Origin of the sequence: Paenibacillus sp. FSL H7-0323 (genome assembly GCF_038002725.1) — a bacterium.
Taxonomy (GTDB): domain Bacteria; phylum Bacillota; class Bacilli; order Paenibacillales; family Paenibacillaceae; genus Paenibacillus_AQ; species Paenibacillus_AQ odorifer.
Genome location: NZ_JBBODB010000001.1, coordinates 2,825,471 through 2,883,141 on the forward strand (window position 1 = coordinate 2,825,471; position 57,671 = coordinate 2,883,141).

Consider the following 57,671-nt stretch of genomic DNA (forward strand, 5'->3'; position numbering starts at 1 on the left):
GTAGAGCTGACGTTCTCGATATCATTGGTAAGACGGCTCATAATTTCCCCCTGCTGTCTCCGATTAAAAAAGGAAATAGGCAGACGGTGTAAATGGGAGAATAGCTCCGTACGCATCCGTAATACAGTTTCTTGAGCAATTTCGATCATCCATATGTTTTGCAGCCAAGAAGTCAGAGAATAAAAAATGTACACACAAGCAAGGCTTGTCAGAAAAACAACCCATGATCGCCCGCCGGTACCTTCCAGATAATTATCCACCGCTCTGCCAATCATGTATGGCCCCAGCAGCGCTAGCGCTGAGCTGAAGACAACCATGATCAGTACAAGAATAAGCTTGGCTTTACGCTCAGCTAGATAACTCCAGATCCGGATCAGCGTCCCTGACCAATCCTTCGCCTTTGCTTTGGGTTTGCCGCCAGATGCTGTCCCTAGACTTCGTCCCACGCCAAGTTCAAAATTCGGTTTAGGATGACGAAAAGGTTCAATTAATGCTTTGAACATGCTGCTTCGCCTCCTCTACCTGTGATTCATAAATCTTGCGGTACAGCTCGGAGCTTGCCATAAGCTCCTTATGCGAGCCTTTGCCAATTAATCGTCCCTCATCCAGCAACAGGATCAAATCAGCTGATGCCGTTGAACTGATTTTCTGAGTAATCAAAAAGGTTGTACAGGAGATATCCTTTAGCGCCTCCAGCAAAAGCCCTTCCGTAACCGCATCAAGGGCACTGGTGCTGTCATCAAGGATCAACATAGCCGGTTTTCTAACAAGTGCACGGGCAATCGTTAACCGCTGCTTTTGTCCGCCGGAGAGATTAACCCCTCGTTGACCAAGCATCGTGTCATAACCATCTGGCAACCCTTTTACCGTCTCGTGAATTTGTGCAGCTCCCGCTGCTTGTTGGATTTGTTCCAGTGTGGCGTGTTCATTGCCCCATGCAATATTATCGCGAATTGATCCGCTGAAAAGCTGCAATTCCTGAGGCACATAACCTATCGATTTCCGCAGTCTGGAAATATCGATATCGGCACTTTTTTCACCGTCAATCCAAATGGTGCCGTCTGTCTCTTCATACAAGCGCGGAATCAAACTCACGAATGAGGATTTTCCTGATCCGGTCGCCCCCATAATCGCTACTCGCTCACCAGCAGCTACTTCAAAATGAATGTCCTCCAGGACAGAGATATCACTATTAGGATACTTAAAGCAAACGCCTTCAAATTTAACGTGGCCCTGAATTGGCTCACCTTGCAAAGTCCCGCCTTCACGAACTCCAGCTCCCGCTTCCATAACTTCTGAAACACGTTGAGAGGAGGCACGAGCGCGGGAAAATGTTACAACAAGACCAGAGATAGCTGATAACGCCCCAATTGTTCGCAAGGAGTAATTAATAACAGCAACAGTCTGACCCAAAGTAGCCTCCCCATTGGAAATGGCTATCCGTCCAAACCATAAAATCGCCAAAATCGCCGCATTCACAATAAGCATAACAAAAGGCATCGTCGTCTCAGTCAAACGCAAGGCAGACACTGTTGATCTCATCAAATTCCCGCTAAATACCGTGAAACGTTCAATCTCATACCCCATACGCACAAATACGCGGATCAAGCGAATACCCGTAAGGTTCTCCTGAATCACGCCATTAACTCCGTCTAAACGCTGCTGGACCGTACGAAATAATAAGGAAGCTTTTTTCATAATCCAGTAGAGGAAAAAAATCAACAAAGGTAACGCCACCGTCAGCAGTAATCCCAGCTTCACATGAACAACTAACGCCATAATCACACTGCCTACCACAACAAGTGGCACCCGTGTCATAAAGCGCAAGCTCATAAAAATAGTATCCTGCAGCTGTGATACATCGCCAGTCAGACGGGTAATCAGTGACGAAGTAGCAAAACGATTAAATACTTCATACGTAAAAGACTGTACCTTTTCGTACAATTTGTCCCTAAGATCGAACGCAAAGCTCTGACTTGCATGGGCAGCAAAAAAAGAACTGAGTACCCCGGCTGTAAACGCAACTACCGCGCTGCCGATCAATACACTGCCCCACAGCCATACTACAGAGGTATCTTTTTCTCGGATCCCCAAGTCAATGATTCTGGAAATGATCAAAGGCTGTGATAATTCTACCGTCAATTCAATGAGCATCATTACAAGGGCAGCTATTGCAGCTACCTTATATTTTTTGAGAAAAGAGAAAATCAAAGCCATTCGCATACCCTCTTTTTCTATTCGTACAGTGCATCCCTTAACCGAGTTGACATCGTGGAAGCCTGTCCAGTTTTCAGTATTGCTCGACGCAGTGCTTTATTACTCCGATTCAATTCCACCAAATCCGCCATCATTTCTTCCAGCAAGCTTTCAGTGTCACTGGATAAATCTCCATTCTGCTGCAAAAGAGCTAACCGTTCCTTATATTCGTCTAATCTTTCAGTCACACTTATTACTTCCTTTCCCATCTCTTATTACCTCTTATCATACCACATCCAATCAATCGCAATGTTTTCACTGGATACATCCGATCCGAATATGATACTCTAATATGGTCGCATTTTTAAGATATAATCAATGTTTTTTACGAAAGGATAGATGGAAGTGGCACAATTGTTTTTCAAATACGGAGCAATGAACAGTGGTAAATCTATTGAGATACTCAAGGTTGCACATAATTATGAAGAGCAGGGGAAATCGGTGCTCATTTTCACTCCATCCATAGACGACCGGGACGAGGTTGGTTTTATTTCTTCTCGTATTGGGCTTCGGAAACAAGCAATCCCCATCGATGAGAACACAGATATTTATAATATCGTCAGCAGTAACCAACCTAAACCACACTGTGTACTTATTGATGAATGTCAATTTCTAAGCAAGGAATGTATTCTCCAGCTAGTGCGTATCGTTGATGAGCTGGGCATTCCGGTAATGGCCTTCGGACTTAAAAATGATTTTCAGAATCAGTTATTTGAAGGCAGCAAATATATGCTGATCTACGCTGATAAAATTGAGGAAATGAAGACGATCTGCTGGTTCTGCGAGCGCAAAGCTACTATGGCTCTACGAGTAGAAAACGGCAAGCCCGTATATAGCGGCAAGCAAATCCAGATTGGTGGCAATGAAGCTTACTATCCGGTATGCCGCAAATGTCACAAGAATCCACCGCTATAGCCGTGTATAAAAAGCATCCCAAAGCCATAAAGGCTATTGGAATGCTTTTTTGATTAAGAAGATATTACACTAAATATCTTTCTTTAAGAATATTCAAATGATGATGGTCATGTCCAATCATAATGCAGGCCTGAGCTCTCGCAGAAAGAGTAGCCTCGTTAACTATTCCCTTCCGGATCCATGCTTCCTCCGGCAGAGTTTCCATTAGGAGTAATGTCGATTCTCGAACAAGCTTGTAGTGGGCCAGCAATGCTTTTAAAGTGTGCGCTTCGAAATTGGCGGTAAGTACATAGTCTTTCTCTTCAAAACCCGGCAGTGGAGTCGTATCCCCTCTGGCGATGCACAATAAACGGTAGGACATGATTCTTCCGGTATCAGCCAGATGTCCGACCATTTCCTTGATACTCCATTTCTCCGGAGCGTAACGATAGTCCCCTTGTTCTTCCGTAAGTTTCGAAATAAAAGTGCAAATCTCATCCGTCTGCTCTCTAAAAATAGTAATGATGTCTCCTTCAGCTGGCACTAAATCGACATATTTTGATAATTCTTTGAGATACTCACTGCTTTCTGGACGTCGATCCATGTCTAAACCCCTCTCATTTTGAATTTTTTTGAAAAAATAGGAGGAAAATTATACTGTAGTTGTTGTATTTTAGCTCATTTTATACGATACTTGCAATAATAGGGTTAGTTAAACTAGAAGTCATCGGGAGTGTCGGCATGCTAGATTTTATTCTTTTTATGATATTTTCAATACTAGAGACTTATGCAATGTTTTTTCTGGCTTTCAAAATCTTCAAAATTGATTTATATCATAAAGAGATGGTGTTTGCTAGTTTTATTATGGGCTTTTCTTCTTATACAATTAGGATCAACTATGGGATGTTTCCATTAGATATTTTCTCACAATATGCACTAATGTTTTGTTTTATGTGGATGTTATTCCGGATTCATCCCTTCTACGCTTCTATATTAACCGGGATGACCTATCAAGCATACTTGGTGATTCAGACCAGTCTTATGTATCTATTAAACTCTGTAATCATCATGCCTCTAAATATCTTGAATCCGATTACCAAAAACATGATTACAATGCAGGTTTTATCAGCATTAACCGCGATTCTCATTGGTATGTATGTAGGTCATAAACGTATTGGATATGACTTTGTACCTGATAAACCCGATGTAAAAATTAAACCAACGACTAATGAAAAAATATTATTCGCTCTTAATCTTCCTACAATAATTGTCGTTACTTCACTCAACTACTTTTTTGAATCTCGTTTCTTTTTCATAATCCCATTTCTCTATGGAATACTATTATGGGGATATCTATATTTCTCATACAAAAAGGACAGAAATAATTATGAATCATTTATCTCTTAAAATTGTTGAGTTCATTAAGAAAAGTAATCCAGAGCAAACGCATTCTATTGAAATCATGCATTATGCCCTTAGCATTATTATGAATACTTTATTAATTATTATGACTTCGTTATGCATTGGCGGGCTCACTGGACAGCTTAAGGAAACATTCTTAGCCTTATTCAGCTTCATACTCCTAAGAATGTCATCTGGTGGTGTGCATTTAAAATCCGCAAGAGCCTGCAATATTGTATCTATCTTTATCTGTTCACTTATCCCTCATATTACCTATCTAATACATAACCATTTGATTTGGATTAATCTTTTTTCTTTACTTGTAATGATCTTATGTGCTCCGAATCCTGATGCTAATGCTCAAATCCCCAAAGAATGGTATTTGGGTTTAAAGATCATTTCCATAATTCTGGTTTCTTTGAATTTTTGGATCCATTCGTCTGTCATTGGATTGGCATTTTTAGTTCAATCCTTTACAGTTATAATCCCATTACAAAGGAGGTCAATCAGATGAAAAAAACCTTAGCTCGTTATGCTTCTAACCTACTGGGTACTTCTGCTCAAGTTTTTACAAAAATTCTAAAACCAGCAGCTTACAGCCCTGAAATTCCAAAAGAACTGCGCAAGTAATTAAACAAGGATGGGGAAAAGATGCGTGTCTTACAGAAAGACGGTTCCTCTAGTGATATTCTAGAGGAAGATATATTGTATTTCTCGAATTATAAGAATACAATATTCGTCCATACGAAAGAAGGCGAATTTATTCTCCCCACCACGCTTTCCGATCTTTCCGTAGCGTATGAGGGTAAGGGATTCGAACGCCTTGACCGCAGCAATGTCGTCAATATCAACAACATAGAAGGCTATGATCCCGGGCGGAAGATTGTATGCTTTAATCAAGGTACGCAGTTCACTACTGTTTCGGAATCCAATGAACCTCGCCTTAAGAAGTATCTTGCTTCACAAAAGAAAAAACCGTCAGAATAAAATTCAGTTTTTTAATAATCCCGGCATGTTCACGCATGCCGGGATTATTTTATTAAAAATTGAAACTTTTTAGCAATTTCCTCAAAATCGCACATTATGCCATAATAATCCTCAAATGTAAAGATAAATTCGTAGGATGAATGACAGGAGACGGATCCTATTCCAAATGATACCATATAGATAAACCTATAATAAAAAACAATTAATGATGGAGGATCATAATGAATTACTATTTTCATCCCTCTCCACGGCCCTCATCTCTGGAATCTATATCTGACGAGGATTTACTAAGAATCTATGAGCTAGCGATTGATGCCCATGCGTTACCGGATTTCATTGAAATTATTAAAGAGATCATGAGAAGTAGAAATCTCATAGATTCTGAAAATATATAACATCCCCTTCCCCATTAAATTCACACTGACGCATGGTAGACATTTTTCTTCAGCTTCAACCAACAATAAGCTCCTTAGGTCGCCTTAAGTCAACTACATTAACATAAAAAAGGTAGAGCCTCCGCGGCCCTACCTTTTTTATATGCACATATGATGGTTAATCTGAGATAAAAATAATGCTCTATTCTGTAATTTCTGTTTTGAAAACATTTTCCAATTTGCCGCCGAGTCTTTTCTTCAAGGGAACCTTAATATCTCTGCCCAATTCTTTAAAGAAAGTTTCAACATCACATTTCACATTTTTTGCAGTTGCGATTACCGCACCATCACCAACAATGTTTTGATTCGCTTCAAGAGGAACATCAACTTCGATGTCATACTTTTTGGATAATGTCTTGATGTAACGTGCGAAGATCTCCAGCAATTCCTCGTTATTAAAATTCTCTATAGCGACTTTGCCCTTGCTGGTAAACTTCATGTTAATTTTCATTATTAATATCCCCTTTTCTGTCAAACCATTTTTAGTTGTTAGTTTATGGATCAAGATGAATAGATGGCTGCAAGAAAGGGCAACATTCATTCATTTTTGAGATCATTAGCAAAAGGCATACATTATTTATAAGCACCCTTTATTTGTTGTACTTTAAACTGAGTAAATTCTTTAAGTGCTTGTATGACCTGATCCTGTTCCTCTTCCTTCAGTTCATAAACGCACTCCCGTAGCCACTCGCCAAATAGAAAGGCTTGACGCCCTTTACGGGGGCTCTTTCTTAAGGAGTCGAGGTTACCCTCAAACTTATCGTTCAGGACATCGGTCAGATTGTATTTCTCAATCTTCTCTATTACCATTCCTGCCCCATATTCCGTTTCGTAAACTATAACTTCATTCGAATCAAAGGAAACGTACGATGTTTCTTTCCCTTCCTTCGCTCTGAATTCCTTAAGCTTGTTAAAGGCTGTCTCGTAGATGTAATCTTGAGACTGTTTGAGCTGTGGCAGCTCATATCCTTGCTTCAAGGTCTTGATATATTCAATATCTGGCATATAATCTGCCAAATGGTACATCCGATTCTTCAGATCCGTTCCAAGCGCTTCAATGATCTTGTCCAGATTGTCTTTAAGCGGAATGCTCTCTCCACGTTCGATTTTGCTAAGCTGTGAGTAACTTATACCGCTCTTTTCTTCCAGTCCTCTTAAGGTTAACCCTCTCGTCTTTCTGATGTGCCGAATGAAATTACCCAGCTCATCGGGATAGTTCTCAAAATCATTCATGGGAGTCACCTCCCTACTATCATAACACAACATAACAATTTGTGTTGGCTAATAACAATTATTCCTTGTTTTTACTTGCCTCTGAAGAGTAATTCCCAGTATTCCACGCCCAATATAACCCTATCTTTACAAAATACTGGAAAAAGACTCAGCGCTCTTCTGTAAGGATTTGGAATATGCTCATTACTCACCTCAGTTTTACTTTCTGCTTAAGCCCCATCCATCTTCTTGGTCTTACCTTCCGCTTTCTGCTCACTTTACTCACCTGGCTCACTTGGCACACTTGGCTCAACTAGCTCACTTTACTCACCTGACTCAACTAACTCACCTAGCTCACCTTGCTTACCTAGCTCAACTAGCTCACCTAGCTCACCTAGCTCACCTTGCTTACCTAGCTCAACTAGCTCAACTAGCTCACCTGACTCACCTAGCTCCACTTGGCTCACCTGACTCAACTAACTCACTCATTTCTACCTCATCGGACCGAGGAGACCTTATCAAGCTGATTTCAGCCATTCTGCTCATCTATCGGACTCAGATGCAGCTATTCATTAAAATATATTACGATTCCGGGCAAAAGTATGACAATAAGAGCTATGGAGTCCGAAAATTTGGAAAAATGGACCAAAAAGTTAAAATAGCGGCAATACAGTCCGTTACGATCCCAAACCATCGAGGCTATCTGTTAAAACAAACTTTCTTGATAAAAGTAGCTCGTCCGAGCCGAACTTACCAAGTGTGCATCGCTGTTGGCGTACTTTAGCTTTAGCGTACCTCAGCAAGCGTACTTTAGCCTGCCTCAGCGAGCCTGCCTTAACTTTCCGTTCTACATTTCCCCTTCTCCAATCCTTTGTGTCTCACCACCTGTTTTTACTTTTAATTCGCTTTCCCCCTCTGTGTACATGCGTGCGTACCCTGCACATATCCAACTAATCCAATTATCAAAAAAACAGCCAGTCCCCATCAACCTGAGACTGGCCACAATCATTACTCCATAACACTCAGCAGGTTGAGGATCGTCTGTGCACTTTCAGCACGTGTTCCGTTTTGGTTCGGTGCAAATTGTCCTTCAGCCCGTCCTTGCATCAGACCAAGTCTGTACACTTCGCTGATTGCCTCTTGAGCCCACTGTGGAGCATAACCAATATCGTTGAATGCCGAAATGTTACGGCTAGCTACAGATACATTACTCTTCGCGTAAGCATATGCACGAGCCAGCATTGCAGCCATCTCCTGGCGGGAAATCTTCGCCTCCGGTTCAAACTGTGAAGCAGTCTGGCCGTTAATCACTCCTGCTTGTTTGGCTAACCCTACTGCTTCTGCATACCATTTATCTGCAGGTACATCAGCGAAAGCAGGTTCCGCTTGACCTTTCAAGCCAAGCGCACGAACTAACATCGCTGTGAACTCCGCCCGTGTAACCGCACGGTTCGGATCAAATTGGTCAACAGCAACACCTTGTACAAGTTGTTTTGCCGCAAGCTGCTTCACAGCAAGGTAAGCCCAGTGATCGGACTTCAAATCTTTGAATGTTTTATCAACTTCTAAAACAATGTATTTACTAAAATGACTGACGGCAGCAGATAGATAACCATTCGTCCATGTACTGCTCATATACTCTAATTTACCCACGTCTTCGATAAAATAAATACCGAATAAGCTTCGATCTACATCTGCACCGACCTTATATGAAATCATAATCGGCTCTGCAAACTGTCTTAACGAGAAGGACTGATCATTTTGTGTGAATATGCTAAGCGACCATTCCCGCAGATCACTTTTCGCCCGCAATTGTGCACCCGCAAGTGCACTTGCACGAGCCAACAGATCCACTGCTGTATTATCAGCTACAGGTTTCAGCCGTAGCGAAATCGTACTCTTGGCAAGAGCCTCAGCTGAGATTAGCTTACTTAGTTCTGCCAGTACTGTAGCAGGAATCGTAACGGATAAATCCTGCATAACCACTCTAAGCGGTGCGCGTCCAAGCAGCTCTGCTGCATTGCCTGGCAAAAGTAATTCCGTAATCGCCCCATTAACAGAAACCACAACTTCACCTTGAGCATTCTTGCTCTCTGACAGTTGAGAAGCCGTTATGGTGACTACGCCCGTTTGTGCTGATGCCAACGGAGTTGGTGTAGCGGTTGGCATTGGTGTCACCTCAGGTCCCGGCACCCAAGCACCCGGCGTTGATGTTGGCTCTGGACTTGGTATTGGTGTCGGTGTTGGTGTTGGTGTTGGTGTTGGTGTTGGTGTTGGTGTCGGTGTCGGTGTCGGTGTTGGTGTTGGTGTTGGTGTCGGTGTCGGCTCTGCGCTTGGTGTTGGCTCTGGGCTTGGTGTCGTACCCGGCGAGCCCTCAGTCACTATCAGAATATATTCAGTGCTCAAACCGTTATAAACAGCGCTGACTTTTGTTGTACCAGCACTCAAAGCATGAAGTTCTCCAGCCTCACTAATCATTGCAATGGAATGATCAGATGTATCAAAGATTACTCCCTCGAACAATTCTTGCTTGCTGCCGTCACTGTATACCGCCTGAACAACAACGGAGCCTTTACTTCCTTGTTCCAGCGAATCTGGCCCATTCATCGTTATTTCTGTAAGAATAGGTGTCTCATCATTTGTTACGACAAGGTTATACTCCGAGGCGAACTCCCTATAGGTTACTGAAATCACAGTGGAGCCTTCCTGATGAGCCTGAACTAAACCCTGATCATTGATCGTAGCAATATGTTCATTCAAGCTGGAATAATGAAGTCCATCTAATATTGCGGTACGTTTCCCAGATGCGTAGACAGCTTCTGTTACAGATTGGTCGACTTCTTCCGGTTTAAGCTGTCTCTTTCCCTGAAGCTTAATTGCTTGCAGCGCATCTACAGTTATCGTACTTTCAGCAAAAATATTCGGGTAACCTGCCACTGTGACTCTTATCTTAGCTGTCCCTGGCTTCAATGCAGTAACCAAGCCATTTTCATTTACAGTAACAACTGATTCTGCCGGATCAGGAACGATGGTCCAAAGCTTTGTCAGATGATTAGCCTCATCCGGCCCCACCTTAGCTTGCAATTGCAGGCTAGCCCCAGGCTCAAGCTCTACAGCAGTTTGGTCCAGCGTAATGGATTCCGGAACCAATTTGCCGATTACTAAACGGTCAATCTCAACCCCGTCTACTGTTCTTGCGGTAACCGTAATCTCGTTCTTCTCAATCTCAACAGCCGTATAGATTTGCTCATCTTCGTCATATATTTTTTCCTGCCAAAAACGTGGTGTCAGCGCATAGAACTTAGGACCCGAGGAACCGCCGATAACATACCGAGTGCCTTCGCCTTCTGCAACCTGTTTACCCTCCTTCATCGGAAAAGTTCGCAAATAGATATGATCATGACCGTTCATGACCAAATCTACGTTGTGCTTATCAAAGACCGGAACCCACTTCGCTTGTACCTGCTCATTCGAATAGATGCTGCCGTACGGTCCTTGATGGAAAAAAATCACCTTCCACTTTTTATCTGTAGCGGAAAGATCCTGATCCAACCACTCGGCCTGTTCAGTGAACGGACTACCTGAATGCTCTGTATTCATAACCACAAAGTGCGTATCCTTAATATCAAAAGAATAATTCGTACCTTTTACGCTCGCCGCACCGTTTTGCGGGTTATTGAATTGCGCCAGATAATCCCCATCTCCATTGGTTCCCATCACTTCATGGTTCCCGATAATCGGAACAAGTGTGGTATTCATCAGCTGCTTTTGAGCTGCATCAAACCACCAGTTCCACTGCTCTTGTTCAAAGCCCTTATCCACCATATCTCCAGCATGAACCAGCATTTCCGCATCCGGCATATACGCGTAAGCCGCTTCAATCGTATCTCCCCAAAGACCAAAACCAGCCTTAGAATCTGCTTGGGAATCTCCGATAAACAGGAATTTTGTAGAAGTGTCCTCACCACCACTTGTAACAAAAGCTCCTTGCTCACTTACATTTGACTCGCCATCACCCACACGATATACATATTCCGTTCCGGGGGTAAGCGCAGTGGCCTCCGCTTTATGAACTCGCATCGTTCCGTCATTGTTGGTGTTGTAAATTGAACTGCGCCCGGTAATTTTTATTACATTCGCAGCTTGAAAGCTTGTAAACTCCGCTTTTTTCACAAGTTCTACTACAGTATCCATGGTCAACGGTTCTGTCTGCCAAGTAAACTGGCGAGAAGTTGCTGCATCTTGGCCCATCGTAACATTAACATTACGCGGAGCTGCAGTAGCGTCATATGGAGCAACCTTGAACGTCATTACAGGACTATAGGTATTTCCTTTTACCGCCTGCAATTTAAAAGTTCCTTCTGCTGAAGTGACAAAGTCAGTAGTTAGTATTCCACTTGCCCCTGAAGCAACACCTTGTACCTCCACTCCATCGAACAGCAGCTTTGCTCCTTCAACGACACTTCCATTCAGATCTTTTACCGCAAAAGATGCATCAAAGCCCTTCGCAAGATCATAATGGTTCCAAGTGAGCATCAACTGTGTCTTCACAACAGATTCAACAGCTGCTCCAATAAAAGAAATAGGAACCCCAGTACCCTCTGTAGAAGTTACCGATCCGGATGTATTTTCAATTACAAAAGCTTTGCTAATATCTCCAGCCAACTGCTCCTGAGTGTAGGGACCCACAAAATCATTTCGAACTGTATATTGAATTTGCCCGATGAGATCCGTATCTCCCAGATTGGAAGAATTGATATTCGTTAAGTTAAGACGCACAGTGCCCAATACCGGATCAATGATGGACTCCACTTGTGTTTCTGATAACATATTCCCCCGAATTACCTGCAAATCTTTAACTGCAGCCGGATTAAAAGCAAACGTAAGATGTCCTTCCTTCAGCTTGTTCGCTTTCTCTGCCGTTACGTCCAAAGTGTAAGTGTTGCCGGCATATACTACTTCTGGTGTTTTGTACAAATAGAACGGAGAGCCCAAATTTACTGTAAAATACCATTCTTTTATCGTCTGGTTACCGCTCAAATCGCGGATGGCAACTTTTACTTTATGACGGCCTTCTGTAAGTGGAACCTTTGGTTTATAAGTGATCTGACCTTTTGGAGGATAAAAGCCATGCTCCACTAATTGATCGTCCACATATACTCGTGTTTTGTCAGGATCGATTAAGGTCGTTCCCGGATGCACTACTGGATCATAACCATCATCCTCACCATTGACGGAAAGGGTCGGTGTAGCTGTTTTGACAATTTCGTTCACGCCGGGATATGCATCTTTAAGAATAGGAGGTGTTCTGTCCTCCTCTAGCGGGCCATAAATGGCACGAATATCATCAACGTAAATAGCTCCCGCACTCTTGTTAAGATTGCTTGTCTCCATATAGCGGACAGGCATATCCATCGTTAACGGGGTGGTTTTCCCCTTAGGAACGGATACTTCGACGTATTTCCACCCCGTCCAGTTCACACCATTTACCTGATCAGTAAAATCCACTGGCACTGCCGCATTATTGCCATCCCGAATCTGTCCCCGCAGCCAGTGCTTTTTGCCATCTCCGTAGATCCACATACTGATCTTCTCAGGATACCCCGGAATCTGAATCCGATTGGCGGTTGAGCTTGCGGCTAAATAAGCACCGGATGTGCCTGTTTTATTAACAAAATCATATTCCAGCTTCAAGGCTTTGTCCCCGTTGCGGACAAAATCCAGATCAGACACTTCCAGAATCGCCACGCTGTTAGCTGCTGCACTAGAGGCTATATATTTATCAATGCCATTCTCAAAATCCTCCAGCATTACAGGCGGTAACCCCACATTTACTTCAAAAGAGGTCTCAACGTCCCTGTATTTAGCATAAATCTTTCCGTTTTTCCCGTTCTCACTCGTCGCCTGAAACAGACCCTTCTCGTCCACGGTTCCGATCTCGCCCTCAACCCGCCATTCGAAGCTAGGGTTGTCAGCTTGAATCACTTGTCTATTACGTAGCGCCTTCACAGTTAATTGTGCAGCAGCACCTGAAGAATAAGTTTTGATCTCATCAGGAAACCTAAGCTCTGTAAGCTTATCTACAACCTCAATTTCAACACTGCCTTTGACTGCCCCAGCCTCTACAATTACATTTCCTGTGCCGGCAGTGATTCCTCCGGTGAAGACTCCGTTCGCATCGACAGTACCAAGGTTAGCGTCCACCTGCCAATTCAGCGTACCCGAATAAGGCGCCGGATGGCCGTTCTCGTCCACTCCTGCCGCTTTGAATATAAAGCTGGAGCCTTGCAAAATACGTTCCGTATTCGGCTGCACAACCAGCTTAGAAGCCGAAGGTTGCTCAGGGGCTGTATTGACAAGCAATAAACCGTTACCGGTTTTACGCTCGTAACCATCTGAGCCCTGATTCATCATTCGGACACCAGATGTACCCGGCATTCTGGCCACAAAAGTAGAAGAACCGCCACCATCCAGATTCATGGCGTTCATTACACCCATATCCTTCAGAATGTTGCCAAGCTCATCGGTATCTACGCCCTCACTAAAACCTGGCGATCTTCCATCCACTTCGAATAAAACGAGACTTCCATCCGCTTTTGTCCCAATGGCTGTCCGCGGATGAATGCCTAAAGGCCCTACACCTTGTTGAACTACTCCGTCTTTTACCAGCGGCCCCTCGCCGCCAATAGCTACCTTCACATCATTCCATTCTCCGCTGAGCGCAAAGCTGGCAGTAACGTTATCGCCAACAGATAACCCTTGCAGAACAGCACGGGACGTACCCTGGGCAGATAAAACCACTTTTCCTTGGGAAAGCGGCGTATTGCCTTGATTGTTGCGGATTTCAGATACCTTCAGCTTCAAGGTCTGGCCGCTTTTCACTTCTCCCTCGACAATATCTAGAACAACCTCGTCACCCTCATTGGTTGACTTTGTAGTTGTATTATAATCTTCCGTATAAAGAACCAGCTCATTTGTATTTCGGTATCGGTTGATGCTGGTCAGATTGGTTGTTTTTCCATTTATCGTCACGTTTTTGGTCAGCTTCGGCACCCCATAAATCGAGCTGCCATCTTCTTTTAAACCGAAAGTAAAAGCTGAAATCGAACTGTTCAGAATTACACCCTCATCCATAAATAACCCATTAGGAACACCCGTAGCAAAACCGGAGATTTCATAGAAATCACCATTGATTCCTGCGATCACTCGGTTTTCAGGTGAATCCGCATACGTGGCCATTTCTGTAACGCCTTTCATACCGTATACCTTTCCATCCTTCGTACCTGCCCGCAGCTCCAAATTTCCTTGTTGCGGGTTGAACTCCACTGCATGTATCTTTTGTAAACCACGTTCATTCTGGAGATCCATCCAGGTATACATCGCCCCAGGTGCAAGCTCTGTTTGGCGAACATCAATAACGGTTCCGTAGTCTGTTGCTGGTAAATCAGAGATCGAAGCGCGAACAATTGCCCCCGGTTGTAACAACGAAATCAACAAAACAAAGATAACAACAACATTAATTTGCCTTAGATACCTTCTCACTGTGTTGACATCCTCCCCACTTGGCTGTCCTAATATCGATCTGAGCTTGGACAACATCATAGGGTTAATATTAACTAGGAAGCGTAAAGGTTAGATAAAATTTACCAAGGCATACTGTTAACTTCGTCTAATCATTTCATCAAATTCATGCTTTAGCCTGTTGATAAATCTTCGGGCGGTCTGGGAGGTCTGTTTTGAAGCAGAGACAATAGCTCCTGAATATTTCGCACGGGTATCTGGTGATCGTAACTCGATGGTTTTCATGAAGGCAGAAGTCATCTCTGATATTTTAAGAAACGAATAATCCAGACCAATTGTGATGGCCAGTCCTTCTGCAACTGCATTCTCAATCGCCCGTGTGTTGTTACTTACAAAAAGCAAATTGATCGGCCCATAGCCAGATAAATATCGCTCTACATAGTCCTTAATGTAAGGATCATCGTATAAAACTAACGTCTGCCCCACTAACTGATCCGGTGTAAGGATTGAATTCAGGGCTAGCGGTGACTGTGGATGTACACCAACTACAATTTTTCCTTCCATTAACCGTTCAAACTTAACCCCCTTATATGTGTCAGGCATTCCCTCCGGTGAGACCATAAGTCCAATGTCCATTTCATCCTGAAGTACATTATCCAGAATTTCTTTGGGTCCTTTTTCAAAAATCTCTATTTTCACATTTGGAAAATCTGCCTTAAAACTAGAGATTACCTTCACCATCAGATGCATGGGTCCAGGTATCGTAGCAATTTTCAAATGACCACTTAACGTATCGCTGTAAATCTGTGCCTCTTCTTTTAATTCATTTACTTTCATCAGGACTTCATTTGCTTTGCTAATAATGGTATTTCCTTCTGCTGTGGGAACCGCCTTTTGCCCGCGCGAACGGATGAACAAAGTAACTCCCAGCTCAGCCTCCAGCATGGTAATGGACTGACTCATTGCGGATAGAGTGATATGACGATTCTGAGCTGCTTTGGTTAAAGAACCAATCTTTGCGACTTCTACAATATTCTCGCATTGCTCCAAATTCATTTGAATCACCCCTTAAGTTAATCTTTACTTAATAACTATTAAATTTACTTAAATTTTAATTAATTTAGACAAGTGTTACAATGTAAATAAGTTAGTAAGTAACCAATTTTACTATATCAACTTTCATTTCTAGTATAACTATATTTCTTGAGGAGGAAACTCAAATGACAGACAAAAGAGTAGCCGTAATAACAGGTGGAGCCAGTGGAATCGGGAAACAAACCGCCATTAAATTTGCAAGTAAAGGTGATCAAGTTGTCGTTGCCGATTTCAATCAACAATTAGGTGAAGAAACGGTAGCACAAATTATTAAAGAGGGTGGCGAAGCAATTTTCGTCAAAACAGATGTTTCCAAATATGAAGATGTCGAAGCGCTGGTTCAAAAAACTGTAGATACTTATGGAAGAATTGACGTTATGTTCAACAATGCCGGAATCGGCCGCGTCACTCCTGTACTAGACCAAGACCTTAAGGATTATCACAGTGTCATTAATGTCAATCAGCATGGTGTAGCCCATGGGATTATCGCTGCTGGTAAAAAAATGCGTGAGCTCGGCATCAAAGGTGTGATCATCAATACAGCTTCTGTATTTGGATTCCTAGCTTCCCCAGGTACATTCGCATATCACGCTTCTAAAGGTGCGGTCATTATGATGACTAAATCCGCAGCACTTGAACTTTCGGTTCATGGCATCCGCGTGCTTGCCGTTGCTCCAGGCGCTGTAGATACGCCAATTATCCAAGGATATAAAGATCAAGGAATGGTTGACCAAATGAAGAGCAAAGTAATGGGTAACAAACTAACATTACCTGAACAAGTTGCAGACACTGTATACTTGCTCTCCTTACCAGAAGCTAGTGCAATTAACGGTAGTGTTGTAATGGCTGATGAAGGTTATGCTTCATTTAAATAAAGTTTAGGGTGAAAAAAATCCAAGGCTTCCCTCGAGGGAGGTCCTTGGATTTTTTTAAAAGTATTCAATAGATACACCCTACTCCCAAGTCCTCTGTTCATTAATCTCCAGCTTACGTTTAAACGCCTGCTCCAGATCAATACCAAGTTTATTGGCCAGATCAAAAATATTCCACACCACATCGTACATCTCGTATCCCAAGTTTTCTTTCCGCTCCGCATCTGGATGAAAAGATACCGACAAAACCTCTTTGGACAACTCCCCAACCTCAGTCATTAAGTACAGCGTTCTCTGCTCAATGGTGCTGGTATCAAACCCTTTGATTTCACTGAACTCCTTAACATACTGTTGAAACTCTGCTGCATTCATTTCCTTACGCCTCGCTTTTTGGTATAAAGTTATGTAAAGATTAACACATCTCTTAGTCCCATCAATCTCCACTATACTTATTGACTGTTATGGGATAATAGTAAATTTCTATATCCTTCTTTATAAAACCTCTGCGTTGAGCTGCCAATAAGGTCTCGTACATATTCCTTCTGCCTACAGGATTATCCGTATGATGATAAATCTTATTCGCCCTTAAACCATGCTCACAAAAGTATTTCACAAAATCATACCCGTTCTTTAGTTCAATTCCCTCGGCGTCTTCACCTAAATCATGATCAAGCGTAAGGATGTTCACTTCATTATTTTCGAAAAGTTTAACAGCGTCTTCAAATGTTCTTGCCAAGGTAAACCCTTCTGGACAGTCTCGTAAGTCATCAAGATAAACATTTATCATATCGAACCTCATTTCTTCATGACGTCCTTATCTAGTGAACAGTATCCTCCAGCTTTATGGTACAAAAAAACACTTCGTTGAAGAAGTGTTCTTCAAAAAATTATGTATAATTTACCAAAATCCATCCCCTGAATCGAGGAATTCCATTAATTTTTTCTTAACGTTCTTTAAATCGATTGGGTTTAGTTGACCGATGTAATCAGATGAATTAAAGGAGGAGGCCTCCGCTTGGGCTACGCAATTCACTTTTGCAAATGAACTTTCCCCTAATCCGCAGTCTCTTCCTTTAAATAATGGAATTTTCCACTTATCATACTTTCCTTCAAAATCTTTTATTTTAGAGTGGGTCAATGCAACGAAAACAACAAAAATTGGTAATCCATCAATAATTTCCACTATTGCGACTGGTCTTATTTCGGTTTCTCCTGTTTTTGGATAATCTACTTCATACCAAAAAACTTGCCCGGCTTTTAGATTCATCTATTACTTCTTGAATTCCTCAAACCATTTTTGTTGGAGACGGTTATCAGAGTCAATTTTAGCCTTTCCATCAACTACATTCAAACGCGGTACTTTCGATTTGAAGTTAGGATGTTCAGACAATGAGTTAGGGATATTTTTTTTCTTTTGTACAAGACTCATACCATTTTCCTCCTCCTTCTCACACATTTTAGAATGACACCTCCCAAGCATTTTATTGCTTGGTTTAAGCATATCCGTCTTTGGTATGGTTTAGACCAGTATACCAATGCAGCTGCAAACACTGTAGTTGTGCTCTAATACTATTTAAGTCTATCACAATATTTACCATATATAAACCTTATTGTAGGGCGGTAGACATTTAAAATGTGGCATTTATAGAATGATTTTTTACTATTCAGATTATTCTATTATAACAAAAACACTCCTCTATTGGTTCTTCAAAAACCGATAAAGGAGTGAATCCAACCTTATTTACCAGCCCCTACTTCAGCCACTCTACGATTCTGGAAATGATGGATATCCGGACGCTCCAATCCTAGATGTTCACGAAGGGTACTCCCCGTATACTCAGTACGGAACAAGCCGCGTGCTTGCAAGATGGGCACAACATGATCCACGAATTCATCCAAGTTGCCCGGCAGTACTGGTGGCATAATATTAAATCCATCGCAGCCGTACTCTTCGAACCACAATTGCATTAAATCTGCCAATTGTTCATAGGTTCCAACAAACTGCATATGTCCGCGTGCACCAAGCAAACGGCGGCCTAACTCTAATATCGATAATTTGTCCTTACGAGCCATATCCATAATCAGCTGAACCCGGCTTTTCATTCCATTTGATGCTTCTACTGGATCAGGAATCTCAGGCAGCTGTCCATCTACTGGGTATTCGGACAGGTCAAACCTCAACATGCCAGACAACATACCAACAACAGCGGCAGGAGGAATCAACTCCTGCAGTTCTTTATATTTACTTTGGGCTTCCTCTTCGGTCGCTCCAATGATCGGAGACAAGCCCGGCATAATTTTTAAGCTACCACGTTCACGGCCATAATCTGCTAATTTGGAATTGACGCTTTCATAGAAGGCCTTAGCCGCTTCAAGCGACTGCTGTGCCGTAAAGATCACCTCTCCAAAACTAGCTGCAAAATCTTGTCCTGGACCAGAAGATCCGGCTTGAATAAGTACAGGATACCCTTGAGGTGAGCGAGGAACATTGAGGGTTCCTTTTGTAGAATACCACTCCCCTTTGTATTCCACTTCTTTGATCTTCTTCGCGTCAGCAAATTGTCCCTTTTCGCGGTTGACGATTAAAGAGTCATCCTCCCAGCTGTCCCAGAGAAGCGTTGCCACCTCAACAAATTCACGTGCCATTTTATACCGAAGTCCGTGCTCTGGATGCTCTGGCTTCCCATAGTTATAAGCTTCCACATCAAGCTGGGAGGTGACAATATTCCAACCCGCTCGGCCTTCACTAATATGATCTAAAGAAGCAAATTTGCGAGCCACATTATAAGGTTCGTTATACGTGGTCGATACGGTAGCCGTTAATCCGAGTTTTTCTGTTTCTGTCGAAAGGGCTGACAACAGCGTCAATGGGTCCAGCATACCCGAAGCTGCTTGATCCGCACCCATCACATACAACAAATCCGCCAAAAACATCATATCGAACTTCCCACGCTCGGCGGTTTTTGCCAATTCGCGATAAAATTTATAATTGAAGATCTTATCCGCTCCCGATTCCGGATGACGCCAGCCATAATGATGATGTCCTGAATAATAAATAAATGCACCTAAATGTAGCTGATCTTTTCTGGTTCCCATAATGACCCTGCCTTTCGAATTCTAGAGTTCGTTAACCTTTGAATGTATCACGCCAATGCAGCCATCTTCTCTCCAGCAATCGAATTGCGGAATCCGAAAGTTTTCCTATCACTGCAAAGATTGAAATTCCAACGAATACTATATCTGTTTGCGAATAAGCTCTGGCATCCTGAATCATATAGCCTATCCCCGCACTTGTTCCCATCATCTCCGCTACGACGAGTACAAGCCACGATGCACCAAGTGATAAGCGAATACCAAGTAGAATATTAGGCATTGCAGCCGGAATAATCATTTTGCTAAGCAGCTGCCATCTTGTATATTGGAAAATACGGGATACTTCAACAAGCTTGATATCAACATTACGAATTCCTAGGAAAGTGTTCAGATAAACTGGAAAAAAAGCACCTAATGAAATCATTAGTATTTTAGAAAATTCACCTACACCAAACCACAAAATGAATAACGGAATAAGGGCAAGTAATGGAATCGTTCGAAGCATCTGTAAAGATGGATCCAGTGTACGCTCTACCAACTTCCCAAGTCCTGTAGATAAGCCAAGCAGCAGTCCAGTAGCAGATCCCAATAAAAAGCCAAGCCCTGCCCGATAGGCGCTAATCCCCAGATGTCGAAACAGCTCACCGCTAGCTATTAAAGAAAAGAACTGCGCAATAATCGTAGATGGAGCAGGCAATGTCGTCGCAGAGACTAGATGGAGCGCAGCTGCCACTTCCCAAATCACCACTAGAGCTAGAGGTACAATCCAACCATGCAGTTTTTTTGGAATCCAGCTTAAACCATCGTCGTGACGCTCTATTTTATTACTGGATAGGTGATTGCTCATGATCCTTTATCTCCTCTATAACTGTCCTGCCATCTTAGCAATCTCGATTCCAACAGCTTCACTAATGAATCTGACAGTTTACCTACTACAGCAAACACGATGATCCCAACAAATACCACTGTGGTCAAAGAAAACGATCGCGCGTCATTGATTAGATAGCCAACACCTGAGCTAGAGCCCATCATCTCCGCTACGACAAGTCCAAGCCAAGCTATGCCCACAGACAAACGGATACCTAAAAAGATGTTGGGCAGTGAGGCTGGAATAATTAACTTACTCACCATCTGCCATTTACTGAATTGCAGTACTCTCCCAACATCAAACAACTTGTTGTCCACCGAACGGATCCCTAGAAATGTGTTCACGTATAATGGGAAAAATGAACCTTTGGCAATCAACAATATTTTTGAGGTTTCACCGAATCCGAACCACAAAATAAATAGTGGAGCGATTGCTAAATGGGGTAGCGTGCGCAGCATTTGCAGCGACGGATCCAGCAAACGTTCTGTTTTGTATGAAAAGCCTACCCACAAACCAGCCGCTAAGCCAAGCCCTCCCCCAATTAAGAAACCAAGCAGTGCCCGCCAAGCAGATATGCCTAAATGTTTCGCCAGCTCACCGGACGCGGTCAAGCTAACCAGTTCCCGCCATATTTCACTTGGCCTTGGCAGCAATATAGGATTTAACTTTCCCATCGCTCCGGCTATCTCCCAAATCAGGAGTAAAGCAATTGGTAAGATAAGTCCAAGCAATACATTCGTCGTTTGGATGGAAAGTCCGCGCTTCTTTACTGGATTCTTCTTATGAATTAGTGGCGAGATCACAGCTTTTTCAGCACTGAATTGCATGTAAACAACCTCTTTTCTACATCTGTGGTTTCATCCGTTACTTCAAAGGTTCCTTCAGTGCTGCTTCAATATATTGATTGTCTGTTATTTTAGAAACTTCAATCTCTTTACGGATGTTCTTAATATTAAATTGAAAATCGGCTGTCTTCTGCAATTCTTCAACAACAGCATCGCTAATTGGAATGTTGATCATCTGGGAACGTTCAAACGTACCTTCGATTACCGCTGCCGGAATGTTCCGCTCAGCTGCATATCTTTCAGTCGCTTCAGCGCGATTATCTGTCTCCCAAGCTATAGCTTTGTTGGTTACTTTTAAATAAAGCGTAACTAGTTCTGGATATTTCTCTGCGAACGCTGAACGGGAGATCACAAAAGAAGGAGATAAGACACCCAATTGCTCACCATCCGTCAAAACCTTCCCTTTACCGGTCAATGCGTTAAGAGTAATATACGGATCCCATGTAGCCCATGCATCAACGCCACCGGTTTCAAATGCAGGTTGTGCTTCATCAGGCTGTAGCTGGATAATCTCAAAATCTGCTTCTTTAAGACCTGATTCCTCAATACCGCGATAAAGGAAGTTGTAAGCATTGCTGCCTTTTGTAACAGCTATCTTCTTGCCTTTCAGATCCTCCAGTTTCTGAGCAGTACTACTACCAGGTACAAGAAGAGCAACGTTATTCGTACCTTCTAATACTTGTGAGATAATCTTAATAGGAATGCCCGCAGCTTGGGCTGCGATCACCGGCATGTTACCAAGAGTCGCTATGTCCAACTTATTAGAAGCGATCGCCTCTGTCATTGGGGGTCCACTTTGAAATTCCGTCCATTCTACTTTTACGCCCAGCTTATCAAATTCTTGCTCATACCATTTTTCCTCACGGGCTTTACCAAACATCCCCCCGCTGCCCTGCACGCCAATCTTAATGGTCACACCTTCATATTTGTTGGCGTCGTTCTTTCCCGCACTCTTTTCATTCGAAGCGCAGCCTGTTGCAAATACAGTCAAAACAAGCATAAGAAGTAGTGAATTACGAAATAATTTCATGGATCATCTCTCCCCTTTTTATAAAAAATGGACTCTCTTTATCTAGATACCAGCTCCAACATCGATTGCCGGTTCTTCTACTTTCTCAAACTCACTCAGAACCAGTCGACGTAATTCTTGGAAAGAAGTACTGGATCTTTTTCGCGGAAACGGTAAATCGATGGGAAGAATATTGCGAATATGCCCAGGTCGGGGATTCATAATGACTACCCGCTCACCCAGGAATACAGCTTCATCCAGATCATGAGTCACAAATAACATAGTCGTCTTATTGCTCTGCCAAATATCAAGAAGTACCTCTTGCAGATGTGATCTAGTAAAAGCGTCTAGTGCGCCAAAAGGTTCATCGAGCAATAATACATCCGGATTACGGAGCAACGCCCTAGCAATAGATACTCGTTGGGCCATCCCGCCTGACAGCTCACGTGGATAGGATTTCTCAAAACCCTTTAATCGTACAAGTTCAATCAATTCATCTACTTTTTTGCGAACCTCTGGATTTTTAAGCGATAAATTTGCTGCAATATTATGCTCCACCGTCAACCACGGAAAAAGTCTTGGTTCTTGAAAAATAAATCCCTTCTCAATACTCGGACCGTCGATCTGTTTGCCATTCAGTAGAACCGCGCCGCTATAGCCCGTATCCAATCCTGCCACAATTTTTAGCAAGGTACTTTTTCCGCAGCCGCTGGGACCTATAATCGTAATCAACTCGCCTTTTTTCACCTTCAGCTGAATATTGCTTAATGCGATAACATCACCTGCAGGCGCGGCGAATACTTTATTCAAATGTTCGATAACCAGTGTTTCCTCCGACACTCCATTCACCCTTTCCGATAAATTTAAACTAAACTATACTTATGTATTTAATAGGTATTCAGAGTAAAAAAATAATGAAATCCTCTGAAGAACCTTATCCGATTATTCAACTAGGTTTAATTTACATCATCTTATCAGTGACATTCCTCACATGTCAAACATTATTTGCCAAATGGGTGTATGTTTTGTGAAGTGGGGAGGTTTTGCGAATGGCAAGGACATGGTATTAGTTATAGCCGATAGGGATTTATCTAGTTGGAGTTCAAAACTGCACAAAAAAATACCGCATATTTATTGGTTTTGGACCAATGAATAAGCAGTATTTTGAGGGCTGTTCACAACCGCCATCTCTTAAGGAACCTTATGCTAAATTCTGAAAATATCAGCATTGATAATAATTCCAACTATTACTTTCTAAACGTTCTTTCATAATCTTCAAACCGTATTTTTCTAATTTGTTTACGATCCGTTGTTCTAACAATGATTCCTTCTGATTTGCCTGATGCGTCGATGCCTACTTGCGTGTTTTCGAATCTTTTTAAATAAGAATATGTACTCTCAAGAGAAGTTGGAAACTCGGAACCCTTTATGGTTTCAAGAAGTGGTGCAGACTGCAAATCAATACTTTCAATAAATCTTTTCTTCTCAATTTCATCATAAAATGGTTGATTTCCGTGATCACGCCACACCGCAATTTTCTCCTGCGATAACTCAAGAAGTCTATATAATTTATCCTTATTCAAGGAGAACACATCAAATACACGATACCCTTGAGTTTTTCTGTCAGAATAGTTCTTGGATGCTTTAGTTTTCCCTCCATAAGATTCCTGATAAATTACGGTTAATGCCCAGTCACCCTCAGGAAGGATATCTGCAATTACTTTTTCTGCTAACGGCTTAAGAAATTCCGCAATGTTCCCATAAGGATTACCAATTCTATCTCCTTTTGCATATAACAATTCTTCTCTGGAACCAATTAGATAATCAACTTCGTTATCATCATTTTTTAATAAAATGATCCTTGAATTTTCACCATCTACTTTTTCGTAAACAAAAACATCGTCTAATTCTGCGAAGCCTCTTGACTCCGTTAAAACATCATTTAACCGACCTCGTTCACCTAATTGATGATATGTAAGAATGCTTGGGTACTTTGTTAAAGAATTAATTTTCTTTAAATCCATAAACTATTCTCCCACTTTCAAATTCACTTTATATGACTCTTGTTCTTATAAACATAAACAAAGATAGCCAAGGAATATTTTACCACTGATTACGTGTTCACGTGTTATTCCTGATGGGATTGTCATAAAGAGTTCTCCTTATTTGTTTACCAATTTAACTTTGAAGATAAGTATCATCATAATCTACGTAATTACTTTGTTGAGTACGCATGAAGGTTATACGCAAAGAAGGTTCTTATATGTATTTTCAAGTGATACTCATGTAATAGAAAATCAGCAAAATAAGAATATGTAAATAGTAGTAAACACCAATAAATCTTCTTTAATAATCTGATTCAAATATTGTTTCGTTTTTATCATTTGAGAAAATAATTTTTAATTGAGCAGTCGGATTCCAAATCCTACTATCTTTTATAATTAGATATTTTCCACCTGTATATTCATACTCACGAGTCTTACTGTCAATCACCACTGAAAATGTTTTAGCATCTTTTAAAACTGGCGTATTATTAATTACAAGGCCAATTGAACCTTTCTCTAAACCACCCATAGCTATCTCATCTCGTATCATAGCCGTAGATTTAGTATAGTCAGAAGCACTACGATAAATATAAATATAGGGCAAGCTAAAAATGTAATATTCCTCGTCGTTTAGCTTTTGTATAGATACATAATCCAAATTTTCACTTTCGATAAATTGATCTAATTCTTTTTCATTGATTGCATTCCAGCTACATCCTGACAAAAAGAAGAATACACAAAAAGATAGTATTACATATCTCAAATAAAATTTCATATTCCCTCCATAATTAAATATTACACTTAGATTATTTACATCTGTAGCTATGATTCTCCTTAATAAATTCAAGCATGTACGTATCTAAAATAACAAAGGATTTACCCTACTAACTCCACTATAACATTAAATGGAATATTTTCCGCAGCTTATCTTCTACCAAGGCAATAAATTCCGAGTTGTAGCCATTAGGTATTTATAGGTTTTATGACCATAATTTATTAGTCTGTAAGATTGTATTATCAGATGATTTTGATACCTTTAATGCGAAATGATTGAAGTTGCTTGTAAACAGTGTTACTCTATCAACGGTAAACTCAAAATCTGTACTCTTCAATACATCTTATAATAGTCACTATTTTTAGTTAAGAAAGGTAACACTATGATAAAAGTTGATAACTTATCCTTCGCATTCCCGCAAAAAGAACTATATAAAAACATTTCATTTACGCTTGAAGAAGCACAACATTGCGCTTTTATAGGAACAAGCGGCAGTGGTAAAAGTACACTGATCGATATACTGATGGATCCAGAAAAATATTTGTTCGAAGGCAAGCTAGAGATGGACCCCACCTGCAAAATTGGATATGTAAGTCAGTTTTCGCAACTAGACAAATCTAAAGAAACAACCGTTTTTGAATATATAGGAGAAGAATTTATTAAGATACAAAATGAAATAACAGCGATTCTCACTGAAATGGAAACATCATCAGATATTGATTCATTACTCGAAAAGTATCAATTAGCTCTAGATGCCTTTGATTTAATGGATGGAAATGATTTTGAAAGCAATATTAATAAGAAACTAAATTTAGCCAACCTCTTGAAGCTAAAAGATGTTAGGGTATCCGACCTAAGTGGTGGGGAATTCAAGCTTATTCAAGTGATGAAGGAAATGCTGACTAGTCCAGACTTAATGATTATGGATGAGCCCGATGTATTTTTAGATTTTGAAAACCTAAATGCACTTAAAAATCTGATTAATGCTCACAAAGGAATATTGCTAGTTGTTACGCATAACCGTTATCTATTGAATCATTGTTTTAACAAAATTATACACCTTGAAAACATGGAGATCCAAGAGTTCGATGGGCGATATATTGAGTATAACTTCTCATTACTTCAGACGAAAATTGAGTTACAAGAAATCGCAGTCGCTGAACAAGAAGAAATAGAGAGATACGATAACATTATTGATAATCTTAGAGCGATCGCAACCTATAATTCAGAAGCATCTAGAGGGAGAGCGTTAAAAGCTAGGGTTAAGTTTCAAGAAAGATTGGAAGCGCGAAAAATTAAAGCGCCATTCGTTGATATTAAGCAACCAAAAATCAGTTTTGGTGTGGACAATGAATTTGAAGAAGACATCACTGTTTTAAATGTGAATAATTATAGTGTTTCCTTTGATGAGTTGATTTTAGAAAATGTTAACTTTGAGATGAAACCTACAGATAAAGTAGCCCTTATCGGTCCAAACGGTACCGGGAAAACGACTTTACTCCGAGATATCTTTAAAAATAATCATGATTCAATTGAAATAAATGCTGATATTAAAGTGGCTTATCTTTCTCAGCTTCAAGACGAAGTACTAAAGAATTCTAATACCATACTAGAAGACTTCATCGATGCCGGGTTTGCAACTTATGACGAGATTAGAGCACATCTTTCAAACTATGGCTTTGAAGGAGAAATTCTTACTCAAAAGATAGAATCTTTATCTGGTGGCGAAAAAAATATACTGCAATTGGCAAAAGTTTCTGCTAGCAAAGCAAACTTATTGCTTCTTGATGAACCGACAAGCCATTTAGACACCTATACACAAATCGCACTGGAGAAAGCCATTGAAGACTATAAAGGTGCGATTCTCATGATTTCTCATGATTTCTATTCTGTAGTAAATGGGATGGATTATGTACTAATCATTGACGAGAAGACGATTAGAAAAATGAGTATGCGAAAATTCAGAAAGATGATTTATGCCAGTCATTTTGATAAAGATTATTTAGAAAATGAACAAAATAAAAAAGCAGTTGAAATGAAAATAGAATTAGCTTTAAAAGACAATAATTTTGAACTTGCGAAAGGTATGGTTGACGAGCTAGAAGAGCTGATTAAGTTACTTTAAATTCCAACCTTCTGAATGAAAATGATTACAAGAACGATGAAATAAAATGTTGGTGGAAAAGTATCCACATTAAAGACACTGATGAATAGATCTCAGTGTCTTTTTACTGCATTGATTTTATTGATAGCTCATGCCGGGACAGTGGTTCACTTATTATTAAAAATCTTTCCCAACACATTTTTTGCCAAACCTCTCTTCATCTCTCTGGTTGATATAACTATAATGAAGTATCATGAGAAATTTTTATCAAAACAGTCTTTGGTCTCGCATATAATTTTATACCATTGATAACCATAATCCGATAAGTTTGGTAGGATCAATAATTTGTTACCACAGCGGATACAATTATTTTCTGATAAATTTCCGTTCTTGTAGTCCGCTAAGTAACCTTCTGCTAGTTCTACTTCCTTAATTATATTTTCTAGAGCAACATCGCTTATATCAAAAGGGGTCATATCTCCTCTATTTGCATAAATAGAGCGTGAAAAAGCTCCAAATCCACCAACCAGTTCGTGGTGATGGGTATTAATCCGTCCCCCACCTCTCTCAAATAATTTGATCATCGGTTCATATATATCCGGAAACTGTAATGCGATATTGTCGCGCGCATCAAGCAAAGAGCACCAGCGTAAATAATGTATACTTATTAATTTCATAAGCATAATATCAATTTTATTAAAATTCGGACACGTTTCTAAGAAAATGTCCCACTCATTTTCCTCCATCTTAAAACCTAATAACATATCCATACCTATGTATATACTTGCTGCTTCCTTAGAGATAAACTGTAAAAACACGCCGACTCTACGGTAATACTCTGCAATCAAATTAGCATCTGCTTCATATTCACCTCTAGACCTTACTTCTTCGTATCTTTTTTTTGAAATTCCAATGTATAAATTCGCATCAATATTCTTAATTCTTTCAACACCTGATTCGTAATAATTCATGAAGATTCCTCCGACTTAACTCACAAATGTAGTTCTCTATATTCTGATAGAAGAATTGGTTTATCTAACCAGCTCGCCCGATTGTTCTAAGCCCCTGCTTGAGTTTCACCATTTATAAGATGGCTAATCTTTAAATAAAAACAAAACCCAATAAACCATTTAGGTTTATCGGGCGAGATTTAAAAAAGTTTATCGGTTCAAAACAAGTTTATCGATTTTATACTGACTGTACCCCGCACTGCCCCTAACCCTTTCAACTAACCTTATGCTCAATCCGCAGCTTGTCGGCTACCATGGCAATAAATTCCGAGTTAGTAGGCTTAGATTTGGAGATATTAATCGTGTAGCCGAATAAATGGCTGATGGAGTCAATGTTGCCACGGGTCCAAGCGACTTCAATCGCATGGCGGATCGCGCGTTCTACGCGTGAAGGCGTGGTTTTGAACTTCTCAGCGATTGCTGGGTAGAGTGTCTTCGTAATCGCACCAAGGATCTCGATATTGTTATATACCATGGTGATCGCTTCACGCAGGTACTGATAGCCCTTGATATGCGCTGGGACACCGATTTCATGGATGATCGAGGTAATGTTAGCGTCGAGGTTCTTGCCCTTAGAGAGCGGCACTACATTCGATCTGGACGTCGACGAATAATTGTACATGTTGGAGGAGGAGCTCATGCTGCCTTGAGAGCCGACAAGCTGACGTACACGATTTGCCAGGACCTCCATATCGAACGGTTTCAAAATATAATAGGATGCACCAAGCTGTACAGCTCTTTGAGTGATGTTCTCCTGACCAAAAGCAGTCAGCATGATGATCTTCGGTTGAGGATTCAGATCCATATCACGTAGACGTTCCAATACACCTAGGCCGTCTAAATGCGGCATAATGATATCAAGAATAAGAACATCGGGAATTTTACGCGCTTCGCTAAGCATTTGAAGCACTTCTTCACCATTGTAGGCGATACCCGTTACGGTCATATCTTCTTGCTCAGAAATGTACTCGGAAAGCAAATTCGTAAATTCCCTGTTATCATCGGCCAACAACACTTCAATATTCTGCACTGGCTGCTTCCTCCTTAATTATATCTGCTATTCGAAAATAACATTTTTTTCTTGTCTCTTACGTTTTCGACATGGAGATCGAATTCCCTTCTGTCGAAAATTATTTTTCTTTATTTTTTTTCTGTGTTGGATTATAATTAAATATTTTATCTCAATGTTCGAGGTTCTTCGTAATCGTTCGACAAAAAATCTTAAGGCTAAACCGCCTTAAGATTTAATGAATACCTATTCTCCTGTTTGGTCACACCTGAATCTTGAAGCATCCATTCGATGAAGCACCCATAACCGGACTTAGGATCATTTACAAATACATGAGTTACGGCTCCGATGAGGCGGCCATCCTGTACGATAGGACTTCCGCTCATGCCTTGGACGATACCGCCTGTCTTATCGATAAGGCGTGGATCAGTGATCCGCAGCACCATTCCTTTAGTGGCTGGCGTTTGCTGATGTGCTACATGAATGATCTCAACCTTAAACCGCTCCACCTGCTGACCATCAACTACAGTTAGGATCTCAGCAGGACCTTCCTTGACTTGATCGCTCATCGCCACGGGGATCGGTTCTTTGTAAAGACTGTGCTCGGGATTGGAGCTCATTTTACCGAAGATGCCGAAGTCAGTATTGCTCTCCACATTTCCAAGCACTTGGCTTTCTTTCAAAAAATGCGCTCGTTTCTCGCCCGGATCGCCATCCTGGCTTTTGGATATGGAGGTGACACTGGACTGAACGATATGACCACTGCCTACAACAATTGGAGTACCGGTATTCATGTCTGTAATCACATGTCCCAAAGCTCCATATACACCTTGCTCGGGAGCATAAAAAGTTAATGTGCCGACACCCGCTGCTGAATCACGAATGTACAGGCCTAACCGCCACACTTTGTCATGAATGTCATACGCGGGCTTTAACTTAGCTGTATGCTCTTTACCTCCGCGTTTGAAGACAATGGTCAAGGGGTTATTCGCTTTACCAGCACGATCCACCAGCTTGGCCACCTTGGACAACTCGTCCAATTTCTCACCATTCATGGAGATCATCAGATCACCCGGCACTAAACCGCTGACCTCTCCTGGGGAAAGCTTAGTTTTCTCGGATACTTCAATCAGATGATGACCAACAACCAAAACACCTGCTGATTTCACTTTCACACCGATCGTTTGACCTCCCGGGATCACCTTAAGCTCGGAATGAATTCCTTGTGCAGTCACCTTGGCTGGTTCACCTTGCAGTGGTGCAGCAGAACTTAGATTTGTTCCCGTTATGCCCGATAAACTAAGAAAGAAGGCAAATAAAAGGCCTGGCATTAACTTCCTGAGGTTAGGCTTCAATGGCTGTCACGCTCCCTTTTGCTTCTTTCGCTTGACGAAAAAGGTGGTCGCCAATTGCGTACCTATAAGATAACCTTGCCCCCAGGCTTTTATTACTGTCAATCATTGCTCCGCTTAGCTTGTTGCAGCCTTACTTGCCTCGGCCAGATTAAGCATTTCCTGCGAGTGATGCAATGTTTTTTCGGTAATTTCTACGCCACCCAGCATCCGGGCCAGCTCCATTACACGTCCATCGTTCGTTAGGGATTCCACTTCAGTCATGGTTCTTCCATCCTCAACCTTTTTGCGGATTAAGTACTGATGGTCAGCCATACAAGCCACCTGCGGCAAGTGAGTAATGGAGAACACCTGACAGGTAGAGGACAGCTTAAACAGCTTATCTGCGATGGACTGAGCAGCTCTGCCGCTGACACCAGTATCCACTTCGTCAAAAATCAGAACTGGAATTGCATCATGGCGCGCAAAAATACTTTTCATTGCCAGCATAATACGCGACAGCTCACCACCAGAGGCGATTTTGCCAAGCGGTCTCAGGGGTTCGCCCGGGTTAGGGGATATCATAAATTCTGCGCTGTCTATCCCTTGTCTTGTGAGGCGAATACGCCGACCATTGTATTCGACTCCACGCGGGTCCTCCAGCCTGTCCAATTTGACCTGCAACGAGGTTCTTTCCATTTGAAGGTCTTTGAGCTCACCCTCCACTTGGGTGGCCAGATCAGCAGCACAAAGCTTTCGTGCTTCACTTAATTCCGTAGCTGCTTCCATTAATACAGACAGCAACGAATCGCGCTTCGCCGTCAGTTTCTCCAGATATTCATCTTTATTCTCAAGCAAATCAGTTTCCCGGTGAATTTGTTCATAATAAGCCAAAATCTGTTCTACACTTTCTCCATATTTACGTCGGAGTCCAGTGATCAAATCCAAACGATTCTCGATTTCTTCAAGTCGCATCGGATTGAACTCGATATTTTCCCGGTAATCACGAAGCTGAAAAGCAGCATCCTCTAGCTGGTAATATGAGGACTGCAGCTGTTCGAGCACTGTTCGCAGACCCTTCTCATCGTAACGAACTGCATCCTCAAGTCTGGAAATAACATTACCGATCGATTCCAAGCCTTGTCTGTCGTAAAGCAGCTCATATGCACCCGATACGGAATCCATCATTTTCTCACTGTGGGATAGTTTGACCCGTTCTTCGGTAAGTAATTCATCTTCTCCCGGTTTTAATCCGGCGGATGAAATTTCTTCAAGCTGAAAACGATATAAGTCAAGCATTTGGTATGCCTTCTGGCTGGATTCCTGCAGCTCTCGCAGCTCTTTCTCCACCTTCGCGAAGGCAGAATACCTTTCCTGAAAAACTGCCTTTAGCGGACCAATAATCGGTTCTCCGTATGTATCCAGCAGTCCCAGATGCCGTTCCGCCTTCAGCAAGTTCTGGTGCTCATGCTGGCCGTGTATATTAACCAGCTGCTCGCCGATCTCGCGAAGCATGGTAAGATTGACCATCTGCCCATTTACACGTGATGTACTTTTACCTTGAGAGGTAAGCTCGCGTCGTATAATAAGATGCTCCTCGCGCTGGGCCTCAATGCCAAGACGCTCCAAAGTCTCCCAAACGGGATGACCGCCGGGAAGACTGAAGAGCGCCTCCATCTCCGCTTTTTCACAACCATAACGAATGGAATCCGCAGAACCGCGGCCTCCAACAATCAATCCAAGCGCATCAATAATAATGGATTTACCTGCCCCGGTCTCCCCCGTAAGCACGTGGAAGCCAGGATAAAAATGCACATCTACCGCCTCAACGACGGCAAGATTGCGTATAGACAAGGTTTCTAACACTAATAGAGCACCTCCGAGAAGATGACAGGCATCTGATTAATTATAATTAAGAAATATAACCCATGATTTGTGAAATTACGGTCTTGCTGTCCTCAGGTAAACGGCAAATGATAAGGATTGTATCATCACCAGAAAGGGTTCCCATAATTTGCGGCCAGTCAATATTATCAATTAAAGCAGCGACAGAGTTAGCCGTACCTGGTAAACATTTCATCACCACAAGATTAGCCGAGGAATCGATCTGCACAAAATTATCCACAAGAACGCGCTTAAGCTTCTGAATGGGATTGTACCGTTGATCCGTTGGAAGTGAATATTTATATCTTCCATCATCCATGGGTACCTTGATGAGCAACAGCTCTTTTATATCTCGAGATACTGTGGCTTGAGTAACTTGAAAACCTGATTCCCGCAAGGCTTCCACAAGCTCGTCCTGTGTCTCGATATCCTTTTGTGTAATAATTTCACGAATCTTAATATGTCGTTGTCCCTTCATTGTTGCCTCCTGGTATATAAAAAATATGGACTCAGTTTGATTCTCCGTCGTCTTTGCCAAGCTTAATGACATGGATCGATGCTGTTGCTACATTAACATATAGAACGCCGCTGCATTCCGGATAGATCAGCAGGTAGGGAAGCAAGGTATCACGTAAGCCACTGCCAGTGAAATCCAAAGGCTTGCGTGGTCTGGAAAGGATAACTAAATATAAAGATCCTTCCTCTTTTGTCGCCACATAATCTATAAATAACCGGCTATACATCTGCGCCCCATTTACGTTGAAAGACAAGGGGATTTTTAATTTCCCTCCAACGACCTCATATCCTTCATCCTCAAGTATATCAATAGAGGGATGTGGAATAATCACTTTATTGAACGGAATTTGATCCTTCATAAAAGAACGCGGAGAACTCTGCAGCCATACATATATCCGATATATTATAAAAATCGATAATGCTACCCCAATAAACGCCATAACGACCTTGTCAGAGCTACCCGCCACTATCAATCACCTCGGTGATTTATTCGCGTGAAGCCCTGGTAAATCCTGCTTCTAAGCTATCTTTTTATAAGCTTTCCGCATAATTGATATTATTCGCTAATTCAGCAATTTACAATTAAAACGAGCACAGTAAATCCAAAAAAAGATTCAAAATATAAAGACCCGGATTTTATACCGGGTCTTTATTTTAATAAATTCAATCCCTTTGAGCAAATCTGCTCCCTCAATCTTAACAGATGAAGAGGAATTTTCAAGGTTGAACTCTTCAGACTTCCCGCTCAAAAAAAACACCCCGCTGACCATTTGAGGTTGACGGGGTGTTCATAAAGCTCTAACGGCGCGCGGAGTTTCCATGAGTAGAACTCACATTAAAAGTACCCGTAGCCTGCTTAATCACTTCATCAGCAAGGGATGGAAAGTCCTCCACTGGAATGACTGCTGCAACAGCAGCTGCCGGCTGTACGGATGATTCTTCGCCTTCTGCCACTTCTGGCGTCAGTCTCCAATGAGCAAGAAACTCAATATTGCCTTCCCCGCCTGTAATTGGCGAAAAAGTCAATCCATGGAGACCGAATCCTAACTCTGCAGCCATAGTCAGTACATTAATCAAAACCTCTTTATGGACAGCGGAATCACGAATCACACCTGATTTTCCAACCTTCTCACGTCCAGCCTCAAATTGCGGCTTGATGAGTGCAGCGATATCTGCTGGACGTTGCAGCAAGGCTTTGAGGGGTGGGAGAATTATTTTTAAGGATATAAAAGATACATCAATGCTGGCAAAGTCCGGAACAGGACCCTGCAAATCTGTAGGTGTCATATACCGGAAGTTCGTACGCTCCATAACGCTCACTCGCTCATCATTCCGCAGTGACCAATCCAGCTGGTTATAGCCAACATCAATGGCGTACACATGGCTTACACCATTCTGAAGCGCACAATCTGTGAAGCCGCCAGTGGAAGCACCAATGTCCAGCATGTTCCGACCGGTAAGATCAATATTAAATTGGCGAAGAGCCTTCTCCAGCTTTAGGCCTCCACGACTGACATACGGATGCACAGAGCCTTTAACCTTAAGGGTAGACTCCCGCGAGACCTTCATGCCAGCTTTTTCAATACGTTCCTCATCCGCGAGCACCAACCCTGCCATAATAGCAGCTTTAGCTTTCTCCCGGCTTTCATAAAAACCTTGCTCCACAAGCAGTACATCAATCCGTTCTTTACGGTGTTCCATGGTCATCTCCCGATCGTTCAAGGGTTACTAATTTCCGGCTTCCACTTAGGAAGACGAAGTCGTTTTGTAATTATAAGCACTTAGAGCCATCATGGACTTGATACGTGCACATAACGCTTCTACGGTAAGACCTGTTTGCTGACGTTGTTCTTTAATGGAGCCATGCTCCACGAAGATGTCGGGCACACCCATCAGATGTACACGAGCGTCATAAATTTCATGCTCCGCGTAGAACTCCAATACCGCACTGCCGAGACTTCCCGCTTGGCAAGCCTCTTCAATAACAACCATATTGGTTCCAGCATGAGCCAAATCCAGAAGCATGGAATTATCAAGCGGCTTCAGGAAACGCGCATTCACAACGCCCACCTGAATCCCTTCCCGCTTCAGCAAATCAGCGGCTTCTTCAGCCACTTGAACCATAGGACCACATGCCACTACAGCATATCCTTCTCCTGTACGCAGTCGTTCCCATGATCCTATAGGAAGGGTATGCAGTTCAGCGTCCATTGCCACACCTGTTCCATTAATACGCGGATAGCGGTAAGCAATTGGACCGTCATTATATTCAAGTGCCGTCTTCATCATATGACGCAGCTCATTTTCGTCTTTTGGCATCATCATAACCATATTAGGGATATGGCGCATAAAAGCAACATCGTACACACCCTGATGAGTCTCACCATCCGCACCCACAAATCCAGCACGGTCAATGGCGAACATAACATTGGCATTATGGCGGCAAATATCATGGACGATCTGATCATAGGCACGCTGCATGAAGGTAGAATACACGGCGTATACCGGCTTCATCCCTTCCATAGCCAAAGCTGCACACAAGGTTGCTGCATGCTGCTCTGCAATCCCCACGTCAATCATACGATCCGGGAATTCCTTCGCAAAAGGAAACAAACCTGAACCGCCTGGCATCGCAGGGGTAACTGCAATCAGACGCGAATCTTCACGTCCTAGCTCAATCAGTGTACTACCAAATACTTCGGTGTACATTGGAGGACCTACAGCTTTAAGTGCCTGACCTGACTCAATTTTGTAAGGGGAAATAGCATGCGATTTATAAAAATCAGTCTCAGCCGGTTTATAGCCCTTGCCTTTGGTCGTCAGCACATGCACAAGCACAGGACCCGCCACGTTATCTGCTTGATGGAAGGTGTCGATCATTTTCTCCAGATCATGTCCATCCACTGGCCCAAGATACGTAAAGCCAAGCTCTTCAAACAATACTCCAGGAACCATCATATATTTAAGACTGTTTTTTAATTGTTCAGCGGTTTTCGCTAATCGTCCACCGATGGCCGGAATCTTCTTAAGCAGCCCTTCAACCTCGTCTTTGGCACGCAAATAATGACGGTCCGAACGAATTTTGCTTAAATAATTGTGCATCGCCCCTACATTCGGAGCAATCGACATTTCATTATCGTTCAAAATAACCATCAGCTTACGCTTCTCATGGCCAATGTGGTTAAGCGCTTCAAAAGCCATCCCGCCGGTAAGCGCACCGTCACCAATCACGGCAATCACCTTGTTGTCTTCGCCTTTTAGATCACGAGCCATAGCCATCCCCATCGCTGCCGACAAAGAGGTGCTGCTATGTCCAGCCTCCCACACATCATGTTCGCTTTCAGAGCGCTTAACAAAGCCGCACAATCCCTGATATTTGCGCAGGGTATCAAAGCGATCTTGACGGCCGGTCAGTATTTTGTGGACATAGGCTTGGTGGCCAACGTCGTAGATCATTTTGTCACGAGGACTGTTGTAGCAATAATGTAAGGCCAGCGTGAGCTCCACCACCCCCAGATTAGAACCGAGGTGCCCGCCGGTTGCTGTAAGCTTCTCAATCAGAAATCGTCGAATCTCCTCTGCTAGAGTAGTTAATTCTTCGACTGACAGTGATTTCAGTTGTTGTGGATCATTTATTTGTGGAAGCAGCACGAATAGTTCCCCGCTTTCCTAGATGTTGTAAAATATATAAAAACCATTATAACACAAACGAAACGGCTGTCGAAATACAGCCGCTTCGAAAGTTCATACTTAGTGATCACGTGCCATTAAATAATCTGCAATTTCCAGCAGGCGCTGGTTGTCGTAAAAACCGCCATTCAGCACAGCATTTCGGGCTGCTTCTGTAAGCTGCTTCACCTCAGCACGAGATTCCTCCAACCCAATAAAATAAGGGTAGGTTACCTTCTGCTGCTTGATATCGCTGCCTGTTTTTTTGCCAAGCTTTCCTTCATCACCAACCAAATCAAGAATATCATCCTGGATTTGAAAAGCTAGTCCGATGCTTGTACCAAAATCACGCAGAGCTTCAAGCTGCTTCTCTGTTGCCCCTGCGATACGTCCGCCGGCTAACAACGAAAAGATAATTAAATCTCCGGTTTTATGCAGATGAATATACTTCAACTGCGCAAGATCTGTTAGTCCTTGCTCGCCTTCCATATCTGCAATCTGACCGCCGACCATGCCGCGTGGACCTGCCATTTCCGCCAGATCCTCCACTATGGATAAAACATTATCAGCAGGAATGCCAAATTTACGGGAGGCTTGTACCACACTATAAAAAGCATGGGTCAAAAGCGCATCACCCGCAAGAATAGCTGATGCTTCACCAAAGACTTTATGATTCGTCAGCTTGCCGCGCCGATAATCATCATTATCCATGGCAGGCAGATCATCATGAATCAACGAGTAGGTATGTACCATCTCAATCGCGGCTGCAACAGGCAAGGCTGCTTCACGGCTGCCTCCCAGTGATTCACAAGCAGCGATCACAAGCAGCGGCCGGAGGCGTTTGCCCCCTGCCATTAGCGAATACTTCATCGCTTGCTGTAAATTTTCTGGAACCGTCCACGCTGCGGGAAGAATAGTCTCAAGCTCATGTGAGAGCAAATCACTTATCGATGCGATGTAATCCTCCAGCGGCTGCCGCATGCTTTCACTTGCGGAGCTTCCCTCCAGATCATTCTCAAAGCGATTCATCGGCGTCCCCTTCCAGACGTGCACCAAACGGCTTTTTGCGCAGTTCTCCGTCCTCTTGGGTAATCATTTCGATCTTACGCTCTACTTGTTCCAGCTTGCTGCCGCAAAGCTGCGACAGCTTCATGCCCTGCTGAAATAAATCGATGGCCTTCTCCAGAGGAACGTCGCCGTGTTCAAGCTCACGAACGATTTCCTCCAGTCGGTCCATAGCGCCTTCAAAATCAAGTTCCGCTTCCTTCGTCATCGTCTTTGCCATCCTCCTTCATCCCCCATACTTGGCAGTTCAGCTGTCCGTCATTCATCTTTATCACCACAAGATCGCCAAGCTGCACCTCGGTCAGCGATTTGATTAAATGTTCTTCCGCCTCGTCATACACTAAGCTGTAGCCTCGCGACATAACTTTTAGCGGGCTCAGCGCATCCAGGTGACGAATCTCTGCCACATAGCGAGATCGCTTCTCCTGCAAACGAGCCTGCATAGCGCCTATTAACTCACGGCGCATACTGTCCGTGCGCTGACGTGCTGCGGAAACACTGTCGCGCGGATGGAACCGCTGCAGACTGTGATGCAGCACCGCCTTGCGCTCGCGGGAACGGCTGAGCCGTGCATCCGCTAAGCGCTGGAGCCGCTCACGCAGCATGTCCAGCCGCTGCGTGTGCTGAATCAGCGTGCGGCGCGGCCCTGCCAGCGCCAGCGAGCGCTGCAGCACCGAGTGGCGCTCGCGTCCACGCTGGGCGCGTTGTTGCAGCGCCTGGCGCAGCCGCTGCTGCAGCTGGCGAAGCTGCGCAGCTAGCTCATGCGGCGTGAGGCACGGCCAGCTCAGCGGCCGCTGTGGGCGTAGCCGCGCGGAGGTCGGCGGCGAAATCGGCAATCGTGAAATCGGTCTCGTGGCCGACGGCCGAGATGACCGGAATCCTTGATGCCGATATCGCTCGCGCGACTTCCTCCTCGTTGAACGCCCACAGCTCCTCCAGCGAACCGCCGCCGCGGCCGACGATAAGCACGTCGGCTTCACCCATGGCGTTCAGCGCACCAATCGCCTTCACTATCGAAGGCGCAGCGCCTTTGCCTTGCACCAGTACGGGATAGATTACAATAGCTACCTGCGGAAACCGCCGCTGAAGCGTAATCACAATATCTCGTACAGCTGCTCCTGTTGGGGAAGTAATCACACCAATACACTTCGGAAACCGCGGCAACGAACGCTTGCGAGCTTCTGCAAAAAGGCCTTCTTTTTCAAGCTTGCTCTTCAGCTGCTCATAGGCCAGATATAAACTGCCAATCCCATCAGGCTGCATATGTGTGGCGTAGAACTGATATTGCCCATCCCGTTCATAAACGGTCACATTACCTCTGGCAATTACCCGAGCGCCTTCTTTCGGAATAAAGGGTAGCCGCTGGTTATGAGAAGCGAACATAATCGCTTTAATGCGGCTGCTCTCGTCCTTAAGTGTGAAATACATATGCCCGCTGCCATGATGTGTAAAGTTGGAAATCTCTCCGCGAATCCACACATCCGAAAGTAAATTATCCGAGTCTAGCTTCATGCGGATATAACGGTTGAGTTCTTTGATCGAATAAACCTGCCGCTCTGCCGCCATGAATCTTACCCCTATTCCAGGCCGTGACGGCGTTTAGCCGCAATCAGCGTGTTGCTCATCAGCATTGTAATAGTCATCGGACCAACCCCGCCTGGAACAGGCGTGATGTATCCGGCAACTTCTTTTGCACTTTCATAATCAACGTCACCTGCGAGTTTACCGTTATCCAGACGGTTCATGCCCACATCAATGACAACAGCACCCGGCTTCACATAGGAAGCATCAATGAAATTAGCTCGTCCGATCGCTACAACCAAAATATCCGCTTGACGGCTAATCTCTTGCATATTAGCTGTACGGGAATGGCACATAGTTACGGTAGCATTTTCGCGTTGCAACAAGAGGGAAACTGGCTTTCCTACAATATTGCTACGACCAATTACAACGGCATGTTTACCTGCCATACCTGTTCCTGTACGTTTGATCAGTTCGATTACTCCTGCAGGAGTACATGGAAGAAGACTGTCGGCACCGATGACCAGGTTGCCTACATTGACAGGGTGAAAGCCGTCTACATCCTTTTCCACGGAGATTGCATCAATAACAGCCTTCTCCTCGATATGCTTAGGCAATGGGAGTTGAACCAGAATTCCGTCGATATCATCGCGTCCGTTTAGCTCTGCTACCAGTGCCAGAAGTTCTTCTTGAGAAGTGGATTCATCCAATTTATGCACTTCCGAATGGAATCCTAAGCTGATACAAGATTTCTCCTTATTGCGAACATAAACCTGAGATCCCGGGTCTTCACCTACTAGAATAACAGCCAAACCGGGCTTTACGCCGCGTTTCGCCAGTTCAGCAACCTCTTGGGCAATGCTAATACGAATTTCCTCGGATACTTGTTTACCACTGATGATTGCTGCTGTCATGTTAGTCTCTCCCCTTTTATATACTTTACTATGGTTTATAAATTAAGAATGGTCAGCTTTAATAGTATCTATCTCTTGGATCATCTTGCCGAGTACTCCGTTAACAAACTTCCCGGAATCATCCGTTCCAAAATGCTTGGCCAAATCGATCGCTTCATTCACCGCAACCTTCGCAGGCACATCATTGGCGAACACCATTTCATACGCTGCTAAACGTAGAATCTGACGATCCACACGTGACAGACGGCTCATTTGCCAGCCCTTCAGGTAATGTTCAAGTATATCGTCGATCGCTACCTTGTGCTCCCATACCCCATTCACATGCTCTACCACATAGTGTTTAAGCTGAATCTCGTCCGTGATTACACGTTCGGTTTCATTCTCTTCTGAGGCTTCCTCGAGCAGCATTTCTACAGCTTCCGCGCTTTCCACATCGTTCATTTCCATCTGATACAGGCTTTGGACAATAATCTCTCTAGCTATACGTCTTTTCATGTGTTCCTCCTAAAATCTTATATCGCATTAAAATATTCACTTGTACTGCAACAACGTCTACGACCCAAATATCGCTTCACACTTATTCATTCTTTCCCTATTCCTGTGAGGATTATTGCACAAAGCGAAGATACCTTCAGAGGAAGCTCGCAAATATACCTATCCCTTGTCGCAAAAAAACCGCAAAGCCTTTCTTCCGGGGGCAACGGACAACACAAACTTACGGTTTCCTGCTCCGGGAAAAAGACTATCGCGGTTCACTTAAAGGGACGCCAGCGTCCGGATAATCGCGAAACCAACTCCTGCCATTGAAACAGGGGCGCTTGCGCGGTATCCTTTCTTTTGCCGAGCGTATATCCGATGAACACTACCAGTGCAAAGAACAGCATATCCCAAAAACCGCAAATTAAATAAATCAAACCCAGACCAATGCCGAAAGTCACTCCGGCGATTCTACCCCCGTGACTTTCCCATACTTCTTTCCAAGACATAAGGGAAACTCACCTCTATTCCACTCGACTTTTGAAGCTTGGAGACTGCGTGAGGTTAGCAATATATACAGACACATCAGCAACCGGAATGCCGGTTGTCTCCTGCACGAAATCATGCACCTGACGTTGTACTTCTGTGGTAAGCAGCGGTAATGAATGCTCACCGTCCACTACTGCACGAATTGTAATTTCAAGGCCAGCCTGCGAGACACGAATACGTGACTTGAGATCTCTGATTCCCTTCACTTTACCGGCAGCCTTAAGACTCAGATTCTCAATAGTTTCCATTGAAATCTGGATATCCCCATACTCTGTACGCTGATCGACCGAAGGCAATGAAGCGCGATCACGGCGCAGAGAGATGTAGAAAAATCGGATGCTCAGAAGGAACAAGACAACTGCTACTATTATTGCTGTAATATAAGCTGCTGGTCCATTCTCAATCTCCAAAGTTCTAGGAATCGCACCGCTTAAGAGGAGGATGGCAATAACAGATAGTATTCCGATACTTAAGCTGTAGACAAACAGCAAAAGTCTGTCCAAAATTTTTGCCACGAGTCTCATAACCTCCTTAAATTAGAGTAAACCCTCGACTTTGCTGTCGGGGGTTTATGGAAGAACGATGACTGCTATTTCACACGAAGAATCGTTTCTGTTTCTTCGTTCTTGTCTACAGTGTTGTTGTTCTTGAATTGCACATCATGAATATGCACATTCACTTCCACAACAGTCAGACCAGTCATAGTCTCGATGGAGCGCTTAACATTACGTTGAATTTCAGCAGCCACTTCAGGAAGGCGATTGCCATATTCAATAATTACAGAAACATCCACCGCAGCTTCACGTTGTCCAACCTCTACTTTAACTCCTTTGGACAGATTCTTACGTCCAAGAAGTTCAACAATACCACCGGCGAATCCGCCGCTCATACCTGCTACACCTTTAACCTCAACGGTCGCCAGACCTGCAATAACCTCGATTACTTCAGGAGCAATCTGGATTTCACCGATTTCCGTCCGTTCGTATTCTGTCGGCAATGTACTCATTTTAGACTTCACACCTTTCAAGAAAGATTGTTCATGATTTCAAGCGTAAAGCACGTCTCTTATTAAACATACTATATCATTTGACGAACTTTATGACAAACAAACCGAAGTCGTCCTAAATTTCATACTCTTCAAGAAACTTAATGTCAAAGTTACCATCCAAAAATACAGGATGCTCCAACAGTTTCTGATGGAAAGGGATGGTGGTATGAATGCCTTCCACGGCGAATTCAGCCAAGGCGCGCTTCATCTTCGCAACCGCTTCTTGACGTGTAGGAGCCCATACAATCAGTTTTGCAATCATAGAATCATAGAAAGGGGAAATCGTATATCCTGGGTACGCCGCACTATCCACACGAACGCCAAGGCCTCCTGGTGGCAAATAAAAGCCGATTTTTCCTGGTGAAGGCATGAAATTACGCTCAGGATCTTCAGCATTTATACGGCATTCAATGGACCAGCCATTAATCACGATATCTTCCTGAGTGAATGACAGCGGATTGCCTTCTGCTACAGAGATCATTTCCTTAATCAAATCCACACCTGTAACCATTTCTGTTACTGGATGTTCAACCTGAATACGGGTATTCATCTCCATGAAGTAGAACTGTCCATCCGGTCCAAGCAGGAATTCAAGTGTTCCGGCTCCCGAATAATTCACGGCAAGTGCTGCTCGAACTGCTGCATTACCCATTGCTTCACGAATTTCCGGTGTGAGCACTGAACAAGGTGCCTCTTCAATCAGCTTTTGGCGACGACGCTGCACGGAGCAGTCCCGTTCACCTAAATGCACTACATTGCCATGTTTATCTGCAATAATCTGAATCTCCACGTGCTTCATTCCTGTTAGGAATTTCTCCAGATATACACCAGCGTTACCAAACGCCTTTTGTGCTTCCTGTTGTGCAGCAGTAATCTGCTTCACTAAAGATTCCTCGTCCTCAGCAATCCGTATTCCCTTACCTCCGCCACCTGCAGTCGCCTTAACGATGATTGGGTACCCAATATCGCGGCCCAGCATGACAGCTTCCTCTACATCGCCTACAAGACCATCTGAGCCCGGGATAATCGGAACTCCAGCCAGTTTCATGGTTTCCTTCGCCACAGCCTTATCACCCATACGGTTTATGGCATCTGGAGAAGGTCCTATGAAGATAATATTGCAAGATTCACAAATCTCTGCAAAATCCGCATTTTCAGCTAAAAATCCATAGCCAGGATGGATGGCATCACATTCCGTTAAGGTGGCTACACTCATAATATTTGTAAAGTTCAGATAGCTGTCCTTGGCCGGCATCGGACCGATGCAGTAAGCTTCATCAGCCAACCGGACATGCAGTGAATCCCGGTCGGGTTCCGAATAGACCGCGACGGTGGAAATGCCCAGCTCACGGCAGGCCCTAATAATGCGGACCGCGATTTCGCCGCGGTTGGCAATCAACACTTTTTGAATGTTCATGCGTTTCCTCCCAAAGTTTTGCGAAGCTTCCGCTCCTTAAGTAGTCTGCGGTATTTATTCCGGTTTAACCAAGAATAGTGGTTGACCGTATTCTACAAGCTGACCGTTCTCAGCAAGCACAGACACGATTTCACCTTTGATCTCCGCTTCCAGCTCATTCATCAGTTTCATCGCCTCAATAATGCAAACCGTTGATTTTTCACTTACACGGTCTCCAACATTAACAAACGAAGGCGTTTCCGGAGAAGCGGCACTATAAAAGGTCCCCACCATTGGAGACACAATTTTATGTAGTTTGCCTTCTGCAGCTGCTTGTGGCTGCTGCGCTGGAGGAACTTCACCTACTACCGGATAGGATACTTGCGGTACGCTCTGCGGCTGCGGGGCAGGCGTAAAGGGATAGGCAGCATAAGGAGTCGCCTGTACTGCTGTTCCATCAGCTTCAGGGCGATCCGGTTTGCGAATTGCAAGCTTCATTCCTTCGCTTTCGATCTCCAACTCATGTACAGAGGAGGTCTGGTCCAGCAATTTAATCAATTCCTTAATTTCGCTCAACTTGAACATATATCAGTTCACTCCTTCAGCTTTCTCTCGAAGCCACTTCTTAAGCGGACAAGATAACTTTATGTATTATATCACAATCGGTAAAAATGGAAAGAGCCCGGGGCAACCCGAGCTCTTTCGTCATTTTTCTTTTAATTATACAGCTTATTATTGCTCAGAAACGTATTGCACACTAATTTTATCTTGAGATACACTCAGTTCCTTCATTACGAGATCCACGATGCTGACCGCTTGCTTTACATCCAGTTTGTCGCTGAGAACGACTACTTTATAGCTGTCTCCAGCTTCTTCCTTTACAATCGCTTCGCCATATTTTTGTTGAAGCTGTTCTTCGATACCGGTAATTTTGGATTCTTTTTCTTCAAGATTAAGAAGTTGTTCTTGAGCGACTGCGTTATCAGCAGGTGTTTTGTCCATGTCATTAATCAAAGCAAGCAAGTCTTGTTGGTTCTTAAGATTCTTTTGCTCACGTTCATAAAGGTAGTTAGTGAACATGCTGCTCGCCGATACACTTTGAGAAGCTACTTCATCGAGAATTTCTTTGTCATTTTTAGCTGGAGTCTTGGTTGTTGTATTTGCGGCTGTATCTTTAGCAGATGTATCTGTTTTCGCGGCATCTTTAGCAGCAGTGTCGGTTGTTGCCTTCTCTGAGTCACTGCTATTTGCGGCAGCTTTACTGCTATCGTCCTTAGCAGCTGTAGTTGTACTTTCGTCCGTTTTAGCAGTAGTAGTGCTATCATCCGTTTTAGCGGTAGCAGCACTGTCATCCGTTTTGGCGGCAGTAGCGCTGTCGTCCGTAGTAGCGGCGCCAGTAGTGCTATCTACAACGCCTTCATCGGCAACAACATCGCCTTGACTAACAACTTCGTTCACAACAACACCTTTGTCACCAACCGTTGGCAACGCTGCACCTGCTGTGTCTTTCAGGGAATCAACCTGCATTGTGCCAGCCGTGTCTTTTGGAATCGAAGCACCTGAGTCTTCAGTGAATAAATAGTATGCAGAGAGGACCACCATCAAGCTAAGCATAGAAACCAACCATATCGTTTGTCTTTTGCCGTTCATTCCTAATTCCTCCTAAAATTTAATCTAGTGGCTGCTTCGGAAGCACTCACTTATTGACTTTCTCCTGCTACTCTTGTTTGCGTGGTACTACTGAAATGCGCTGGATCGGGACGTTCAAGCCTTTTTCTATAGCCTGCTCGACAAGTCCACGAACAACCTTGTTCTCTGCCCCTTTGGCAACTACCAGTACGCCGCGTACCTGAGGTTTGATTCGCTTCGTCACGATGGGTGTCTCGTCCCCTGATTGCGAGTAGGTTACGATTTCGCCATCCCTCGTATATTGTGTCGTATGACGTTTCCCCCCACTGGCATCCGTCTCTTCACTAAGCTGTTGGGAGTCATTCATATTACGCACCACGACAATTTCTTCTGTAGACTCCACTGTAACCATGATATCGACTGTACCGACGCCAACGATTTTCTCCAAAATTTCCTTCATCCGGTTCTCCATCGCTAGTTCGATGCTGTCGAACGAATTGGTCGTTGTGGTTGGATCACTCTGCACCAGCGCCGTTTGAGAGGACTGATTCACCGGCGGCTCACGCCCTGTATTCTCGTTATCAATCCTCTTCACATTGACGAAGGAATTGAATAGCATGATCGCTGCGCCCAGCAGACCCAGAATGATCAGCCAGCGAAAGGTATGGCTTCTCTTCGGACTGCCGGCCCCACCCCCAGCCCACTGCTCAAGCTTTTTCAGCCAATTGCCCACTCCCATCCCTCCTAAAAATTATAGTTTCTTAGAAATATCAAGCTCATGATTTGACGTTACTAGTCAAGCTGCCATCCACCTGAATGACTTTGGGATCCAAATCCCACTTCAGTTCCAGCAGCTTTACAATGGACTCCATTTCACTCGCGGACGCGCTGTCTTCAGCTACAGTTCCGTTCACTGCTTTATTAGGTTCAGCTGATGATGTTGCTTCACTCTCTACGTTATCTGCCGGATTAGCGCCAATTTTAACTTCTACAGGTGCTACAGGAGAGATTGTAATGGGTGCTGTAGTCGCTGTGCTGGAAGCTCCGGAAGTACCCGGGGAGTTAGCCGTTGTCTGAGGCATAGAGACCCTTACATTGGAAATGACAGGAACGTCTTCGTTACCAGTGCCGCCAGACTTCCCCATGCCCAGCGTTACGGTGACATTAACCCCGCGTTTGCCGGTCTCACTGATAATCTGCTCTTTCATCTGACCCGCCACCTCTTCGGCAGCGAGCTGCAGACTCTGTTCCTGACGGCCTTGTGCAAGCTTTTGCCCATCTGCCAAAATCTGTTCCAAGGATGGGTCTCCTTTCCCTCCGCCAGTGAACAAACCGCCCTCTTTCTCTTGCTGTCCCATAGCGACACTCAGTTCGGAGATTGCATCACCTTTCAGGAGAGAGACGATAGGGCTGAGCATCGTGAGCAGGATTAGGAGACTTAGCACCAATCTTGCATAACGCTCCATGGATTTGCTTGGGAGCAGCAATTCAACAAATGACGCCAACAGCACAACCAGGATGATCTCCCGCAGCCAACCGCCCAACCAGCTCATGGTTTCCCTCCTAAAGGTTTTGTTGCTTCACCTCATCATCACGGTCAAATTGCCCGCAGTCAGCATGATCGTAACCGCCATAAAAAACATTAAGGAAACAGCAGCCAAAGCAGCGAACACGTATACCATGCTTTTTCCAATCGTCTGGAGACAGACCACAATCGGCGTCTCTCCCAGCGGCTGCATCACAGCGGCAGCTATATTGTAGATAAGGGCAAGTACCAGGATTTTGATTGCCGGAAAAGCACACAGGAACAATATGATAATGACACCCGATAACCCGATCGCATTCTTCACCAGCAGTGAAGCTGAGATTACTGTGTCTGTGGCATCCGCGAACATTTTGCCGATGACCGGAACAAAATTCCCTGTAATATATTTAGCGGCCCGAATGGTGACCCCATCCGTTACTGAGCTTGTTATCCCTCGAACGGAAATTACACCTAAGAACACAGTTAGCAGTACACCTAACAGTCCAGCACCGATGTTTCGCAGCAGATTAGCCAGCTGCGTTAGTTTATATTTCTCCGACAATGCGCTGACCAGATGCAGCACAGCCGAGAAGAACAGAAGCGGAAAAACAAGGGTGTGGATCATGGTGCCAACCGTATGAATCATAAAAACAATTAACGGATGGGTGACGGAGACCGTAACGATATTCCCCATCGAAGCCAGCAGCGCGAACAGCAGTGGAATCATCGCCATCATGAAATCGATCATCCGATCGATAGCATCCTTTGCATAACCAATAGCGATATTGAAGCTGTTCACGGCAATTACCAGCACCACCATATAACAGAGCGTATAAGCGACCTTACTGACCGTTTTTCGCTCAAAAGCGGTTTGCAGCGTCTCCAGAATCATGCTGAGCACACTGATCATCACAATCGTCACGAGCAGCTTTCCGTTGTACAGCACCTCATGCCACATAAAGCCTAGAAGCCCAGATAACACACCCTTCAAGCTGAGCCCCTTATCTCCTGGAAGCAGCATGTCCATTAGCGTAGGTGTGGCCCCGTCCGGGAAAAAACCACCATAATCCTTCATCAGCTGATCCCAGTACGACTCGACTTTATCTTTTGGCAAATTATTCACCTGGCTCTTGACCCACTGGTCTACCGGGGAGGAACTGCCGGATTCTGGTGTTGAGGAAGCTTGCACACTCTGTGCTGTACCTGCAAACCATAGAATGAAAAATAATGGAAGCAGCAGCAGTATTATTTTTAGTTTTGGAGGACGGAAAACACTGCGCTCTTGCATAATTTCTCCTCCCGATCCGTTGCTCAGCTCTCTTTACGATTGCTTTAAGCAGGCAGTAGTTTCATGACGGTTTCGATAATGATGCTGATGATGGGTACGGCTAGTACCATAATTAGTACTTTGCCGGCGAGTTCTATTTTGGAAGCAATCGATTCCTGACCGGCATCTCGTACAATTTGTGCACCGAACTCCGCGATATAGGAAATGCCGATGATTTTGAAAACAGTCTTCAAATAAATCATTTCCATCCCCGATGACTCAGCCACCCGCTCTAGTGTAGAGAGGATCATTCCGATCTTGCCGATCAGAAACATAAAAATTAGAATTCCTGTTGTAGTAGCAAGAAGGAAGGCGAACATCGGTTTTTGTTCCTTCAGTACGAGAATCAATATGGTCGATATCAGCCCAATCCCAACAACTTGAATAATCTCCATAGCACGCCTATTGAAAAAGAAAGATCGTTTTTATTTCCTGCAGCAACCCGTCCAGCATCCGAATCACCATGAACAGCACGACTACGAACCCGATCACGGTGACCCAATGTGCGAAATCCTCTTTTCCCATCTGTTTGAGCACCGTGTGGATCATGGCGATAATTATGCCAATGCCGGCAATTTGAAAAATCGCATTGACTTCAATATTCATTCCTGGCACCTCGCTAAAAGATCAAAATGACGATCAGTACTCCAAGCAGCAGACCCAGGCTTTTACTTAACTTTTCATATTTGCCTTGATCCTCTCTGGCCACCGACTCCTCCTGCTTCAATTGCTGCAATGCTAACGCGATATGAGTGCTCTGATTCGACCTATCGCTTGTGCCGAGAGTACAGCTGAGCTGGCGAAGAATCTCTCTTTCTGTCCCCTTCATAGCGGTAGACTTCCAATATGCTTCCATCGCCCGCTGGATGGCATCCTGGGCGCTTCTGTCATAGGGAGGACTCATCTCCTCCGCTGTTTTGACAAACAACGATTTCAGCGGATCCTTCGACTGATTCCCAATCCGCCGCATGGCTTCCGGCAGTGGGGTGAAGCCGTACATGATCTCTGTTTCCAACCGCTGTAGTGCTGCTATTAAACCTCTGATATGTCTGGGCCTGTCTGCATATTGACGAGCAAACTGGAGACCTGCAAGCGTACCAGCCACCACAATGAGCACAGCACCGAACAGCTTAAGCATGCAAATCACCGCCTAGTCGATCCCCGGGAGAGATAAGCAGCATTCCTCTTTTCTGGCCATCCAGAATACGAAACGTGAGGCCTGCTTCTGAACGATGGAGTATGACATATCTCTCGAACATCTTTTGTTCCAGCAGTCCTCCAAGACCCGGCCTACGAGCCAACTCTGTTACATCTTTTCCGTGAGCGGAAGCAATGACAGATATGCCGGCATGCAGTGCCTCGGTAACTGCTTCGGCATCTTCCGGACGCCCAATCTCATCCGCGATTAATACATCTGGCGATAGCGACCGGATCATCATCATCATGCCTTCTGCCTTGGGACACCCATCAAGAACGTCTGTCCGAGGACCCACGTCAAAGGCGGGAACACCACGCCGGCTGCCAGCAATTTCAGACCGTTCGTCAACAATTCCCACCTTCAGCCCCGGTCTAATCCCTTCGCGCTTGCCCAATTCCCCTAAGGAGATTTGTCTTGCAAGATCGCGGAGTAGGGTAGTCTTGCCATGTTGTGGAGGGGAGAGAATCAAGGTGTGCATCATTCGCTGCCGCCCCTTGTCCAGTAAATAAGGCAGCACTCCATCTGCGATTCCAGGTACCTCACGAGCAATACGGACATTAAAGCCAGTGATATCACGAAGATGCTCTACACCTCCGCCACTCAGTACTGTCCGGCCAGCAAGTCCTATCCGATGACCGCCGGGAATCGTAATAAATCCTTTTCTCAGCTCTTCTTCCATCGTATATAGCGAATGGTTGCTGATCAGGTCTAGCAGTCGATGAGTGTCTTCCCGATCCGGCTTGTAAGCTTCTTCAGGCCTCTGCGTCAAACTGCCATTCACTCTTAGAAAGTGATATTTACCAGAGTAGTTAATTTCCAGCGGACGACCTTCACGGACACGAATCTCCTCCACCATTCCTAGCAGCGGAAGGGGAAGGCACTTTAACAGCGCTCTTACTTTTTCAGGAAACAATTGCAGCCAATCATCTGCCATACAAAGTACCCCCAAGCTGTCCTCTACTTAATTGCTTTATTCCATATTTATGCTTGTACGCGCCCAATATGCCTATCATCTATCATTTTTTCAAAATCCCGATTAAGAGAAAGGCTACACCGCAGCCCACCCAGCCTAATTTGCTCCACGACAGCTGCTGTGCCATCCCAGTCAGGCCAATAGCTGTCGTCAATATCAATATGGTCGGGCCTACCAAAGCCAGTCCAGAATTGACAGCCAGTGCCTTATCGACCTGATTTAATCTGAGCATTATCAGCGCAGCTATAATCTCTGCACTGCCCGAGAACAACCGCAGAGTTGCCATCCAGCTTACATACTTGTCCAATCTACTCCACTCCTTTTACTAATTCATTCATACCAAAAGAGATCTGAGGCTTGTTTAGCTTTCTATTACTCATGGATATGCGTGGCTTTTTCACTTTAGACAATGAGAAATGACAGATTTGCTGATCAGACTGTGAAAGAATTCATAGTGAGTGGGTTCATAAATAAATATAATCAGTACGATAAAATAATTTTTACGAACGCCTTCATCTGTGGTATCCTTTTTAATTGGAAATATAGTGAGTTTATATTTTCAAAAAAAGGCAAACTAAAAAGACATAAGAAAAAGAGGGGATTTGTGTCATGCACGTACGAAATTACGGGCTACCGCTCAGCATGCGGTCCGTAGTCAGACCAGTAAGAGAAGCGGCAATCATTATTTTTTCAGCTTTTTTAGTCGCCGCAGGGATGAGATTATTTCTAATTCCTCATCAACTGCTAAGCGGCGGGGTAGCAGGGGTGGCTTCAGTCATCGGGTATGTAACTAATCCGAAGTACATCTCAATCATTTATTTTGCGATAAACCTTCCTGTTCTGATCTGGGGATTTATTGCAGTGGGGAAAAAGTACATCTTACTAAGCATGCTTTCCGTTTTAGCTACCACCTGGTTCATGACAATTATTCCTGCGGTAAAAGTGACCAAAGACCCGATTTTGGCTAGTATTTTTGGCGGCGTAATTATTGCTGGCGGGGTTGGATTTTCTCTCCGTGCCGGGGGTTCATCTGGAGGATTTGATATATTAGGCTCGATTATTACACGTAAGCGGGATATTCCTATTGGGAATGTACTCTTCGTAATGGATGGGATCGTTATTCTGAGTTTAGGCTTCTTTAAAAGCTGGGACTCAGCCTTATACGCTATGCTCTGTATTTTTGTGAAAAGCAGAGTGGTTGATATGATTCATATTCGTCATGTTAAGCTAACCTGCTTCATTGTTACCAAGGAACGGGATAAAATGCTGAATCGTCTTAGAGAGCTGCCTCATGGCATCACAGTAGTCAACGCAGAGGGCGGTTACAGTCACGAGGGCAATACAATGCTGATGACCGTAACGACCCGCTATGAGCTGTCAGAGCTGCGTAAGACTATCCTTGAGACGGATCCAAGCTCTTTCGTCAATGTACTTGAGACTGTTGAAATTCTAGGCCGGTTTAGACGTTTAGGATAAATACCCATATAGATGTAAAAAGGAACGCTGCATTCAAACCTGCAGCGTTCCTTTTCATTTATTGCTGATGCCCAAAAAGGAGACCCCGTAGCTAAATAGCTGTAGGATCTCCCTTTTTATTGATTGAACGGCTCTTAACGACGATCCTTAGGACCACCAACAAAGGCCTGCTCAGTTGTATCCAGATTATAAGCGGTGTGAAGCGCCTGAATGATCGATGGCAAATTGCCGGATTCGATTACACAAGAAACCTTAATCTCAGACGTGCTGACCATCTTAATACTTACGCCCTCTTGGGAGAGCACATCAAACATTTGAGCCGCAACACCAGGATGGCTAACCATACCCGCGCCAACAATAGAAACCTTCACAAGGTTATCCTCGGACGTTACTTCACGGTAAGGTAAAGTTTTATGGATTTCTTTAATGACTTCCTTCGCACGGTCCAGTTCATCAAGTGAAACTGTAAATGAGAAGTCAGCCTGCTCATTCTGCACACCACTTTGTACTATGATATCAACATTTACGCCTTCTTCAGCCAGCTTGCCGAAGACTTGAGCAAGTACACCCGGTACATCAGGTACTCCTAGAATACTGACACGTGCTACATTCTTATCATAAGCAATCCCACTAACTACGACTCCTTGCTCCATGCTTGCTTCCTCCTTCACAACAGTACCTTCATTATGATTAAAGCTCGATCTAACGACCAGCTTAACTTGATGACGCTTAGCATACTCCACTGCACGCGGATGTAGTACCGCCGCTCCCAGATTGGCAAGCTCTAGCATCTCATCGTATGAGATTTCGTTCAGCTTGCGTGCTGTTTTCACAATGCGTGGATCTGTAGAATAGATACCATCAACGTCAGTATAAATCTCACATACATCTGCTTGAATAGCAGCCGCAAGGGCTACAGCTGTCGTGTCCGATCCTCCGCGGCCCAGGGTAGTGATCTCACCATCCAAAGTCATCCCTTGGAAACCGGCAACGATAACGATCTGTTCGCGTTCCAAAGACGCTACTACACGGTGTGGATCAATATCATTGATACGAGCTCTACCGTGGGTTTCGTCTGTACGGAACCCGGCCTGCCATCCTGTATAAGATACTGCATTCCGCCCGATCCCATGAAGAGCTATGGACAAAAGAGCAACGGAAATCTGCTCTCCTGTTGTCATCAGCATATCCATTTCACGTGCAGGCGGCTGCCCGTTTAATTGCTTCGCCGTATCGATCAAATCATCTGTTGTATCCCCCATAGCAGATACAACTACAACGCAGCGATGTCCCTCATCCTGCTTGTCTGCGATGCGCTTGGCAACACGTTGCATGCGTTCTGTGTCGCCGACGGAGCTGCCTCCGAATTTCATAACATAAAGTGACAAAGTCCCACTCACTCCCCATATCGGTCTATGTAGTTGCTTCTAATCGGTTTCCCGCTTTAAACCAGTATAATACGAAAATAGCGTAATGCGTTAATGATTTCATTAAAAAATTATTGATTTTCCAGAAGCTAACAAAAAGATAAGGTCAGCTTCAAGACACTAGCTGACCTCATTTCACTCGTCTTCCAGTTTTTTATTGAGAAGCTGGTCGATAAGTCAAGGCCATCACTCCAGAACTGAATCTTTTGGAGTCCACTAGCTCCAAAGTCTTCTCTTCACCAACGTTTTCGAACAGGCGCTGACCGCTACCCAGCAGAATCGGGAAGACCAGAAGCTGATATTCATCGACAAGGCCAAGCTGCATCAGGCTCTGCGCAAGCGTACGACTGCCAAAAACGAGAATATCTCTCCCCGGCTGCTCCTTCAGCTTGGACACCTCCTGAGCAAGATTGCCCTTGATCAAGCTTGAATTGCTCCATGTTGTTTCTTCGAGAGTTGTGGAGACTACGTACTTAGCGTATCCATTCATCATTTCACCGTACTCACCTGTCTGCTCAACCATATTTGGCCAAGCCTCTGCAAAACCTTCGTAGGTTGTCCGTCCTAACATTAGAGCGTCAGCAGCTTTCAGTTCAGCAAACTTGAAATGCTCCTGTTCTTCACTTCCGAATGAGAAGGTCCATTGTGGATTTTCCATAACACCATCAAGGGATATGAACTCAGATATAATTAATTTTCTCATATGCGCCTCCTTCTAATCCTTTAATTCGTAAGTATAACATTCCACACCCATACTGTTCCTCATGCATCCTCGTTTATATACCAAAAACCCCCCACCGTAATAACGGGGGAGGCTGATTGGTTATAAGTTCGGCAAGTATGATGCTTCCTACGCGCGGGAGATATATTTACCTTCGCGAGTATCAATAAGCAGCACATCTCCTTCATTGATGAACAGAGGAACTTGTACAGAATGACCTGTTTCAAGCTTGGCCGATTTAGTAGCGCCTTGAGCAGTATTTCCCTTCACACCTGGCTCAGTTTCAACAACCTTCAGCTCTACGCTGGTAGGCAGGTTAATCCCAAGGATTTCACCTTGGTAACTGATGATGTTTACAGTCATGTTCTCTTTAAGGAAGTTCAATTCCCATTCAAGCTGCTTGCTGGACAATTCGAATTGGTCATAAGTTTCGTTGTCCATGAAAGCATGCTCCGATCCGCTTGCATACAAATATTGCACGCCACGGTTCTCAATAATAGCACGGCCAATAGTTTCACCAGCACGGAAAGTACGCTCAACAGTGTTACCATTGCGCAGGTTTTTCAGCTTAGAGCGAACGAACGCAGCACCTTTACCTGGTTTAACGTGCTGGAAATCAAGAACGGTAAAAATATCACCGTCCACCTCTACGGTCAAGCCTGTCTTAAAATCGTTTACTGAAATCACTAAAAATCCCTCCTGAATTCGATAATTAAACTACTACTTTTCTTACTTACAGTACTGTATATTCTTTGGACGAATGGGTCAGCAGCGATATTCCGCTCTCGGTGATCACAATATCGTCTTCAATACGTACTCCGCCAATCCCCGGCAAATAGATACCTGGTTCTACAGTAACGACCATTCCCGGCTGCATGATATCGTCACTCAGCTTGGACAAACGCGGCCATTCATGAACTTCCATTCCAAGTCCATGACCCGTGCTATGTCCAAATTGATCACCATATCCGTAGCTAGCGATGATATCACGTGCCAGTGCATCACATTCCCGTCCAGTCATACCCGGTTTGATATGTGCCAACGTATGTAGCTGAGCTTCCAGCACAATATCATAGATTTCTTTCAGCTTCGGATCTGGAGCTCCGAGTGCAATGGTACGAGTCACATCTGAGCAGTATCCATCGAGTAATGCACCGAAATCAAGCGTAATAAATTCATTACCTTGAATTACACGGCTGCTTGCTACGCCATGCGGCATGGACGAACGTTCACCTGAAGCAACAATCGTATCAAACGATGACGCAGTTGCCCCGTGGGTACGCATATAGAATTCCATTTCCAAATCGACGTCTCTTTCAGTCATGCCTGGTTTGATCACATTCAGAATATGATTGAATGTAGCATCAGCCAGATCAGCTGCACGTTGCATAACAGCAAGCTCTTCAGCATCCTTGAACATACGGAGGTCTTCCACGGCTTTGGAAACTGGAACTAACACTGCCGGCTTAAGGGCTTCCGCATATGAGGTATAAGCGCTGAATGAGACATCATCCTGTTCGAAACCAACACGTACCTCACTGCCTGTTGGCAGCAACTCGCGTACTGTATCAATAAATTTAGGACCATGCTCTACAACCTTAACTCCTACCGCTTGATCCGCAGCCTGTGTCATGTACCTGAAGTCAGTTAGCAGATAACAATCATCGCTTGTCACCAATACATAACCGGACGATCCGGTAAATCCACTTAAATAGCGGCGGTTATAACCGCTGGTTATCAACATTGCTTCCAATCCTTTATCCTGCAAAACCTTACGCAGCTTGGAGACGCGCTCGTTACCCATTTTCATTCTCCTCTCGAAATAGCCACATTGTATTTTAACATAGGGATATCCCCTTGAGAAGTTTTTTCGAGCCGTTAGGCAAGTGCAGTCGCTTGCTCACGCTTTCGTTCGTCGGTATACTCAATCGCCGCTGTGTATCCAATGAACATCCCCCAAAGTAAAAAAAGGCAGAACTCACTAATCACAGTGTTCCACGGCAGCTTAAAAGGCGGCTGCATAAGAAACATTTGCGAGCCGGGAATAAATATAACTACCCACCACAAAACACCATAAACCAATCCTGGCCAAGGTCCCTTCAGCTTGCGCAGAATAAGCACATATAGCAGTGAGGCTATCACTGAAAATAAGATGAAAAACAAATAACCCACGAGATGTCCATACATTGTCGTCAGAAAAGTATGTTTAAAAAACGGCTCTGCTAAATAACCAGGACTAACCTTGGTAAAGCTGAACCAGTAGATTAACCAGTGCAGCCCTCCCCAAATCAAACCTGCGAAAAAACCTAATTCGAGCGCAAAAAACCAAATATTAGTATGATCTGATTGTTGTTGATGTGATTTGCTCATAGAATTGCCTCTCTTTCCGTATTTTTAATACCGATTTGTCTCTCCTTGTCCATATAAGGTAGTATGTGCAGCAAAAGGCGATCCAACTAGTAATGTCTTCAAAAATTAGTTACAATGTATTATATAAATCATATTAATTACGGGAAGGTGAATTGGTTGTCCCAGGAAACTCCCAGCTATGGCGGCCAAGCCGTCATTGAAGGCGTCATGTTCGGCGGCAAGCATATTAATGTAACAGCCGTGCGACGAAAGAATCAGGAGATTACATTTTTGGAGGTGCCAAGAAGCGATAAGAGCTGGGTCACTAAACTGCGCAAGATTCCGCTGCTTCGCGGCCTTGTCAGTATTATAGATGCCAGCGCCAAAGGCTCTAAGCACTTGAACTATTCGGCTGAATCCTATGCCGAAGATGAATTGGAACCCGAAGAACTGGCGAAAGAGAAAGCTAAGCCGAAGAAAAAGGACGAAGGCTGGAGCCTCGGAATGATTTTTGGCGTTGCTGTAATGGGTATTCTCTCCTTCTTATTCGGAAAGCTCATTTTTACGCTTGTACCAGTATTTGTCGAAGATTTTTTATTCAAGAATGCATTTGATAACTATGTACTGCACAACCTCATAGAAGGCGGCATTAAAATGGTTCTCTTGCTGGTCTATTTATGGGCGATTTCGCAAACACCTGTGATCAAGCGGCTATTCCAGTATCACGGTGCGGAACACAAAGTCATCAGCGCCTTTGAAGCAGGCGAAGAGCTGACTGTCCAGAACGTTCAGAAATATAGCCGTCTGCATTACCGCTGCGGAAGCAGTTTTATGATGCTGACGATTATCCTCGGCGTTATTATTTACTCCGTAGTACCCTGGGATAATCTTTGGGAACGTGTGATCCAACGGATTATTCTGCTGCCTGTCGTAATCGGTGTTTCGTTTGAGGTTCTGAAGGGTACCAACGCAGTAAGAGAAATTCCAGGTCTCAAATACTTGGGATACCCTGGACTATGGCTGCAGCTGCTCACTACCAAAGAACCAAAGGATGATCAGGTAGAAGTATCCATCGCCTCTTTCAATCGTATGCGTGAGCTTGATGCAGAGATTGAAGCCAGAGGATATACGGAGGCAAGTGTGTCAGGCGGCATATTGGATCCTGCGAAAGGATGAGTGTCCTATGATCAGGCATGCTTTAATTTTTTGGATTTCAGTAATTCTTGCAATATTCGGTTTTGTGATT

General features: G+C 43.9%; 62 protein-coding genes and 1 pseudogene (2 of these 63 running past the window's edge). 11 read left to right on the forward strand and 52 right to left on the reverse strand.

Annotated features, from left to right (window positions below; genetic code table 11):
* The 3 genes in view from MHH89_RS12900 to MHH89_RS12910 are tightly spaced (at most 17 nt apart) and all read right to left on the reverse strand, a layout consistent with a single transcriptional unit that may run on beyond the window.
* Positions 1 to 503: the 5' end (the start) of an ABC transporter ATP-binding protein gene (locus tag MHH89_RS12900; protein WP_341087250.1), read on the reverse strand. 1,357 nt of this gene lie to the left of the window's left edge; only the first 503 of its 1,860 coding nucleotides appear in the window; the start codon lies at positions 501 to 503; its stop codon lies beyond the left edge, outside the window.
* Positions 484 to 2,217 (reverse strand): ABC transporter ATP-binding protein, encoded by a 1,734-nt coding sequence (locus tag MHH89_RS12905; RefSeq protein ID WP_341087251.1) that lies wholly within the window; start codon positions 2,215 to 2,217, stop codon positions 484 to 486. The genes MHH89_RS12900 and MHH89_RS12905 overlap by 20 nt, the downstream gene beginning before the upstream one ends.
* 17 nt (positions 2,218 to 2,234) lie before the next feature.
* On the reverse strand, positions 2,235 to 2,465 hold the full coding sequence (locus MHH89_RS12910; protein WP_036676022.1) for a hypothetical protein: 231 nt from the start codon (positions 2,463 to 2,465) through the stop codon (positions 2,235 to 2,237).
* A gap of 136 nt (positions 2,466 to 2,601) precedes the next feature.
* Between MHH89_RS12910 and MHH89_RS12915 the strand changes: the two genes are divergently transcribed.
* Positions 2,602 to 3,171 carry a thymidine kinase gene (locus tag MHH89_RS12915; RefSeq protein WP_036676019.1) on the forward strand — a complete coding sequence of 190 codons (570 nt, stop codon included), beginning with the start codon at positions 2,602 to 2,604 and terminating at the stop codon, positions 3,169 to 3,171.
* Positions 3,172 to 3,235: 64 nt separating this feature from the next.
* Here the strand turns inward: MHH89_RS12915 and MHH89_RS12920 are convergent, their stop codons facing one another.
* On the reverse strand, positions 3,236 to 3,754 hold the full coding sequence (locus MHH89_RS12920; RefSeq protein WP_341087253.1) for a DinB family protein: 519 nt from the start codon (positions 3,752 to 3,754) through the stop codon (positions 3,236 to 3,238).
* Positions 3,755 to 3,891: 137 nt separating this feature from the next.
* Here MHH89_RS12920 and MHH89_RS12925 point away from each other — a divergent pair, with 137 nt between their 5' ends.
* The 5 genes from MHH89_RS12925 (at position 3,892) to sda (ending at position 5,933) form a co-directional block, all read left to right on the forward strand.
* Positions 3,892 to 4,557 (forward strand): hypothetical protein, encoded by a 666-nt coding sequence (locus MHH89_RS12925; RefSeq protein WP_139332061.1) that lies wholly within the window; start codon positions 3,892 to 3,894, stop codon positions 4,555 to 4,557.
* Positions 4,538 to 5,065, forward strand: a complete 528-nt coding sequence (locus tag MHH89_RS31330) for an accessory gene regulator ArgB-like protein (RefSeq protein WP_175617304.1) — start codon at positions 4,538 to 4,540, stop codon at positions 5,063 to 5,065. Before MHH89_RS12925 ends, MHH89_RS31330 begins: the two co-directional genes overlap by 20 nt.
* Complete coding sequence (locus MHH89_RS12930) at positions 5,062 to 5,181, forward strand: cyclic lactone autoinducer peptide (protein ID WP_139329854.1); 120 nt, start codon at positions 5,062 to 5,064, stop codon at positions 5,179 to 5,181. Before MHH89_RS31330 ends, MHH89_RS12930 begins: the two co-directional genes overlap by 4 nt.
* Positions 5,182 to 5,202: 21 nt before the next feature.
* Positions 5,203 to 5,538: a LytTR family DNA-binding domain-containing protein gene (locus MHH89_RS12935; protein WP_036676016.1), complete on the forward strand. Its 336-nt coding sequence runs from the start codon at positions 5,203 to 5,205 to the stop codon at positions 5,536 to 5,538.
* A 221-nt stretch (positions 5,539 to 5,759) separates the two neighbouring features.
* Positions 5,760 to 5,933, forward strand: a complete 174-nt coding sequence (gene sda, locus MHH89_RS31335) for a sporulation histidine kinase inhibitor Sda (protein ID WP_081383395.1) — start codon at positions 5,760 to 5,762, stop codon at positions 5,931 to 5,933.
* A 181-nt stretch (positions 5,934 to 6,114) separates the two neighbouring features.
* On the opposite strand, the gene MHH89_RS12940 is transcribed toward sda, so the two are convergent.
* The 5 genes from MHH89_RS12940 to MHH89_RS12960 all read right to left on the reverse strand — a co-directional run bounded on the left by MHH89_RS12940 (position 6,115) and on the right by MHH89_RS12960 (position 15,761).
* Positions 6,115 to 6,423 carry a hypothetical protein gene (locus MHH89_RS12940; protein WP_036676014.1) on the reverse strand — a complete coding sequence of 103 codons (309 nt, stop codon included), beginning with the start codon at positions 6,421 to 6,423 and terminating at the stop codon, positions 6,115 to 6,117.
* A 122-nt stretch (positions 6,424 to 6,545) separates the two neighbouring features.
* Entirely contained in the window at positions 6,546 to 7,205 is a 660-nt protein-coding gene (locus MHH89_RS12945; RefSeq protein WP_036676012.1) for a helix-turn-helix domain-containing protein, read from the reverse strand.
* Between the two features lie 302 nt (positions 7,206 to 7,507).
* Positions 7,508 to 7,660, reverse strand: coding sequence for a hypothetical protein (locus tag MHH89_RS12950; RefSeq protein ID WP_341087254.1), 153 nt, complete (start codon positions 7,658 to 7,660; stop codon positions 7,508 to 7,510).
* A 532-nt stretch (positions 7,661 to 8,192) separates the two neighbouring features.
* Positions 8,193 to 14,726, reverse strand: a complete 6,534-nt coding sequence (locus MHH89_RS12955) for a phosphodiester glycosidase family protein (protein ID WP_341087255.1) — start codon at positions 14,724 to 14,726, stop codon at positions 8,193 to 8,195.
* Between the two features lie 117 nt (positions 14,727 to 14,843).
* A complete protein-coding gene (locus MHH89_RS12960; protein ID WP_076281398.1) occupies positions 14,844 to 15,761 on the reverse strand; it encodes a LysR family transcriptional regulator in 918 nt (305 codons plus the stop codon).
* A 164-nt stretch (positions 15,762 to 15,925) separates the two neighbouring features.
* On the opposite strand from MHH89_RS12960, the gene MHH89_RS12965 reads away from it, so the two are divergent.
* Positions 15,926 to 16,675 (forward strand): SDR family NAD(P)-dependent oxidoreductase, encoded by a 750-nt coding sequence (locus tag MHH89_RS12965; RefSeq protein ID WP_076129478.1) that lies wholly within the window; start codon positions 15,926 to 15,928, stop codon positions 16,673 to 16,675.
* 78 nt (positions 16,676 to 16,753) lie between these two features.
* Here the strand turns inward: MHH89_RS12965 and MHH89_RS12970 are convergent, their stop codons facing one another.
* From MHH89_RS12970 to MHH89_RS13020, 11 genes are all read right to left on the reverse strand, one after another.
* Positions 16,754 to 17,044, reverse strand: coding sequence for a MazG nucleotide pyrophosphohydrolase domain-containing protein (locus tag MHH89_RS12970; RefSeq protein ID WP_076281397.1), 291 nt, complete (start codon positions 17,042 to 17,044; stop codon positions 16,754 to 16,756).
* Positions 17,045 to 17,105: 61 nt separating this feature from the next.
* A complete protein-coding gene (locus MHH89_RS12975) occupies positions 17,106 to 17,459 on the reverse strand; it encodes a cyclic-phosphate processing receiver domain-containing protein (RefSeq protein WP_175618934.1) in 354 nt (117 codons plus the stop codon).
* A gap of 111 nt (positions 17,460 to 17,570) precedes the next feature.
* Positions 17,571 to 17,939, reverse strand: a complete 369-nt coding sequence (locus MHH89_RS12980; RefSeq protein ID WP_076129476.1) for a type II toxin-antitoxin system PemK/MazF family toxin — start codon at positions 17,937 to 17,939, stop codon at positions 17,571 to 17,573.
* A 3-nt stretch (positions 17,940 to 17,942) separates the two neighbouring features.
* Positions 17,943 to 18,101: a hypothetical protein gene (locus tag MHH89_RS12985; protein WP_175618933.1), complete on the reverse strand. Its 159-nt coding sequence runs from the start codon at positions 18,099 to 18,101 to the stop codon at positions 17,943 to 17,945.
* Between the two features lie 308 nt (positions 18,102 to 18,409).
* Positions 18,410 to 19,768: an LLM class flavin-dependent oxidoreductase gene (locus MHH89_RS12990; RefSeq protein ID WP_076278389.1), complete on the reverse strand. Its 1,359-nt coding sequence runs from the start codon at positions 19,766 to 19,768 to the stop codon at positions 18,410 to 18,412.
* A 31-nt stretch (positions 19,769 to 19,799) separates the two neighbouring features.
* Positions 19,800 to 20,612 carry an ABC transporter permease gene (locus tag MHH89_RS12995; RefSeq protein ID WP_076129474.1) on the reverse strand — a complete coding sequence of 271 codons (813 nt, stop codon included), beginning with the start codon at positions 20,610 to 20,612 and terminating at the stop codon, positions 19,800 to 19,802.
* Entirely contained in the window at positions 20,609 to 21,460 is an 852-nt protein-coding gene (locus MHH89_RS13000) for an ABC transporter permease (RefSeq protein WP_076129473.1), read from the reverse strand. The genes MHH89_RS12995 and MHH89_RS13000 overlap by 4 nt, the downstream gene beginning before the upstream one ends.
* A gap of 37 nt (positions 21,461 to 21,497) precedes the next feature.
* Complete coding sequence (locus MHH89_RS13005; RefSeq protein WP_076278390.1) at positions 21,498 to 22,508, reverse strand: aliphatic sulfonate ABC transporter substrate-binding protein; 1,011 nt, start codon at positions 22,506 to 22,508, stop codon at positions 21,498 to 21,500.
* Positions 22,509 to 22,550: 42 nt separating this feature from the next.
* A complete protein-coding gene (locus MHH89_RS13010; protein WP_076278391.1) occupies positions 22,551 to 23,327 on the reverse strand; it encodes an ABC transporter ATP-binding protein in 777 nt (258 codons plus the stop codon).
* A 407-nt stretch (positions 23,328 to 23,734) separates the two neighbouring features.
* Positions 23,735 to 24,511 (reverse strand): RNA ligase family protein, encoded by a 777-nt coding sequence (locus tag MHH89_RS13015; RefSeq protein ID WP_076278392.1) that lies wholly within the window; start codon positions 24,509 to 24,511, stop codon positions 23,735 to 23,737.
* 322 nt (positions 24,512 to 24,833) lie between these two features.
* Positions 24,834 to 25,307: a hypothetical protein gene (locus tag MHH89_RS13020; RefSeq protein ID WP_076278393.1), complete on the reverse strand. Its 474-nt coding sequence runs from the start codon at positions 25,305 to 25,307 to the stop codon at positions 24,834 to 24,836.
* A gap of 382 nt (positions 25,308 to 25,689) precedes the next feature.
* Between MHH89_RS13020 and MHH89_RS13025 the strand changes: the two genes are divergently transcribed.
* The gene (locus tag MHH89_RS13025) at positions 25,690 to 27,432 is read left to right on the forward strand and encodes an ABC-F family ATP-binding cassette domain-containing protein (protein ID WP_341087262.1); all 1,743 of its coding nucleotides are present in this window, start codon (positions 25,690 to 25,692) and stop codon (positions 27,430 to 27,432) included.
* 230 nt (positions 27,433 to 27,662) lie between these two features.
* Here MHH89_RS13025 and MHH89_RS13030 read toward each other — a convergent pair whose 3' ends face one another.
* The 27 genes and pseudogenes from MHH89_RS13030 to MHH89_RS13160 form a co-directional block, all read right to left on the reverse strand.
* Positions 27,663 to 28,382 (reverse strand): hypothetical protein, encoded by a 720-nt coding sequence (locus MHH89_RS13030; protein ID WP_340010802.1) that lies wholly within the window; start codon positions 28,380 to 28,382, stop codon positions 27,663 to 27,665.
* 253 nt (positions 28,383 to 28,635) lie between these two features.
* On the reverse strand, positions 28,636 to 29,451 hold the full coding sequence (spo0A, locus tag MHH89_RS13035; RefSeq protein ID WP_036682806.1) for a sporulation transcription factor Spo0A: 816 nt from the start codon (positions 29,449 to 29,451) through the stop codon (positions 28,636 to 28,638).
* A 197-nt stretch (positions 29,452 to 29,648) separates the two neighbouring features.
* Positions 29,649 to 30,761 carry a SpoIVB peptidase gene (gene spoIVB, locus MHH89_RS13040; protein WP_081383394.1) on the reverse strand — a complete coding sequence of 371 codons (1,113 nt, stop codon included), beginning with the start codon at positions 30,759 to 30,761 and terminating at the stop codon, positions 29,649 to 29,651.
* Positions 30,762 to 30,899: 138 nt separating this feature from the next.
* Positions 30,900 to 32,627 carry a DNA repair protein RecN gene (gene recN, locus MHH89_RS13045; protein ID WP_076218782.1) on the reverse strand — a complete coding sequence of 576 codons (1,728 nt, stop codon included), beginning with the start codon at positions 32,625 to 32,627 and terminating at the stop codon, positions 30,900 to 30,902.
* Positions 32,628 to 32,673: 46 nt separating this feature from the next.
* Positions 32,674 to 33,123, reverse strand: coding sequence for a transcriptional regulator AhrC/ArgR (gene ahrC, locus MHH89_RS13050; RefSeq protein ID WP_036682813.1), 450 nt, complete (start codon positions 33,121 to 33,123; stop codon positions 32,674 to 32,676).
* 31 nt (positions 33,124 to 33,154) lie between these two features.
* Positions 33,155 to 33,628, reverse strand: a complete 474-nt coding sequence (locus tag MHH89_RS13055; RefSeq protein ID WP_232061423.1) for a hypothetical protein — start codon at positions 33,626 to 33,628, stop codon at positions 33,155 to 33,157.
* A gap of 331 nt (positions 33,629 to 33,959) precedes the next feature.
* Positions 33,960 to 34,862: a TlyA family RNA methyltransferase gene (locus MHH89_RS13060; RefSeq protein ID WP_076129653.1), complete on the reverse strand. Its 903-nt coding sequence runs from the start codon at positions 34,860 to 34,862 to the stop codon at positions 33,960 to 33,962.
* A 45-nt stretch (positions 34,863 to 34,907) separates the two neighbouring features.
* Positions 34,908 to 36,812, reverse strand: coding sequence for a 1-deoxy-D-xylulose-5-phosphate synthase (dxs, locus tag MHH89_RS13065; RefSeq protein ID WP_036682816.1), 1,905 nt, complete (start codon positions 36,810 to 36,812; stop codon positions 34,908 to 34,910).
* Positions 36,813 to 36,911: 99 nt separating this feature from the next.
* Positions 36,912 to 37,859 (reverse strand): polyprenyl synthetase family protein, encoded by a 948-nt coding sequence (locus tag MHH89_RS13070; RefSeq protein WP_076129651.1) that lies wholly within the window; start codon positions 37,857 to 37,859, stop codon positions 36,912 to 36,914.
* The gene (gene xseB / locus MHH89_RS13075) at positions 37,846 to 38,103 is read right to left on the reverse strand and encodes an exodeoxyribonuclease VII small subunit (protein ID WP_036682818.1); all 258 of its coding nucleotides are present in this window, start codon (positions 38,101 to 38,103) and stop codon (positions 37,846 to 37,848) included. Before xseB ends, MHH89_RS13070 begins: the two co-directional genes overlap by 14 nt.
* Positions 38,081 to 39,461: pseudogene (xseA, locus tag MHH89_RS13080) on the reverse strand (exodeoxyribonuclease VII large subunit). Before xseA ends, xseB begins: the two are co-directional and overlap by 23 nt.
* An 11-nt stretch (positions 39,462 to 39,472) precedes the next feature.
* Positions 39,473 to 40,330, reverse strand: coding sequence for a bifunctional methylenetetrahydrofolate dehydrogenase/methenyltetrahydrofolate cyclohydrolase FolD (folD, locus tag MHH89_RS13085; protein WP_036682821.1), 858 nt, complete (start codon positions 40,328 to 40,330; stop codon positions 39,473 to 39,475).
* 42 nt (positions 40,331 to 40,372) lie between these two features.
* Positions 40,373 to 40,825, reverse strand: a complete 453-nt coding sequence (gene nusB / locus MHH89_RS13090; protein ID WP_036682824.1) for a transcription antitermination factor NusB — start codon at positions 40,823 to 40,825, stop codon at positions 40,373 to 40,375.
* A gap of 257 nt (positions 40,826 to 41,082) precedes the next feature.
* Positions 41,083 to 41,316, reverse strand: a complete 234-nt coding sequence (locus MHH89_RS13095) for a DUF2273 domain-containing protein (RefSeq protein ID WP_036682825.1) — start codon at positions 41,314 to 41,316, stop codon at positions 41,083 to 41,085.
* Positions 41,317 to 41,331: 15 nt separating this feature from the next.
* Positions 41,332 to 41,871 (reverse strand): alkaline shock response membrane anchor protein AmaP, encoded by a 540-nt coding sequence (gene amaP, locus MHH89_RS13100; RefSeq protein ID WP_036682827.1) that lies wholly within the window; start codon positions 41,869 to 41,871, stop codon positions 41,332 to 41,334.
* 74 nt (positions 41,872 to 41,945) lie between these two features.
* Entirely contained in the window at positions 41,946 to 42,362 is a 417-nt protein-coding gene (locus MHH89_RS13105; RefSeq protein ID WP_076129649.1) for an Asp23/Gls24 family envelope stress response protein, read from the reverse strand.
* Positions 42,363 to 42,477: 115 nt separating this feature from the next.
* A complete protein-coding gene (gene accC, locus MHH89_RS13110; RefSeq protein ID WP_076129648.1) occupies positions 42,478 to 43,821 on the reverse strand; it encodes an acetyl-CoA carboxylase biotin carboxylase subunit in 1,344 nt (447 codons plus the stop codon).
* A gap of 54 nt (positions 43,822 to 43,875) precedes the next feature.
* Positions 43,876 to 44,385, reverse strand: a complete 510-nt coding sequence (gene accB, locus MHH89_RS13115) for an acetyl-CoA carboxylase biotin carboxyl carrier protein (protein ID WP_076098642.1) — start codon at positions 44,383 to 44,385, stop codon at positions 43,876 to 43,878.
* Between the two features lie 147 nt (positions 44,386 to 44,532).
* A complete protein-coding gene (locus MHH89_RS13120; protein ID WP_076278399.1) occupies positions 44,533 to 45,450 on the reverse strand; it encodes a SpoIIIAH-like family protein in 918 nt (305 codons plus the stop codon).
* 67 nt (positions 45,451 to 45,517) lie between these two features.
* Positions 45,518 to 46,162, reverse strand: coding sequence for a stage III sporulation protein AG (gene spoIIIAG / locus MHH89_RS13125; protein ID WP_076134498.1), 645 nt, complete (start codon positions 46,160 to 46,162; stop codon positions 45,518 to 45,520).
* Positions 46,163 to 46,205: 43 nt separating this feature from the next.
* Positions 46,206 to 46,982: a stage III sporulation protein AF gene (gene spoIIIAF / locus MHH89_RS13130; RefSeq protein WP_076310096.1), complete on the reverse strand. Its 777-nt coding sequence runs from the start codon at positions 46,980 to 46,982 to the stop codon at positions 46,206 to 46,208.
* A gap of 27 nt (positions 46,983 to 47,009) precedes the next feature.
* Positions 47,010 to 48,242, reverse strand: a complete 1,233-nt coding sequence (gene spoIIIAE / locus MHH89_RS13135; RefSeq protein WP_076281386.1) for a stage III sporulation protein AE — start codon at positions 48,240 to 48,242, stop codon at positions 47,010 to 47,012.
* 44 nt (positions 48,243 to 48,286) lie between these two features.
* Positions 48,287 to 48,676 carry a stage III sporulation protein AD gene (gene spoIIIAD / locus MHH89_RS13140; protein WP_036682847.1) on the reverse strand — a complete coding sequence of 130 codons (390 nt, stop codon included), beginning with the start codon at positions 48,674 to 48,676 and terminating at the stop codon, positions 48,287 to 48,289.
* Between the two features lie 7 nt (positions 48,677 to 48,683).
* Positions 48,684 to 48,887: a stage III sporulation protein AC gene (gene spoIIIAC, locus MHH89_RS13145; protein ID WP_036682849.1), complete on the reverse strand. Its 204-nt coding sequence runs from the start codon at positions 48,885 to 48,887 to the stop codon at positions 48,684 to 48,686.
* A 13-nt stretch (positions 48,888 to 48,900) separates the two neighbouring features.
* Positions 48,901 to 49,419: a stage III sporulation protein SpoIIIAB gene (gene spoIIIAB, locus MHH89_RS13150; protein WP_076104383.1), complete on the reverse strand. Its 519-nt coding sequence runs from the start codon at positions 49,417 to 49,419 to the stop codon at positions 48,901 to 48,903.
* Positions 49,412 to 50,413 carry a stage III sporulation protein AA gene (gene spoIIIAA / locus MHH89_RS13155; protein WP_076129644.1) on the reverse strand — a complete coding sequence of 334 codons (1,002 nt, stop codon included), beginning with the start codon at positions 50,411 to 50,413 and terminating at the stop codon, positions 49,412 to 49,414. The genes spoIIIAB and spoIIIAA overlap by 8 nt, the downstream gene beginning before the upstream one ends.
* Before the next feature lie 82 nt (positions 50,414 to 50,495).
* Positions 50,496 to 50,759, reverse strand: coding sequence for a YqhV family protein (locus MHH89_RS13160; protein ID WP_371915730.1), 264 nt, complete (start codon positions 50,757 to 50,759; stop codon positions 50,496 to 50,498).
* A 302-nt stretch (positions 50,760 to 51,061) separates the two neighbouring features.
* Between MHH89_RS13160 and MHH89_RS13165 the strand changes: the two genes are divergently transcribed.
* Positions 51,062 to 51,928: a YitT family protein gene (locus MHH89_RS13165; RefSeq protein ID WP_081382367.1), complete on the forward strand. Its 867-nt coding sequence runs from the start codon at positions 51,062 to 51,064 to the stop codon at positions 51,926 to 51,928.
* Between the two features lie 134 nt (positions 51,929 to 52,062).
* On the opposite strand, the gene MHH89_RS13170 is transcribed toward MHH89_RS13165, so the two are convergent.
* The 5 genes from MHH89_RS13170 to MHH89_RS13190 form a co-directional block, all read right to left on the reverse strand.
* Positions 52,063 to 53,316, reverse strand: coding sequence for an aspartate kinase (locus MHH89_RS13170; protein ID WP_036682855.1), 1,254 nt, complete (start codon positions 53,314 to 53,316; stop codon positions 52,063 to 52,065).
* A gap of 193 nt (positions 53,317 to 53,509) precedes the next feature.
* Entirely contained in the window at positions 53,510 to 54,058 is a 549-nt protein-coding gene (locus MHH89_RS13175; protein ID WP_076310097.1) for a dihydrofolate reductase family protein, read from the reverse strand.
* A gap of 147 nt (positions 54,059 to 54,205) precedes the next feature.
* Entirely contained in the window at positions 54,206 to 54,763 is a 558-nt protein-coding gene (gene efp / locus MHH89_RS13180; protein ID WP_038572538.1) for an elongation factor P, read from the reverse strand.
* A 46-nt stretch (positions 54,764 to 54,809) separates the two neighbouring features.
* Positions 54,810 to 55,880 carry a M24 family metallopeptidase gene (locus MHH89_RS13185; RefSeq protein WP_036682862.1) on the reverse strand — a complete coding sequence of 357 codons (1,071 nt, stop codon included), beginning with the start codon at positions 55,878 to 55,880 and terminating at the stop codon, positions 54,810 to 54,812.
* A 74-nt stretch (positions 55,881 to 55,954) separates the two neighbouring features.
* Positions 55,955 to 56,446: a YqhR family membrane protein gene (locus MHH89_RS13190; protein WP_036682865.1), complete on the reverse strand. Its 492-nt coding sequence runs from the start codon at positions 56,444 to 56,446 to the stop codon at positions 55,955 to 55,957.
* A gap of 207 nt (positions 56,447 to 56,653) precedes the next feature.
* On the opposite strand from MHH89_RS13190, the gene MHH89_RS13195 reads away from it, so the two are divergent.
* Together MHH89_RS13195 and MHH89_RS13200 are read left to right on the forward strand one after the other, a co-directional pair.
* Entirely contained in the window at positions 56,654 to 57,601 is a 948-nt protein-coding gene (locus MHH89_RS13195) for a DUF1385 domain-containing protein (protein WP_094901946.1), read from the forward strand.
* A 7-nt stretch (positions 57,602 to 57,608) separates the two neighbouring features.
* A protein-coding gene (locus MHH89_RS13200) for a hypothetical protein (protein WP_076129641.1) crosses the window boundary here: on the forward strand, positions 57,609 to 57,671 show its beginning. The gene runs 276 nt beyond the window's last position; 63 of the gene's 339 nt are visible here — the first part of the coding sequence; the start codon lies at positions 57,609 to 57,611; its stop codon lies off the right edge, out of view.

Coding starts and splice junctions, on each gene's coding strand:
- spoIIIAE (WP_076281386.1), bottom strand. CDS start 48,242: ATGCAAGAGCGCAGTGTTTTCCGTCCTCCAAAACTAAAAATAATACTG.
- MHH89_RS13195 (WP_094901946.1), top strand. CDS start 56,654: ATGTTCGGCGGCAAGCATATTAATGTAACAGCCGTGCGACGAAAGAAT.
- MHH89_RS12985 (WP_175618933.1), bottom strand. CDS start 18,101: ATGAGTCTTGTACAAAAGAAAAAAAATATCCCTAACTCATTGTCTGAA.
- MHH89_RS12975 (WP_175618934.1), bottom strand. CDS start 17,459: ATGATAAATGTTTATCTTGATGACTTACGAGACTGTCCAGAAGGGTTT.
- spoIIIAC (WP_036682849.1), bottom strand. CDS start 48,887: ATGAATATTGAAGTCAATGCGATTTTTCAAATTGCCGGCATTGGCATA.
- spoIIIAD (WP_036682847.1), bottom strand. CDS start 48,676: ATGGAGATTATTCAAGTTGTTGGGATTGGGCTGATATCGACCATATTG.
- MHH89_RS12905 (WP_341087251.1), bottom strand. CDS start 2,217: ATGGCTTTGATTTTCTCTTTTCTCAAAAAATATAAGGTAGCTGCAATA.
- MHH89_RS12930 (WP_139329854.1), top strand. CDS start 5,062: ATGAAAAAAACCTTAGCTCGTTATGCTTCTAACCTACTGGGTACTTCT.
- MHH89_RS13015 (WP_076278392.1), bottom strand. CDS start 24,511: ATGGATTTAAAGAAAATTAATTCTTTAACAAAGTACCCAAGCATTCTT.
- MHH89_RS13185 (WP_036682862.1), bottom strand. CDS start 55,880: ATGGGTAACGAGCGCGTCTCCAAGCTGCGTAAGGTTTTGCAGGATAAA.
- MHH89_RS12925 (WP_139332061.1), top strand. CDS start 3,892: ATGCTAGATTTTATTCTTTTTATGATATTTTCAATACTAGAGACTTAT.
- MHH89_RS12920 (WP_341087253.1), bottom strand. CDS start 3,754: ATGGATCGACGTCCAGAAAGCAGTGAGTATCTCAAAGAATTATCAAAA.
- MHH89_RS12965 (WP_076129478.1), top strand. CDS start 15,926: ATGACAGACAAAAGAGTAGCCGTAATAACAGGTGGAGCCAGTGGAATC.
- MHH89_RS13120 (WP_076278399.1), bottom strand. CDS start 45,450: ATGAACGGCAAAAGACAAACGATATGGTTGGTTTCTATGCTTAGCTTG.
- MHH89_RS12910 (WP_036676022.1), bottom strand. CDS start 2,465: ATGGGAAAGGAAGTAATAAGTGTGACTGAAAGATTAGACGAATATAAG.
- spoIIIAA (WP_076129644.1), bottom strand. CDS start 50,413: ATGGCAGATGATTGGCTGCAATTGTTTCCTGAAAAAGTAAGAGCGCTG.
- MHH89_RS12935 (WP_036676016.1), top strand. CDS start 5,203: ATGCGTGTCTTACAGAAAGACGGTTCCTCTAGTGATATTCTAGAGGAA.
- spoIIIAF (WP_076310096.1), bottom strand. CDS start 46,982: ATGAGCTGGTTGGGCGGTTGGCTGCGGGAGATCATCCTGGTTGTGCTG.
- MHH89_RS12960 (WP_076281398.1), bottom strand. CDS start 15,761: ATGAATTTGGAGCAATGCGAGAATATTGTAGAAGTCGCAAAGATTGGT.
- folD (WP_036682821.1), bottom strand. CDS start 40,330: ATGACAGCAGCAATCATCAGTGGTAAACAAGTATCCGAGGAAATTCGT.
- MHH89_RS13000 (WP_076129473.1), bottom strand. CDS start 21,460: ATGCAATTCAGTGCTGAAAAAGCTGTGATCTCGCCACTAATTCATAAG.
- MHH89_RS13070 (WP_076129651.1), bottom strand. CDS start 37,859: ATGAATCGCTTTGAGAATGATCTGGAGGGAAGCTCCGCAAGTGAAAGC.
- MHH89_RS12940 (WP_036676014.1), bottom strand. CDS start 6,423: ATGAAAATTAACATGAAGTTTACCAGCAAGGGCAAAGTCGCTATAGAG.
- accB (WP_076098642.1), bottom strand. CDS start 44,385: ATGTTCAAGTTGAGCGAAATTAAGGAATTGATTAAATTGCTGGACCAG.
- MHH89_RS13105 (WP_076129649.1), bottom strand. CDS start 42,362: ATGAGTACATTGCCGACAGAATACGAACGGACGGAAATCGGTGAAATC.
- MHH89_RS12945 (WP_036676012.1), bottom strand. CDS start 7,205: ATGAATGATTTTGAGAACTATCCCGATGAGCTGGGTAATTTCATTCGG.
- spoIIIAB (WP_076104383.1), bottom strand. CDS start 49,419: ATGCTTAAGCTGTTCGGTGCTGTGCTCATTGTGGTGGCTGGTACGCTT.
- MHH89_RS13165 (WP_081382367.1), top strand. CDS start 51,062: ATGCACGTACGAAATTACGGGCTACCGCTCAGCATGCGGTCCGTAGTC.
- xseB (WP_036682818.1), bottom strand. CDS start 38,103: ATGACGAAGGAAGCGGAACTTGATTTTGAAGGCGCTATGGACCGACTG.
- MHH89_RS13025 (WP_341087262.1), top strand. CDS start 25,690: ATGATAAAAGTTGATAACTTATCCTTCGCATTCCCGCAAAAAGAACTA.
- accC (WP_076129648.1), bottom strand. CDS start 43,821: ATGAACATTCAAAAAGTGTTGATTGCCAACCGCGGCGAAATCGCGGTC.
- MHH89_RS13175 (WP_076310097.1), bottom strand. CDS start 54,058: ATGAGAAAATTAATTATATCTGAGTTCATATCCCTTGATGGTGTTATG.
- MHH89_RS13020 (WP_076278393.1), bottom strand. CDS start 25,307: ATGAAATTTTATTTGAGATATGTAATACTATCTTTTTGTGTATTCTTC.
- spoIVB (WP_081383394.1), bottom strand. CDS start 30,761: ATGCCAGGCCTTTTATTTGCCTTCTTTCTTAGTTTATCGGGCATAACG.
- MHH89_RS31330 (WP_175617304.1), top strand. CDS start 4,538: ATGAATCATTTATCTCTTAAAATTGTTGAGTTCATTAAGAAAAGTAAT.
- MHH89_RS13190 (WP_036682865.1), bottom strand. CDS start 56,446: ATGAGCAAATCACATCAACAACAATCAGATCATACTAATATTTGGTTT.
- MHH89_RS12970 (WP_076281397.1), bottom strand. CDS start 17,044: ATGAATGCAGCAGAGTTTCAACAGTATGTTAAGGAGTTCAGTGAAATC.
- MHH89_RS13060 (WP_076129653.1), bottom strand. CDS start 34,862: ATGGAACACCGTAAAGAACGGATTGATGTACTGCTTGTGGAGCAAGGT.
- nusB (WP_036682824.1), bottom strand. CDS start 40,825: ATGAAAAGACGTATAGCTAGAGAGATTATTGTCCAAAGCCTGTATCAG.
- MHH89_RS13005 (WP_076278390.1), bottom strand. CDS start 22,508: ATGAAATTATTTCGTAATTCACTACTTCTTATGCTTGTTTTGACTGTA.
- MHH89_RS13095 (WP_036682825.1), bottom strand. CDS start 41,316: ATGTCTTGGAAAGAAGTATGGGAAAGTCACGGGGGTAGAATCGCCGGA.
- ahrC (WP_036682813.1), bottom strand. CDS start 33,123: ATGAAGGGACAACGACATATTAAGATTCGTGAAATTATTACACAAAAG.
- MHH89_RS12995 (WP_076129474.1), bottom strand. CDS start 20,612: ATGAGCAATCACCTATCCAGTAATAAAATAGAGCGTCACGACGATGGT.
- MHH89_RS13030 (WP_340010802.1), bottom strand. CDS start 28,382: ATGAATTATTACGAATCAGGTGTTGAAAGAATTAAGAATATTGATGCG.
- MHH89_RS12990 (WP_076278389.1), bottom strand. CDS start 19,768: ATGGGAACCAGAAAAGATCAGCTACATTTAGGTGCATTTATTTATTAT.
- sda (WP_081383395.1), top strand. CDS start 5,760: ATGAATTACTATTTTCATCCCTCTCCACGGCCCTCATCTCTGGAATCT.
- MHH89_RS12980 (WP_076129476.1), bottom strand. CDS start 17,939: ATGAATCTAAAAGCCGGGCAAGTTTTTTGGTATGAAGTAGATTATCCA.